The 55,310-nt window shown below is 68.8% G+C and carries 46 protein-coding genes and 6 pseudogenes (1 of these 52 running past the window's edge); 37 read left to right on the top strand and 15 right to left on the bottom strand.

Annotated elements, in window-relative coordinates; all coding sequences use genetic code 11:
• Both ACWCP0_RS02430 and ACWCP0_RS02425 read right to left on the bottom strand, forming a co-directional pair.
• Positions 1 to 1,524: FG-GAP repeat domain-containing protein (locus ACWCP0_RS02430; protein WP_451076970.1), on the bottom strand; the 1,524-nt coding region annotated here is incomplete at its 3' end.
• A 204-nt stretch (positions 1,525 to 1,728) separates the two neighbouring features.
• The gene (locus ACWCP0_RS02425) at positions 1,729 to 4,992 is read right to left on the bottom strand and encodes a hypothetical protein (RefSeq protein ID WP_451076969.1); all 3,264 of its coding nucleotides are present in this window, start codon (positions 4,990 to 4,992) and stop codon (positions 1,729 to 1,731) included.
• A gap of 353 nt (positions 4,993 to 5,345) precedes the next feature.
• On the opposite strand from ACWCP0_RS02425, the gene ACWCP0_RS02420 reads away from it, so the two are divergent.
• Together ACWCP0_RS02420 and ACWCP0_RS02415 are read left to right on the top strand one after the other, a co-directional pair.
• Complete coding sequence (locus tag ACWCP0_RS02420; protein WP_451076968.1) at positions 5,346 to 12,407, top strand: polymorphic toxin-type HINT domain-containing protein; 7,062 nt, start codon at positions 5,346 to 5,348, stop codon at positions 12,405 to 12,407.
• Positions 12,407 to 13,210: a hypothetical protein gene (locus ACWCP0_RS02415; RefSeq protein WP_451076967.1), complete on the top strand. Its 804-nt coding sequence runs from the start codon at positions 12,407 to 12,409 to the stop codon at positions 13,208 to 13,210. The genes ACWCP0_RS02420 and ACWCP0_RS02415 overlap by 1 nt, the downstream gene beginning before the upstream one ends.
• A gap of 150 nt (positions 13,211 to 13,360) precedes the next feature.
• On the opposite strand, the pseudogene ACWCP0_RS02410 reads toward ACWCP0_RS02415, so the two are convergent.
• Positions 13,361 to 13,663, bottom strand: a pseudogene (locus ACWCP0_RS02410) (tyrosine-type recombinase/integrase); the annotation flags it as partial.
• Between the two features lie 154 nt (positions 13,664 to 13,817).
• Here ACWCP0_RS02410 and ACWCP0_RS02405 point away from each other — a divergent pair.
• On the top strand, positions 13,818 to 14,027 hold the full coding sequence (locus ACWCP0_RS02405) for a DUF4279 domain-containing protein (protein ID WP_451076966.1): 210 nt from the start codon (positions 13,818 to 13,820) through the stop codon (positions 14,025 to 14,027).
• Positions 14,021 to 14,260 carry a hypothetical protein gene (locus tag ACWCP0_RS02400; protein WP_451076965.1) on the top strand — a complete coding sequence of 80 codons (240 nt, stop codon included), beginning with the start codon at positions 14,021 to 14,023 and terminating at the stop codon, positions 14,258 to 14,260. The genes ACWCP0_RS02405 and ACWCP0_RS02400 overlap by 7 nt, the downstream gene beginning before the upstream one ends.
• Positions 14,261 to 14,400: 140 nt before the next feature.
• Here the strand turns inward: ACWCP0_RS02400 and ACWCP0_RS02395 are convergent.
• Positions 14,401 to 14,558: pseudogene (locus ACWCP0_RS02395) on the bottom strand (IS481 family transposase); the annotation flags it as partial.
• A gap of 33 nt (positions 14,559 to 14,591) precedes the next feature.
• Here ACWCP0_RS02395 and ACWCP0_RS02390 point away from each other — a divergent pair.
• From ACWCP0_RS02390 to ACWCP0_RS02380, 3 genes are all read left to right on the top strand, one after another.
• The gene (locus ACWCP0_RS02390; protein ID WP_451076964.1) at positions 14,592 to 14,783 is read left to right on the top strand and encodes a hypothetical protein; all 192 of its coding nucleotides are present in this window, start codon (positions 14,592 to 14,594) and stop codon (positions 14,781 to 14,783) included.
• Positions 14,749 to 15,195, top strand: coding sequence for a hypothetical protein (locus tag ACWCP0_RS02385; protein ID WP_451076963.1), 447 nt, complete (start codon positions 14,749 to 14,751; stop codon positions 15,193 to 15,195). The genes ACWCP0_RS02390 and ACWCP0_RS02385 overlap by 35 nt, the downstream gene beginning before the upstream one ends.
• Positions 15,196 to 15,719: 524 nt before the next feature.
• Positions 15,720 to 16,640, top strand: a complete 921-nt coding sequence (locus ACWCP0_RS02380; RefSeq protein WP_451076962.1) for an aminoglycoside phosphotransferase family protein — start codon at positions 15,720 to 15,722, stop codon at positions 16,638 to 16,640.
• A gap of 3 nt (positions 16,641 to 16,643) precedes the next feature.
• On the opposite strand, the gene ACWCP0_RS02375 is transcribed toward ACWCP0_RS02380, so the two are convergent.
• A complete protein-coding gene (locus ACWCP0_RS02375) occupies positions 16,644 to 18,017 on the bottom strand; it encodes a sporulation protein (RefSeq protein WP_451076961.1) in 1,374 nt (457 codons plus the stop codon).
• A 273-nt stretch (positions 18,018 to 18,290) separates the two neighbouring features.
• Here ACWCP0_RS02375 and ACWCP0_RS02370 point away from each other — a divergent pair, with 273 nt between their 5' ends.
• Both ACWCP0_RS02370 and ACWCP0_RS02365 read left to right on the top strand, forming a co-directional pair.
• Positions 18,291 to 18,785: an ATP-binding protein gene (locus tag ACWCP0_RS02370; protein ID WP_451076960.1), complete on the top strand. Its 495-nt coding sequence runs from the start codon at positions 18,291 to 18,293 to the stop codon at positions 18,783 to 18,785.
• Positions 18,786 to 19,113: 328 nt separating this feature from the next.
• Complete coding sequence (locus ACWCP0_RS02365) at positions 19,114 to 19,410, top strand: hypothetical protein (protein WP_451076959.1); 297 nt, start codon at positions 19,114 to 19,116, stop codon at positions 19,408 to 19,410.
• A 407-nt stretch (positions 19,411 to 19,817) separates the two neighbouring features.
• Here ACWCP0_RS02365 and ACWCP0_RS02360 read toward each other — a convergent pair whose 3' ends face one another.
• Positions 19,818 to 20,591: a GntR family transcriptional regulator gene (locus ACWCP0_RS02360; protein WP_451076958.1), complete on the bottom strand. Its 774-nt coding sequence runs from the start codon at positions 20,589 to 20,591 to the stop codon at positions 19,818 to 19,820.
• Between the two features lie 167 nt (positions 20,592 to 20,758).
• Between ACWCP0_RS02360 and ACWCP0_RS02355 the strand changes: the two genes are divergently transcribed.
• The 4 genes from ACWCP0_RS02355 to ACWCP0_RS02340 all read left to right on the top strand — a co-directional run bounded on the left by ACWCP0_RS02355 (position 20,759) and on the right by ACWCP0_RS02340 (position 24,264).
• A complete protein-coding gene (locus ACWCP0_RS02355; RefSeq protein ID WP_451076957.1) occupies positions 20,759 to 21,103 on the top strand; it encodes an SCO3933 family regulatory protein in 345 nt (114 codons plus the stop codon).
• Positions 21,100 to 22,401: an FtsK/SpoIIIE domain-containing protein gene (locus ACWCP0_RS02350; RefSeq protein ID WP_451076956.1), complete on the top strand. Its 1,302-nt coding sequence runs from the start codon at positions 21,100 to 21,102 to the stop codon at positions 22,399 to 22,401. Before ACWCP0_RS02355 ends, ACWCP0_RS02350 begins: the two co-directional genes overlap by 4 nt.
• Positions 22,401 to 22,592, top strand: a complete 192-nt coding sequence (locus tag ACWCP0_RS02345) for a hypothetical protein (RefSeq protein ID WP_451077018.1) — start codon at positions 22,401 to 22,403, stop codon at positions 22,590 to 22,592. The genes ACWCP0_RS02350 and ACWCP0_RS02345 overlap by 1 nt, the downstream gene beginning before the upstream one ends.
• Before the next feature lie 307 nt (positions 22,593 to 22,899).
• Complete coding sequence (locus tag ACWCP0_RS02340; RefSeq protein WP_451077017.1) at positions 22,900 to 24,264, top strand: replication initiator; 1,365 nt, start codon at positions 22,900 to 22,902, stop codon at positions 24,262 to 24,264.
• Between the two features lie 119 nt (positions 24,265 to 24,383).
• Here ACWCP0_RS02340 and ACWCP0_RS02335 read toward each other — a convergent pair whose 3' ends face one another.
• A complete protein-coding gene (locus ACWCP0_RS02335; RefSeq protein WP_451076955.1) occupies positions 24,384 to 25,829 on the bottom strand; it encodes a recombinase family protein in 1,446 nt (481 codons plus the stop codon).
• Positions 25,830 to 25,888: 59 nt separating this feature from the next.
• Here ACWCP0_RS02335 and ACWCP0_RS02330 point away from each other — a divergent pair.
• The 4 genes and pseudogenes from ACWCP0_RS02330 to ACWCP0_RS02315 all read left to right on the top strand — a co-directional run.
• Positions 25,889 to 26,044: pseudogene (locus tag ACWCP0_RS02330) on the top strand (dicarboxylate/amino acid:cation symporter); the annotation flags it as partial.
• A gap of 312 nt (positions 26,045 to 26,356) precedes the next feature.
• Positions 26,357 to 27,142 carry an arsenite methyltransferase gene (arsM, locus tag ACWCP0_RS02325; protein ID WP_451076954.1) on the top strand — a complete coding sequence of 262 codons (786 nt, stop codon included), beginning with the start codon at positions 26,357 to 26,359 and terminating at the stop codon, positions 27,140 to 27,142.
• A gap of 44 nt (positions 27,143 to 27,186) precedes the next feature.
• Entirely contained in the window at positions 27,187 to 27,261 is a 75-nt protein-coding gene (locus tag ACWCP0_RS02320; protein ID WP_451077016.1) for a 50S ribosomal protein bL37, read from the top strand.
• Between the two features lie 151 nt (positions 27,262 to 27,412).
• Positions 27,413 to 28,069 (top strand): TetR/AcrR family transcriptional regulator, encoded by a 657-nt coding sequence (locus tag ACWCP0_RS02315; RefSeq protein WP_451076953.1) that lies wholly within the window; start codon positions 27,413 to 27,415, stop codon positions 28,067 to 28,069.
• Here ACWCP0_RS02315 and ACWCP0_RS02310 read toward each other — a convergent pair.
• Positions 28,032 to 28,907: a MaoC family dehydratase gene (locus ACWCP0_RS02310; RefSeq protein ID WP_451076952.1), complete on the bottom strand. Its 876-nt coding sequence runs from the start codon at positions 28,905 to 28,907 to the stop codon at positions 28,032 to 28,034. The genes ACWCP0_RS02315 and ACWCP0_RS02310 overlap by 38 nt on opposite strands.
• Positions 28,908 to 28,956: 49 nt before the next feature.
• Positions 28,957 to 30,225: pseudogene (locus ACWCP0_RS02305) on the bottom strand (3-oxoacyl-ACP reductase).
• On the opposite strand from ACWCP0_RS02305, the pseudogene ACWCP0_RS02300 reads away from it, so the two are divergent.
• A pseudogene (locus ACWCP0_RS02300) lies at positions 30,213 to 30,362 on the top strand (acetyl-CoA C-acetyltransferase); the annotation flags it as partial. The pseudogenes ACWCP0_RS02305 and ACWCP0_RS02300 sit on opposite strands and share 13 nt — an antisense overlap.
• 136 nt (positions 30,363 to 30,498) lie before the next feature.
• Here ACWCP0_RS02300 and ACWCP0_RS02295 read toward each other — a convergent pair.
• Positions 30,499 to 30,897 carry a DnaJ family domain-containing protein gene (locus tag ACWCP0_RS02295; protein ID WP_451076951.1) on the bottom strand — a complete coding sequence of 133 codons (399 nt, stop codon included), beginning with the start codon at positions 30,895 to 30,897 and terminating at the stop codon, positions 30,499 to 30,501.
• A gap of 57 nt (positions 30,898 to 30,954) precedes the next feature.
• On the opposite strand from ACWCP0_RS02295, the gene ACWCP0_RS02290 reads away from it, so the two are divergent.
• Entirely contained in the window at positions 30,955 to 31,437 is a 483-nt protein-coding gene (locus ACWCP0_RS02290; RefSeq protein ID WP_451076950.1) for an N-acetyltransferase family protein, read from the top strand.
• Between the two features lie 34 nt (positions 31,438 to 31,471).
• On the opposite strand, the gene ACWCP0_RS02285 is transcribed toward ACWCP0_RS02290, so the two are convergent.
• Together ACWCP0_RS02285 and ACWCP0_RS02280 are read right to left on the bottom strand one after the other, a co-directional pair.
• The gene (locus ACWCP0_RS02285; RefSeq protein ID WP_451076949.1) at positions 31,472 to 31,678 is read right to left on the bottom strand and encodes a hypothetical protein; all 207 of its coding nucleotides are present in this window, start codon (positions 31,676 to 31,678) and stop codon (positions 31,472 to 31,474) included.
• Between the two features lie 333 nt (positions 31,679 to 32,011).
• The gene (locus ACWCP0_RS02280) at positions 32,012 to 32,215 is read right to left on the bottom strand and encodes a cold-shock protein (RefSeq protein WP_017948713.1); all 204 of its coding nucleotides are present in this window, start codon (positions 32,213 to 32,215) and stop codon (positions 32,012 to 32,014) included.
• A gap of 281 nt (positions 32,216 to 32,496) precedes the next feature.
• Between ACWCP0_RS02280 and ACWCP0_RS02275 the strand changes: the two genes are divergently transcribed.
• A complete protein-coding gene (locus ACWCP0_RS02275) occupies positions 32,497 to 33,390 on the top strand; it encodes a menaquinone biosynthetic enzyme MqnA/MqnD family protein (RefSeq protein ID WP_451076948.1) in 894 nt (297 codons plus the stop codon).
• 18 nt (positions 33,391 to 33,408) lie between these two features.
• Here the strand turns inward: ACWCP0_RS02275 and ACWCP0_RS02270 are convergent, their stop codons facing one another.
• Entirely contained in the window at positions 33,409 to 34,476 is a 1,068-nt protein-coding gene (locus tag ACWCP0_RS02270) for an alpha/beta hydrolase (protein ID WP_451076947.1), read from the bottom strand.
• Positions 34,477 to 34,661: 185 nt separating this feature from the next.
• Here ACWCP0_RS02270 and ACWCP0_RS02265 point away from each other — a divergent pair.
• The 5 genes and pseudogenes from ACWCP0_RS02265 (at position 34,662) to ACWCP0_RS02245 (ending at position 39,980) form a co-directional block, all read left to right on the top strand.
• Positions 34,662 to 36,319: pseudogene (locus ACWCP0_RS02265) on the top strand (serine/threonine-protein kinase).
• Positions 36,320 to 36,434: 115 nt separating this feature from the next.
• Entirely contained in the window at positions 36,435 to 37,634 is a 1,200-nt protein-coding gene (mqnC, locus tag ACWCP0_RS02260; RefSeq protein ID WP_451076946.1) for a cyclic dehypoxanthinyl futalosine synthase, read from the top strand.
• A 7-nt stretch (positions 37,635 to 37,641) separates the two neighbouring features.
• Entirely contained in the window at positions 37,642 to 38,286 is a 645-nt protein-coding gene (locus tag ACWCP0_RS02255) for an amidohydrolase family protein (RefSeq protein WP_451076945.1), read from the top strand.
• A 65-nt stretch (positions 38,287 to 38,351) separates the two neighbouring features.
• A complete protein-coding gene (locus ACWCP0_RS02250; RefSeq protein WP_451076944.1) occupies positions 38,352 to 39,047 on the top strand; it encodes a demethylmenaquinone methyltransferase in 696 nt (231 codons plus the stop codon).
• A 21-nt stretch (positions 39,048 to 39,068) separates the two neighbouring features.
• Entirely contained in the window at positions 39,069 to 39,980 is a 912-nt protein-coding gene (locus ACWCP0_RS02245; RefSeq protein ID WP_451076943.1) for a glutaminase, read from the top strand.
• 472 nt (positions 39,981 to 40,452) lie between these two features.
• On the opposite strand, the gene ACWCP0_RS02240 is transcribed toward ACWCP0_RS02245, so the two are convergent.
• Entirely contained in the window at positions 40,453 to 40,968 is a 516-nt protein-coding gene (locus ACWCP0_RS02240; RefSeq protein ID WP_451076942.1) for a GNAT family N-acetyltransferase, read from the bottom strand.
• Positions 40,969 to 41,065: 97 nt separating this feature from the next.
• Here ACWCP0_RS02240 and ACWCP0_RS02235 point away from each other — a divergent pair, with 97 nt between their 5' ends.
• From ACWCP0_RS02235 to ACWCP0_RS02220, 4 genes are all read left to right on the top strand, one after another.
• Positions 41,066 to 42,352, top strand: a complete 1,287-nt coding sequence (locus ACWCP0_RS02235) for a geranylgeranyl reductase family protein (RefSeq protein WP_451076941.1) — start codon at positions 41,066 to 41,068, stop codon at positions 42,350 to 42,352.
• 70 nt (positions 42,353 to 42,422) lie between these two features.
• Positions 42,423 to 42,596: a hypothetical protein gene (locus ACWCP0_RS02230; protein WP_451076940.1), complete on the top strand. Its 174-nt coding sequence runs from the start codon at positions 42,423 to 42,425 to the stop codon at positions 42,594 to 42,596.
• A gap of 489 nt (positions 42,597 to 43,085) precedes the next feature.
• Positions 43,086 to 43,418, top strand: a complete 333-nt coding sequence (locus ACWCP0_RS02225) for a hypothetical protein (RefSeq protein WP_451076939.1) — start codon at positions 43,086 to 43,088, stop codon at positions 43,416 to 43,418.
• Between the two features lie 191 nt (positions 43,419 to 43,609).
• A complete protein-coding gene (locus tag ACWCP0_RS02220) occupies positions 43,610 to 45,409 on the top strand; it encodes a hydroxysqualene dehydroxylase (protein WP_451076938.1) in 1,800 nt (599 codons plus the stop codon).
• 82 nt (positions 45,410 to 45,491) lie between these two features.
• On the opposite strand, the gene ACWCP0_RS02215 is transcribed toward ACWCP0_RS02220, so the two are convergent.
• A complete protein-coding gene (locus ACWCP0_RS02215) occupies positions 45,492 to 46,292 on the bottom strand; it encodes a C40 family peptidase (RefSeq protein WP_451076937.1) in 801 nt (266 codons plus the stop codon).
• Positions 46,293 to 47,073: 781 nt separating this feature from the next.
• On the opposite strand from ACWCP0_RS02215, the gene ACWCP0_RS02210 reads away from it, so the two are divergent.
• The 8 genes in view from ACWCP0_RS02210 to nuoH are tightly spaced (at most 19 nt apart) and all read left to right on the top strand, a layout consistent with a single transcriptional unit that may run on beyond the window.
• Complete coding sequence (locus ACWCP0_RS02210; RefSeq protein ID WP_351226729.1) at positions 47,074 to 47,433, top strand: NADH-quinone oxidoreductase subunit A; 360 nt, start codon at positions 47,074 to 47,076, stop codon at positions 47,431 to 47,433.
• Between the two features lie 19 nt (positions 47,434 to 47,452).
• On the top strand, positions 47,453 to 48,007 hold the full coding sequence (locus ACWCP0_RS02205) for a NuoB/complex I 20 kDa subunit family protein (RefSeq protein WP_003998928.1): 555 nt from the start codon (positions 47,453 to 47,455) through the stop codon (positions 48,005 to 48,007).
• Positions 48,004 to 48,747 carry an NADH-quinone oxidoreductase subunit C gene (locus tag ACWCP0_RS02200; RefSeq protein ID WP_451076936.1) on the top strand — a complete coding sequence of 248 codons (744 nt, stop codon included), beginning with the start codon at positions 48,004 to 48,006 and terminating at the stop codon, positions 48,745 to 48,747. Before ACWCP0_RS02205 ends, ACWCP0_RS02200 begins: the two co-directional genes overlap by 4 nt.
• The gene (locus ACWCP0_RS02195) at positions 48,744 to 50,120 is read left to right on the top strand and encodes an NADH-quinone oxidoreductase subunit D (RefSeq protein ID WP_451076935.1); all 1,377 of its coding nucleotides are present in this window, start codon (positions 48,744 to 48,746) and stop codon (positions 50,118 to 50,120) included. The genes ACWCP0_RS02200 and ACWCP0_RS02195 overlap by 4 nt, the downstream gene beginning before the upstream one ends.
• A 17-nt stretch (positions 50,121 to 50,137) precedes the next feature.
• Positions 50,138 to 50,878: an NADH-quinone oxidoreductase subunit NuoE gene (gene nuoE / locus ACWCP0_RS02190; protein ID WP_451077015.1), complete on the top strand. Its 741-nt coding sequence runs from the start codon at positions 50,138 to 50,140 to the stop codon at positions 50,876 to 50,878.
• The gene (nuoF, locus tag ACWCP0_RS02185; RefSeq protein ID WP_451076934.1) at positions 50,878 to 52,263 is read left to right on the top strand and encodes an NADH-quinone oxidoreductase subunit NuoF; all 1,386 of its coding nucleotides are present in this window, start codon (positions 50,878 to 50,880) and stop codon (positions 52,261 to 52,263) included. The genes nuoE and nuoF overlap by 1 nt, the downstream gene beginning before the upstream one ends.
• Positions 52,260 to 54,815: an NADH-quinone oxidoreductase subunit G gene (locus ACWCP0_RS02180; protein ID WP_451076933.1), complete on the top strand. Its 2,556-nt coding sequence runs from the start codon at positions 52,260 to 52,262 to the stop codon at positions 54,813 to 54,815. Before nuoF ends, ACWCP0_RS02180 begins: the two co-directional genes overlap by 4 nt.
• On the top strand, positions 54,812 to 55,310 hold the start of the coding sequence (gene nuoH, locus ACWCP0_RS02175; protein WP_451076932.1) for an NADH-quinone oxidoreductase subunit NuoH. Its footprint extends 890 nt past the window's final position; the window shows 499 of its 1,389 coding nt (coding positions 1-499); its start codon is at positions 54,812 to 54,814; its stop codon lies beyond the right edge, outside the window. The genes ACWCP0_RS02180 and nuoH overlap by 4 nt, the downstream gene beginning before the upstream one ends.

Raw genomic sequence — 55,310 nt, 5'->3', positions numbered from 1 at the left:
GTTCCAGCCTCCGCCGATTTTGGTGCGGGTGGCGAAGGGAGCGGTGGTGCTGCCGGTGCCGCGGTAGAGCCAGAGCGTGCCGGTGGTGTCGCGGGCGACGAGGTCCGACTTTCCGTCGCCGGTCAGGTCGATAGTTCCCGCGAGTTGCTTGTAGATGTTCCAGCCTCCGCCGATTTTGGTGCGGGTGGCGAAGGGAGCGGTGGTGCTGCCGGTGCCGCGGTAGAGCCAGAGCGTGCCGGTGGTGTCGCGGGCGATCAGGTCGGCCTTGCCGTCCCTGGTGAGTTCACCGGCCCCGGCGAGCTGGTTGTAGATGTTCCAGCCGGAGCCGACGCGGACGCGGGGCGCGAAGGGACCCCCGCCTACGTTGCGGTAGTACCACAGGATGCCGGAGGAGTCGCGGGCGATCAGGTCGCCAGCGGGCCTGTCCGCGGACACCGGTGACAGCTTGGTCAGGGCGTTGTAGGCCTGCCAGCCGCTGCCGATCAGACTGCGGGTGCGGAAGGGCGCAGTGGCGTTGCCGGTGCCGGGGTACTGCCACAGCTTGCCGGCGGCGTCGCGACCCAGGATGGTGTGACGCTCACGCACGGGAAGGCCGTCGACCGCGAAGGGGGCCTCTGCTGTCAGGTAGTCCTGGCCCCAGGAGTAGACCTTGTAGCGAGCGTGGGCGTTGATGTGCCAGCTTTCGGTGCCGGGCGCCGAAGTGAGGGTGTAGGTGATGTCGGTGTCACCGGGCGTCAGGTCGCACTGGATCAGGACGATGCCGACAGTGAGCGATTCGTTCCTGTGGGTGCACTGGGCGGTCTGGCCTGCGGTCACCGAGGTGACGCGGATGTCAACGTCGTGGCTGTTCCAGCCGTACTGCTCCGGTGCGGGGCCGAACCACAGGTCCAGGTGTCCACCGTCGACCGCGTGGACGCGCAGGGTCTGGGGCGAGGACTTGCCGGCCTCGATGTCGGGGGTATTGAACGACAGGCTGTTCTGTGCGACGTGCTCCAGCCTTTTGACCGTGAACGTGCCTGCGTCGTGGGTGCCGTCTGCGGGTGTGGCGCCAGCGGTCTGTGCTGCCTGGACTGCGGCGTTGAGGTCGGAGCCGGCAGGTGCGTAGACCGCGCCGTAGTAGCCCATGGTGTCGTGGAGTGTGTCTGCTGGGATGGTGACGACCGGTGCGTAATGGTCGCTGGTGCCGCCGACCTTGCAGAGGTAGACGGCCGTGGCCTGCGGGGCGGGCTTGCAGATTTCCTGTGGCCCGAATGTGAGGCCTGCCGGAAGGCCGGCGCCGTCACCGGCGGGGCCGGTCAGCGGCTTGGTGGCAAACGCGTAGACCATGGTGCCGTTCAGGAAGGGACCGGGCATGGCCGCGTTGGCCCCCCAGGTGCTCCCCGGCCGCAGGACGACATCGTTCACATGAACGATGTCGAGATCCTGAGCGGTGGCTGGCCCCGCCGTGCCGGTCGCGGCTACGACCAACGCGCCGAGGGAACCGCCGACGGCCGCTATGCGGCGAAGACGTCTGCGTCTGAGCATGTGTGTCCTCAGGTGAACGGGACGGCAGTTGTGCTGCCGCGATGGGACGGGCTTCGCTGATCACGTGCTGCGTCCGGTGGGCAGTGACTACCGGACGGTGGTGCTGGGAGCCTCAGGTTTGTGTCTAAGGACGGCTCCCGTCTGGACCCAGGAGCCGTCCTTCGGCATTTGCGACTTGCGGTGTGCTGTGGTGCCGCGGACCGGCTAGAAGATGCCGGTGATGCTAGTGCCCCAAGAGGCGAGGCCCACCAGGTTGGGGCTCCTATGGGTGGTGGGTCCGCCGGGGTAGAACAGCAGGCAGCCGGTGGGGCAGGTGGTGGTCCTGGCTGCGCCGGTGTCGTCGACGTAGGGGACGGTCAGGTTGGGATCGGCCGGTGTGGTGGCCCACACATCGCCGTAGGCTTCGCCGGTCTTGGGCTGGAACTGGCGATAGGTGATGTTGGTGCCAGCGTCGGGGTCGCTGTAGGTGGCTGTGGCCACTGTTCCCTGGACATTGCCGGGAGAGGCCAGGTGGGGGCGCTGATCCCAGCCTGAGTTTCCGTAGGTTGACCGGCTGCCCAGGGAGAAGACTCCGTTGGTGATCTGACCGGGGTAGAGGTAGAGCTGACCGGTGCTCGGGTCGCGGGCCACGAGGTCCTGGACGCCGTCGCCGTTCTGGTCGCCGACGGCGAGGTTGGTGTAGTCCTTCCAGCCGGCGAGGCCGATGTTGACGCGGTTGTTCAGGTCGAACGGCTCGGTCTGGTCCTGCCAGTGGTTCTGTGCGGTGCCGATGGTGTTGCCGGTGTAGAGCCACAGGGCGGCGTTCGTGCAGGCATCGTCCTTGCACTCGATCGTGATGAGGTCGTTGCCCCCGATGTGCCCGGCCGTCGTGTTGTTGTCGATGTCGCCGGGCGTGATGATCTGCCGGATGCGGCGCCAGTCCGTGGCATTGTCCAAGTTCGTCTTGTTCAGTGGCAGGCGGGTGTCGAAGGCGGGGGTACCCAGGCCGGTGCCGCCGTAGATGTAAAGCTGGTTGTCGCTGAGCCGGACCACGAAGTCCTCGTAGCCGTCGGGCGCCGCGGTTGGGCTGGTGAAGTCGACGAGGTCGCCACGGTGGGCGATGATGGCGTCGTTCCACCCGCCGAGTCCGACGGTCTGGGAGGCGGCGACCTTGCCTGTGCCGTCACCGGCGTACAGGCGCAGCTTCTTGAGGTCGTCGGTGGCGACCATGTCGGCGAAGCCGTCGCCGGTCAGGTCCCCGGGCAGGTCCGTGCGGGCCAGGCCGGTGCCTGGATCCTTCCCCGGGGCGTAGACGAACTCGGACTTGGTGGTGCTGAGGTTGACCGCGTCGGTGATCTTGTCCAGGGGGGAGTGGTTGTCGGCTGTGTCGTAGGCGACGACGTGCAGGGTGCTGTTCGGCCAGCCGCTGGGGATCACGTCGATGAAGGCGGTGTGGCGGTCGGTTCCGACGTTCACCCAGGTGCCGTTGTGGCAGCGGGTGCTGGAGGCGGACAGGTACAGGTCCATGGACCAGCAGAAGCCGGCGACGTCGTTGGCGGAGTTGTAGAGCTTCAGCCGGACGGTCTTGCGGGCCGGGTACTTGTCGGTCGCTTCATCGGCTGGCGTGCCATCGGTGTTCGTCACCGTGACGGCCTCGGCGGGACCGACCCGGTCCACAGTGAAGGCACAGGAGGCGGTGTAGCCGCTGTAGGTGCCCTCTTGGTCCTTGGCGCGGACCTTCCAGGTGTATGACCCGTTGGTCAGCTTGGAGTAGGGCACGGTGACCGAGGCGGTCTGACCGGTGGAGACGGTGTCGGTGGAGGGGCTGAAGGACACCGCGGTGCCGCCGGATTTGGTCACGGAGAACTCGCCGGTGACCGTTCCGCCGTCCTTGTCCTTGAGCGTCGCGGTCAGGGCGAGACCGCTGTTGCCGATCACGTCAGCGCAGGGCACCGGCTTGTTGCCGTCCCCGCCCGGACTCCAGGTGCCCTCGTAGGCCTTGGCGCTGGTGACCTCGGGCTTGTAGTTGTAGGTGACTTCCAGCGCCGGGCTGTTGGTGAACCGCTTGAAGGACTCGGTGTCGCCCTCGTAGCCGCTGGCGGCGCGCAGGCCGAAGGCCAGGGTTCCCCAGCCGTTGTCGGCCGCCTGCTGGACGTAGTTCGTCAATGCGGTGGAGCGGTAGTCGTGCCCCTGGTTCCCCGGGCAGAAGGTGGGGTTGCCGTGGGCGTATGAGTCGGAGTCGAGCTTTGCTGCCCAGTACGAGTCGTTGGTGTTCCAGGAGGGTGTTGTGGTGATGCCGTTGGTGGACCACAGCTCGGTCGGCCCCGCGGCCGCAGGGTCGCACCCCCAGGAATGTGTCTCGACCACGGCGAAGGTCGCATCGAGGATGTCCGCGCCAGCCAGACCATCGGTGTTCATCGCGAAGAACGACCGCGTCCTGCCGGTGCCGTTGAAGCCTACCCGCGGCTCGTCATTCGGCGTTCCGGAGTGCCAGCCGGACCCGTTCGGGTAGGCCTCACTGGGGGTAGCCGAATACACCACGGCCCACTTCTCCCGGTAACCGCCGGTGAAGGGCGGGTCCACCACCAGCGGGAACTGGTCTGCGGTGGCCAGCAGCGTGGGGTCAGGGGTCAGCGTCAGCGTGTCGCCGGTGACGTCGGCGCTCACCGGCGCGGTCTGCGGCTGCTCGTCGGCGTCCGCGGCGGCCACGCGTGCCTTGGCGGCCTGCGGCTGCTCATCGGTTGCGGCCGGCTGCTCCCACATCTTCGGACTGGGGGCGCTGAAGACGACGTTGCCGTCGGCGTCCTTGGCGGTCAGGTTGTCGCCGGCGTCGTCGGTGAGGGTGACACCGGTGGTGGCGATGCCGAGCTTGATGCTCTTGACCGCGGGGTTCGCTGCCGCCTGCGGGGTGTTGATGATCAGGTGCTCGGCAAACCCGTCGACTTCGGCGATGACCTTCAGGTCCACGTCGGGCAGGACCGACTTGTACAGCGCGGTGTTGCCGTCCAGGACCGGCTGCGGAAGCGCGCTGGGCCAGGACAGCGACAGGCTCTTGCTGTCCTTCGTCATGGTCGCCAGCGGGCCGTTGCCGCCGCCGGAGAAGGTGATACCGAAGGCCGGCGAAGAGGGGCCGACCGTGCCCTCGGCGTGCCGGACCATCGTGGCATCGGCCTTCTTCCACACACCCTCGTAGCGGGACCACACCGGGGTGGAGTGCTGACGGCGCGTGATGGTGCCGTCGGGGTTGGCGAAGACCTCAACGGTCTCCTCACGACGGTCGAGGATCTCCACTCGCTCACCGGTCTTCGCGGCCAAGTCGAACGCCTTGACCTCGGAGGCTGAAGCGGAGGCGTTCGACGGCGCGCTGTCGGCGGCGACGGCCGCGGCGGGAAGGGCCAGCGTGGTGACGGCCGTCAACGGTAGTCCGAGGGCGAGAAGGAACGCTATCGAGCGTCTGCTTCTTCGGCCCGTCGTGTACGGGTCTGTCATGAGGCGCCTTTCTGAAGCGCACGCGCAGCATGCGTGAGACTCGCAGGCTATTCACACCGTGTGGTTTTCCCAAGCTCTTTGGAGACAGTGAACCTCGGGTAAATGGAAGACGAAGCTCCATCCGCTCTTGGGAGGTGTTGCTGGTGACCGTTTGTGATGTTTTCGCCCTCCCGCGGACGCTTCTTCCCTGATCGAGCCCTTGATCCAGAACGAGTCGCTCCCGATCGATATCGTCAATCAACAAGATCCTCCTACGCTGAACGGCGCCCGTTTTATGTCTTGTGCAATGGCCGCTGTGTCGGCTTTGCTTTACAGGCTCTTCATAAGATGCAGGTCTAGGGGTGGGGTCTTTTATGGTGTTCCGCCGTGGCTCTGGCGTGCCGTTTTTCACTCATCCGCTACTGCGGTTGCGCAGTGCACGCACCACCTCCGTCGGCCTGCTCTCCGCGGCCTTGAGCCTGTCGCTGTTGTCCGCGCCCGCCTGGGCGAAACCCGGTGGTGAGTTCTCGCTGCGACCAATGCAGAAGACCGCTTCGGTGCCGGGCAACGACCTGACTGTCAACCGCTTCGTGACGCGCGCGCCCTCACAACGCGACCAATGGCATCCGCCGGGCAAGATCGCCTGGCCGCCCGCCGGGCAGGCAGACGTCGCCTTGCTCGGTGCTCCCAGCAGCTCGGCCAAGAAGCCTGACGACCATCGCAAAGTCCAAGCAGGGTCGCTGCCGGTCCGTATCGGTCGGCCAGCCGCTGCTGTCGCTGGAGGCAAGCCCGGCACCCGTCCTGCCGGAACTGCGAGCCCGGACCACGTACGCGTAACGCTCGCTAACCGCAAGACCACGCAGCGGGCAGGGATCCAGGGCCTGTTGCTGTCGATACAACCGACCAGCACCACCACCGCCCCTGGTGCGGCCGAAGTTCAGGTCGACTACGCGGGCATCGAGTCGGCGTTCGGCGCTGGCTGGTCCTCCCGGCTGCGCCTGGTCCAGCTTCCTGCCTGCGCGCTGACCACCCCGGGTAAGGCCGAATGTCTCAAGGCCGTGCCGCTGGCGACCGACAACGACACCGCGGGTCGTACGCTCACCGCGACCGTGGCGTTCCCGGCCACCCAAGGCACGGGCAGGCAGTCACGCACCACGGCTGCCACGAGCAGCAGCATGGTGGTGCTGGCTGCCGCGGCCGCTGCGGATGGTGGGGAGGGGTCGTTCAAGGCGACCTCGCTGTCCCCGTCCGGGTCGTGGTCAGCCGGAGGGAACTCCGGCGGGTTCGGCTGGAGTATGCCGCTGACAGTGCCGCCCGTCCCGGGAGGGCTGCAGCCAAAGGTGGCGCTGTCGTACAACTCATCCGCGGTCGACGGTCGGACGTCGTCGACGAACAACCAGACGTCGTGGATCGGTGAGGGCTGGGACTACTCGCCAGGGTTCATCGAGCGCAGCTACGCCGGTTGTGAGAACGACAAGCAGGGCGGGAACAACACCGAGAAGGTTGGCGATCTGTGCTGGAAGTCGCAGAACGCGACACTCTCGCTGAATGGCACGTCCACTTCCCTGGTGTGGGATGCGGGCAAGAGCGTGTGGAAGCTTGCCAACGACGACGGCTCGCGCGTCGAGCGGATCTTCGGCAGCTCCCCGAACGATGTCAACGGTGACGAGGACTACGAGTACTGGAAAGTGACCTCGCTGGACGGGACCCAGTACTGGTTCGGCAAGAACCGCCTGCCAGGGTGGACCAGTGGCAAGGAGGAGACCAACTCGGTCTTCACCGTCCCGGTCTACGGCAACCACAGCGGCGAGCCCGGCCACGGATCGGACTTCGCCTCCTCGGCCGATACGCAGGGCTGGCGCTGGAACCTCGACTATGTCGTTGACCCGCACCACAACGCCATGGCCCTGTACTACTCTAAGGAGACCGGCTACTACGCCCAGAACCTCAAGGTCGATGACCCAGTCCCCTACATTCGCGGCGGTTACCTGAAGCGGATCGACTACGGCCTGCGTACCGACGCGATCTTCACCACGGACAAGCCGGCCGGACGAGTGTCCTTCACGGTTGCGGAACGATGCCTCGCGAACTGCGGCACGTTCGACGACGCCCATGCCGCCAACTGGCCTGACGTCCCGGTAGACCTGAATTGCACCGCAGGTACCCAGTGCCTGAAGCCATCCCCGTCGTTCTGGTCCCGTCAGCGCCTGACGAGTATCTCCACCCTGTCTCTGGTCGGCACCACGTTGTATTACGTGGACACCTGGACGCTCGCGCAGTCGTTCCCGGCCACCGGCGACGTTTCCAAGCCGGCGTTGTGGCTTGAGTCGATCCAGCGCACTGGCAGAGCCGGTTCCGGCACCGAACTCACCCTGCCCAAGACGACGTTCGGCGGGACGCCGATGCCGAATCGGGTGGACTCGGCCGAGGGACGGCCGCCGCTGAACAAGTACCGCATCACCCAGGTCACCAACGAGACCGGCGGCCAGACCCTCGTCACCTACAGCCCCACCGAGTGCACCTCAAGCAGCCTGCCGTCCTCCCCGGACCAGAACACCAAACGCTGCTACCCGTCCTGGTGGACCCCTGACGGCGCGGTCGACCCGGTCAAGGACTGGTTCCACAAGTACCTGGTCACCCAGGTAGTCGAGGACGACACCACCGCCGGCACCGGCTCGGCCTCGAAGACCACCACTTACGAGTACGACAACGGCCCCAACTGGCGCCGCGATACCTCCGAGTTCAACGTTGACAAGCACCGCAGCTGGAGCGTCTTCCGCGGCTACGGCACGGTCCGCACTCTGACCGGTGCCACCAATCGCACCAAGGCCGAAGCCAGCTACTTCCTCGGAATGGCCGGTGACACCCTCGCCGACGGCAGCCCCAGGCCTGCAGCCACGATCAACGGCATCACCGACCGCGACGACTTCGCCGGCCGACCTGCGCAGACCCGCACCTACGACAAGGACGGGAGCGGCGGCAAGGTAGTCGCCAAGACCACCTACACCCCCTGGGAATCCGACCCGACCGCCACCCAGAACATCACCGGGATCACCGACCCCGACAAGCCGAGCACCCCGGGGCCAGTGCTACCGGACGCCGTTGCCCGCCACGCGGGTACAGTCACCGAGGCCGCCAGCAAGCTGCTGGACGACGGCACGACCTGGCGCACCCTGACCACCACCCGCGAATACGACCCGGTCTACGGCCTGCTGACCGCCGAGGGAGACGACGGCGACACGGCAAACGGGGTGAAGCCGAAGTGCACCCGCACCTCCTACGTCACCCCAGACACCACCAACTGGCTGATCTCCTACGCCTCCCAGGTCACCACCGTCGATCAAGCACCCTGCGGACTCGGCTACCTCACCCCCGCTATCACCGGGTCCTCGCGCACCTTCTACGACGGACAGCCATCCGGCGTCGCCCCGAAGCCCGGGCTGGCGAACGTGACGAAGACCGAGCAGGCATCCAAGCTGGACATCAACAACCAGTTGGTATGGGAGACCACCACCCAGATCGCTTACGACCAGTACGGGCGAATAGTCTCCGCTGCGGGTCAGGATGGTCGGCCCGTCACCACGGACTACAACCCCGCCACCGGTGCCCAGCCCACAACTGTCACGGTCACCGACCCCAAGGGACACACCACCACTACCGCCCTAGACGGGAATCGTGGCGTCACCTTGAAGGTCACTGAACCCAACCAGCGCGCTGCCTCCGGTGAATATGACAGCCTCGGACGTCTCACAAAGGTCTGGAGCGCAGGCCGCGTCACCACCGCGAATCCCAATGTCACCTTCACGTACAACATCTCCGCCACCGCGCCTTCCACGGTGACGACGAAGAACCTGTACGAGAACGGAACCTGGGGCACCAGCGTAACGATCTACGACTCGCTTCTGCGCGCGCGGCAGACCCAGTCGGACGCCATTGGTGTTACCGGTCGCACTGTCACCAACGCCTTCTATGACACCCACGGCCGCGCCTTCCAGACCGATGCCCCCTTCTACAACAACCAGGCCGTCTCCACCACGATGCTCGTGGTCACCCCAAACCAGATTCCCACCTCGGTCGTCACCGAGTACGACGGCCGGGGCCGCCCCACGGCCGGGGTCACGCTGTCGCTGAACGTGGAGAAGTGGCGCACCACCACCGCCTTCGGCGACACCTGGACCTCCACTATTCCGCCAACTGGCGGGACCGCGACCCTCACTATCAACGACATCCGCGGCCGCACGACCGAGCGACGTCAGTACAAGGACCGCAACCCGGTCATCGGCGCGGCCACCAGCCAGTACGAGAAGACCACCTACGCCTACGACCGGGCCGGCAACCTCGAGAAGGTCACCGACGCTTCCGGTCGTAACTCCTGGACCTACGCGTACGATCTGCGCGGCCGGCAGATTGCTACCACCGACCCGGACAAGGGCGCCAGCACCATTGGCTACGGCGCCGATGGCCGCCTTGCCACCACCACAGATGCCCTCGGCACCACCCTGGCCAGCACCTACGACGAGCTTGGTCGGAAGACCAGCCTGCGCACCGGTTCGGTCACCGGCACCAAGCTCGCCGAGTGGACATACGACACTGCCACGGGTGGCAAGGGCCTGTTCGCCTCCTCGACCCGCTACGACACATCTGTCACCCCGGCCGCTGCCTACAGGTCGGCCGTCACCGGGTATGACTCCGCTGGTAAGGCCACCGGGATGACGGTGACGGTGCCGTCGGTGACCGGGGAGGAAAAACTCGCCGGCACGTACACCGTCGCCACCACCACCACCCCGGTCAGCGGACTGCCCGCGACCGCCGCCTACAGCACTGGCAACACCAACGCCACGACCGCGCTGCCCGCCGAGACCGTCACCAACCACTACGGCGCCCAGGACCAGCTCGGCATCGTTGACGGCACCCTGTCCCAGGTCTATCTGACCGGCGCCAGCTACACCCCCTTCGGTGAGCTCGCGCAGGCATCCCTCGGCAACCTCGGCGCCCGCGTCATCCAGACCCTCGGGTACGACACCGTCACCCGACGGCTCGCCACGTCGGTCGTCGACCGCGAGACCTCCGGCCCGCAGACGCTGTCGAACATCAAGTACACCTACGACACAGTCGGCAACGTCACCCGGATCCGCGACGACCAGAACGACGGCACCATCGCGGATGACCAGTGCTTCGCCTACGACTGGGCCCGCCGCCTGTCCGAGGCCTGGACCACCGCCGACGCCTGCACCACCAAACCGGTCAACGGCACCGGCAACCCGGCCCTCGGCACCGTCGACCCATACTGGACCAGCTGGACCTTCACCAACTCCGGCGACCGCGCCGCCGAGACCCAGCACAAGGCCGGCCCCATCACCGCCGACATCACCCGCACCTACACCTACCCCACCACCACTGGCGCCGCCCAGCCGCACGCCGTACGCACCGTTACTGCCTCCGGCGGTGCCACCGGGGCAGACACCTACCAGTACGACGCCACCGGCAACCTCAAGAAGAAGACCCCTGCCACCGGCGCCGTCCAGGACCTCACCTGGAACGACGAAGGCAAACTCGCCACCTCTACCGTCTCAGGCGCCACCACCAAGTTCCTGTATGACGCGGAGGGCACGCGCATCCTCAAGCGGGAACCGACCGCCACCACCCTGTACCTGCCCGGCGGGCAGGAACTCGTCCTCACCAAATCCACGGGCACTCTGGCCGGCACCCGCTACTACGGCGTGCCCGGTGGGTCCGCTGTCCGCACCAGCAGCGACGGCAGGGTCCGCCTCCTGGTCGCCGACCACCACGGCACCAACCAACTGTCCGTCAGCGCCACCACCCTCGCAGTCAACCGCCGCAAAAGCCTGCCCTATGGTGCCCCCCGCGGCACCGCCCCCACCTTCTGGCCAGGACAGAAGGGTTTCGTCGGCGGAGACATCGACACCGTCACCGGCTTCACCCACATCGGCGCCCGCGACTACGACACCACCACCGGCCGCTTCATCAGCGTCGACCCTGTCTTCGACCTGACGGATCCCCAACAGATGGGCGGCTACGCCTACGCCAACAACACCCCCGTCACTGCCAGCGACCCCACCGGCCTCTGGTGCGACAGCTGCAACGATGGCGACGGATGGACCCGCCCGGATGGCGGCACTGCAGGGGATCCGGACGGAGGCAAGAATGATGACGGCACTATCCGTGGCACAGGCGGTAGCAACGGCGGTAGCAACGGCGGCAACGACACACCGGCAGGTTCGCTCGAGGAGGAAAAGCCCACAATTGGTGGTGTGCCGATACCCACGCCCAAGGAGTTGGCTGCTCGGGGAATCCTGACACCTTGGAATACCTACCAAGACGCCATCCATATCTGGGCAATGGGCATGTGCTCAGGAAGTTCCGCGGGTGACATTGGTGCATTCTGTAAGGCAGCGAACAAAGTTGGCCTACTCGACTACGAGCAGCCATGGGTCGGGGTCGCCCTCGCAGTAATCGCTGGCTGCACTCTGGCAGCCGGAGCCTGTATCGCTGCTGCGGAAAATGCTGTGCTGGCGGAGATTGATTTCGCCGCAGGAGGATCCCTCGGCGTATCTACAGGGCTATATTCAATCCGCCAAGGACTGAGAGGTCTGTACGGCAGACTCGAGGCCGAGAGTGCTCAGGCTGCGCCCAGCGACACAGCGGCGCTGAGAGGAATTCTCGGTAGCTGCAAGTGTTTCCTCGCCGGCACGGACGTCCTCATGGCTGATGGTTCCACGAAGGACATTGAAGACATTGAATTGGGCGACGAAGTCGCCGCGAAGGACCCTGAGACGGGAGAATCCGGCAGCCGCAAGGTCACACGGCTGATTCGCACCGACGACGACAAGTACTTCAATGAACTGACGATCGCGACCGATGACGGACCCAAGAAGCTCACCGCCACACACGAGCACCCCTTCTGGTCCCCCTCCGAGAAGCGGTGGGTCGAAGCCGGTCAACTTCAGCCGGGTGCGACACTGCTCACGCATGAGGGCGCCACCGTCACCGTGACGAACAACCGCCCGTTCACCAAGCACGCGCGCACGTACAACCTCACAGTTGAGGACATCCACACGTACTATGTGCTGGCGGGGAATACTCCGGTGCTGGTGCATAACTCGTCGTGTAGCACGTTCGGATTCAAGGATGCTCCGACCGTGCCCGGGGTTTACACCATCACGATGAAGGATGGCAAGGTGTATGTTGGGTCCAGCTCAACCAACATACACAGTCGCCTGCATGCCGCTTTCAATTCAGACAAGGCGGCCGTGAAGTCGGCGGGTTACACGACGAGCGACATTTCCAACATATCGGTGAACGATATGTCTGGTCATTCCTGGAAAGCGATCAGGGAGCAAGAGCAGTCGGTAATGGATCAATACGGCGGCCTGGGTGGCGGTACGCTTTTGAATCGCCGAAATGAGGTTCCTTAATGCGGGCAGACTATAGTGTCCTGAATTGGCGAGCCGACGAGTCGACCGATGAGCGTGAACTCGGCCGGCAGTATCGGTCCGGGGAATTCAACGGATTGTTCCTCCGTGTGAGCGGAAGTGCGCGGCTGGACAGCCTTGATTTCTTGTCCAGCTTGCCGGAGCTCAAGTATCTGGAGATTGAAGGCCGCGTTGCCGACGACTCGCAGGCTTTTAAAATCGCTGGACTCCGCGAGCTGGTGCTCCTCACGAGGGGGCAAGTGGCGATCCCTGCAGTCCGGAACGTATCTCTCACGGCGTTGGCGGTAGATGATCGGGCGGGCGCAATTGACCTCGCAGGGTTTCCCGCCCTGACGAGATTGACGCTTTGGTCATCCAGCAGGATTGATTTGGGATTCCTGAGGAGTGCGCCACGGATCTCATCATTCAAGCTGGAAGGCGTGGGGCAGATTGTGGATCTTCGCGGGTTGGAGAACTGCACGAAACTCGACGACCTGGAGATCCTTGAGGCGCGCGTTGAGAGCCTTGCCCCCCTTCGAGGCCTCCAAGATCTGCGCCGGTGCTGGCTGATTGGCGGAGGGGAGTCAATTCAGCCTGAGCCGCTGGACTTCAACGCTGTGTCAGCTCTAAATAATCTGGAAGAGCTCAGGGTTACGTACGGGGGGGAGGTGCGATCGGTGGCTCCGCTTCTCAGTATGAGTTCCCTGCGTGACCTTCGACTTAGGGGAACCAGGGTCGTGGCAGGTGATTCAGGCTTGCTTAGTGAACTTCCGGATTCGGTAAGAATCGTTGGTCCGGAGGAGTAACGATCCGCGCCAGCAGACGGTCGGTCACTTGAGACAATGGCCTTGAATGCAGAAGCCCCACCCAGAGTTTGTTTCTGGTGGGGCTTCTGTGGTGCTTGACGGCAACGCTGACGGCAACGTCAGCGGACGACGACTGAGGTGAGTGAGGGAGTCGGGGCCGTCGTCTTGGTCGCCGAGGACGTGCCCCAGGGTGTCGATGGCCTGGCGCTGGAGGCGGAGTCGGACGTGGGCGTAGACGCCGGCGGTGACGCTGATGTGGGCGTGGCCGAGGAGTTCCTTGACGACGACGAGGTCAACGCCCTGCTCCAGGAGCAGGGTCGCGGTCGAGTGCCGGAGGTCGTGGAAGCGGATCGCCCGGAGCCCTGCGCTCTGGAGGAGACGGCGGAAGCGGCGGGTGACGTTGGTGGGATCGAGCGGTTTGCCGTTCGGGGTGGTGAAGACGAGGCCGCTGTCCGCACCTCGATGAGGATCCGCACAGCTTCAAGGCCGACTGGGTTGGGAAGAATAATATGTCGAGATTCGATGCGATGCGCGATGGCGACGGCAGGCTCATTCTCGTAAGCAAGGATGGAAAGATTCTGGTTCCGACGAATTACAGGTACGTGCCATGAGCGGATTTCGCATGTATCTCAGGGGAGTTAGCGAGTCTTTGCAGCCGGAGGAAATCTCCCAGAGACTAGGAGCGGAGCCCGACGAGTCAACGTCGATCGGAAGTCGCAGGCCCCGCAGTCGCCTCCGCGATCGCATGCAACCTGGATCCGACATGCCAGGGCAGCGGGAGGCGGCGCGAGGCCAGAAGATCTGGAGCCGGTGGTAGTCGGCTGGGGGCCGGATCTCGCCGGGGCCCTCGGACGACTCGTCGACTCCGGGGAGGCTGCTGTCTCTCTGGAGATCCTTCAAGAGATCAGAGACCTCGACGACCCACAGCAGAAGGGCATCATCCTCGGGGCCGACCTGCTGTCCTGGATGGGTGCAGCCAGGGCATCGCTCGACATCGACCAGTACATCTATCACGAGTGCGGCGATGAATCGGATGGTGCCGTCTCGTAGGGTCGGGTCTTTCGGCAGCAGGCCGCGCCGATGCCCCTCCAGCGGCGCGGCAGCCGTGCGATTCGCGGCCCAGGCGGTGGAACGTGGGAATTCAGCACCCGGGGCGGATTGGATGAGGTGTTCATTCGCTCAATCCCGCGCTAGGTGTATTGCCCTGTGAGGTTGGGGGCGCGGCTAAGGGTGGTTTGCCTGCGAGCGCGGTGTGTTCGCGGTGGTGATTGCAGGAGTGCAGCCATTGCGGGAACACTTCGCGGCGTTCGGTTTCTGAGCGGTAGGGCTTTGCGTAGGCCCATTCGTCCGGACAGCGCGAGGGTCAACGACCCGAGGGGCCATGGCCGAGTACGTGGACGGGGTGATCACGGGCGAGGTGCCCAATCTGCAGGTCAAGTACCTCAAGAGAGGGCGTGTGGGGTACTGGGACCAGGGCAAGGGAGCCGTGGTCATCGAGGACCCCGGCACGATGGGACGTACGGTGTTCACACCCAAGAATGGACAGCAGTACTTCGACGATGAACTCGAGTGATTTCACGAACCCCAGTACCGAAGATTCCGGTGGGATTCTGGAGATGAGTCCGGAGCGGTTCGGAGTTGTGGTTCAGGTGGCCAAGGAGTTGCCGAACGTTTCGGACCGGGTCATCGAGTCCGAAGGATGCACGCGCACGGATGCGAGCGACTTGCTGAGCATCCTCCGTCGCGCCCGTGGAGAAATCGGGGAGACCACGGGTTATGTCCGGTTCCGCCTGGTTTCCGGAAACAGCAAGGTGCCGGTCTTCGACGCGTCGTCGGCGATCGAGATCGTGGCATCTCCGGAGGACATGGCGAAGTGGCGCCGCATGCTCGATGCTGTCTGTGCGTCACTGGGACCCAAGGAGCTGTTCCTGCGGAGCGGTTATCGCGAGGAGGAAGTGAGAGAGGCTCTCAACTCCCTGGGCTAGGAGTTCCCGCCCTTCCCGCAATTAACGGGACGAGCGGAACTGCGAAGCAGGTGGCGGGCGAACTGCTGAATGAGCTCGAATCGGGAAATGTCGAAGATGGTCGATGCTCTGCAATGGAGACCAAGGAGACGCTTGATGAATTTGTCGCAGTGTATGAGCGACTAATGCGAGAAGCTCGGCGATCTCTCCCGTATTGAAACGATAGTGTCTTGGTCTCTGTAGCCTTGACGTTGACACACCATGTGGGCGGCGCCGGGGCCGACCCCGCCTGCGGCGCGCACGGATGGCTTCTTTATGCGTCCGGGTATGGGAGCCGTCGACCCCGCGCCGTGCCCAGGAGCGGCGCCTACGCTCTTTAGCGGGCGGTGCGCGGCTGGTGAGGGGAGTCGGCAACATGACGTGGCAGCCCCCTCGATCTGAGTGGCAGCCCTCGATACGGTCTCTGTCGTGTCCGGTGTACGTGGGTTGGTCGCCCGTTGGCGTGCGCCGGTTGATCGCGCGCGACTAGGGGAGCTGGTTCGGGCATGGCGGTTGACGCTGCTCGGAGTTCAGGTGAAGGGTTCACGTCGGCAGAGGCGACGCAGGTGATGGTTGCCGCGTGCCGGGCTGCGGGGCTAGATGCCAGAGGGGCGGAGTTGATTCGCTTCGGGGAGAACGCGCTGTTCCGGCTGGCGTCCGCCCCAGTGATCGTGCGCATTGCGCGGTCGGTCGAGTACCTGCCCCTGTCTCGGAATGAGGTGGCGGTCTCGCGTTGGTTGGCGAGCGAGGGGTTCGCTGCTGCTCGGGTTGTCGATGATCTGGAGCAGCCGCTCTTGATCGACGGGCACCCAGTGACCTTCTGGCATCTGATCGTCGAGGGTGAGCGGAGAGCGACGTACGGGGAGCTCGGTGCTGTGTTGCGTGACCTGCACGCGTTGGAGCTTCCTGCGGGCCTGGAACTGCCTCCGTACAGCGTGTTCGGGAAGACGGACCTTCGCCTGGGTCGGGCCTCGGGGATTCCGGTCGATGACATCGAGTTCCTGCGCAAGCGGGACCGTGAGTTGCGTGAGGAGTCCGCGGAGCTGCGGTTCGAGTCGGCCAAGGGGCCGGTGCATGGGGACGCGCATGTGCAGAACCTCATGGTGGACGATCGCGGGCAAGTGGTCCTGATCGACTTTGAGGTGTTCTGCTTCGACCATCCGGAGTGGGACCTCATGGTGACGGCCGTCGAGCATCACAGCCTCGGGTGGCAGACCGACGAGCAGTACGCCGATTTCGTGGCCGCGTATGGTCAGGACCTCTACGACTGGGGCGGGTACGACACGTTGCGTCGTATCCAGGAGTTCCACATGACGACCTGGCTCATGCAGAACGTCGGCGAAGACGAGCACACCGCGGATGAGTACCGGCGCCGGATCGCCGGGCTGCGGAACGATGACGGTCCTCGTGACTGGCGGCCCTGGTAGTCGCTACTCGTCGTCCTCCAGGCGGGCGAGTGCGTCGTGCACCTGGTCGTTGAAGGTGGCCACGATGGGGTTCGCTGCGTGGATGCTGACCTCGGTCTGGAAGTCGGTGACGTAGCGCTGGAAGCGGGCGGACTGGAGGGAGTCGCCGCCGTCGACTGCGAGGCTGGCCGTGGTGACGGCGGCTTCGAGTTCGCCGTTCAGGAGTTGGCTCTGGGCGAGGACCATGCGGCAGAAGCCGAGGGTGCGGGCGTACTTGGGGTCGGTGTCGTTGACGGCGCGCTGGGCGTGATCGACGGATTCGCGGCACATCTTGAGGTCGCGGAAGCAGTGGCAGAGCTCGCCCATTAGCTCCGCGGAGTCGAAGTAGCTGAGCCAGTCGGGATCGTCGGCGGTGTCGGAGCGCTCGAAGTGCCGTTCTGCCTCGTTCATAGCCCGGCCGGCTCCGGTCGGGTCGCCGGCGTTGGACAGGGCGCGAGCCTCCATGGCCGAGTACATCGACATCGCCCGAGGAGTCGCCTTGCCCTTGGCGCCTTCGACGGCGGCGCGTGCGAGTTGGATGGCCTGGGTGTGATTGCCGAGGTAGTTGGCCTGGTGGCTGAGGTTGGCGAGGATGCGGGCGCCGAACATGCGGTCGTCGACGACCTGGGACAGGCGCAGTGTGGAGGTCAGGTAGCGGTGCGCGAGCGGGTGGTTCCCGGAGTCGTACGCGGTCCACGCCAGCAGTTGGGAGACCTCGGAGGCGGCGCCGAATAGCGCGATGCCGACCTTCTCGCTATAGCTGGCGTCCAGCAGAGGCAGGACTTCGTGGCGGAAGTAGTGGCGTAGTGCCCGGTGGCCGTGGCCGCCTCCGTACTTGAAGTCGAGTTGCATGAAGGTGCTTGCGGCGTCCCTGATGGCGCGTACGTCGCGCATGCCGACGCGCTGCTGAGCGGGGCGGTTAGCCTGGATGCCGTCGGGGCGAGCGACCATCCATGACAGAACGGCGGAGCTGATATCGCCGTCGGCGACGATCAGTTGTCCGGGCGAAGGGGCCTCGGCGCGCTCCTGGGCGAGTTGGTCAAGCGTGGCGAGTACGTCGGGCACGGTGCCGGCGTAGCCCACGGGCTGTGGAGCGGACCTCTCCGACGGGTCGAAGAAGCCGAGGTCTCCGGGTGTGATCCGGCGGTTGAGCTTGGCGCTGAGAACGTCTGCCATGACGGCCGCCGTCTCGGGCTTGATGCCGGCGCCATCTCGCCACCGCTGTACGGCGATGTGCGTCGTTCCCAGCACTGAGCCCTGCTGCTCGGCGTGGTCGCGCATCCGCTTCGCTAGGCCCTTGTTCGAGACCTTTGCTTCGTTCATGACTGCGATCAGCTGTGCGTTCGGCTCCCGGCTCATGCTCCCCCTGCCAATCCGAGAAGTGACAGCCAGTGTTCATCGTGGCACAGCCCCTGGGACATTGTGGGGTTCATTGGTGAACCCCCTTTGCTTTTGCCGGTGTTCATGTGGACCCCCTAGTGAACGCTCCCGCCCGGACCGTGTCCGCCGTTGACTGTTTGACACGCGACGACGGCCGGAACGAGCCGTCGGTGGACGGGAGGGAACGCCATGGATCTGGCCCGGAGCAAACGCATAGCGAAGCCTTCGATGGTGTGCCTGCCGCACGTTCCGATGACGGCTGGATCGGCTGAGCAGTTCCGCGCGGTGACGCTCTTCGCGGACTCCGCGGACACCGTTCGAGCCGCCCGGATCATGGTGCAGACGACGCTCACGGACTGGGAGCTCCCGCACCTTGTCGATGACACGCAGCTCGCGGTGTCAGAGCTGGTCGGGAACGTCGTGAACCACGCGGTGCCGGACAACTGCCTGGCCCGGCCCGGAGGTCCTCGCCGCATCGACGTGACGTTCCGGAAGTGGCCGAAGTGGCTGTTCATCGGGGTGACCGATGAGGACTCCGACCCGCCGACGTTCCCCATGGGTGAGGTGTTCTCCCCGGAGCTGATCGGCGGCTTCCCTGAAGCGGTGCTGCCGGACCACGGACGTGGCCTGCTGATCGTTCAGCGGCTGGCGGATGCGCTCTGGTGGACCCCGGAGGAAGCAGGCGGCAAGACGGTGTACTGCCGCTTCGACCTCGACACCGCTCCGGGGCGCCCGGCGTCGCCGTAGAAAGCTCCGGTCCGCTGCCTACCTACCTCCTCCCACGCGATCGGGAGAAAGGCAGCGGGCCGGTCAGGCCGGTCCTGACCGCTCCGGCCGAAGGTGCGGCCCCGTCAGCCGTGGGTCCCCCGTCCCGCCCGAGGGGGCCGCACCACTGATCAACAACCTCAAACCGAGACCGGGCCACCCCATCAGCCCTGGAAAGCGAAGGGTGGCCCGGCAGGGGACGCAGCGGTCCCCGGTGCCTGATGGTAACCGGGGTCGCTGCGCTGCGCTTCCGCCTTCAGACAAGGAAGTTGACGGAGCGTTGCCCAAGATCGGACAGAGGTGGACAGTCGTGAGTGGCTTTGACGGCGACCGTGTCAATGATGGCCTGGACGCGATCGACACAGACGGCGGGCTGTGGTCCGCGAGCGTGGACTACCTGTCGGGCTGGCTCGAAGCGCGGGACGTCGCCGACCGGCTGAACCGCGCCGTGCTCGGCGTCGGCCTGGAACTCTCGGACGTACGGGCCGTCGCCGGGACCACGGCCGACGGGCGCGGCATCGTCCGTGTGACGGGCTGGACGGGAGCGGTTGCGGAGCTCGCGCGCCTCCTGGAGCTCGTCGCGGAGCAGGACGGACGGGCCGCGTGATGGGCGCCGTACGGGATGCGCGCGGTACGTGGGCACGTCGCCGGCCGCAGAGGCTTTGGGCGGTAGCTGCCATGGGGCGAGAGAGCAGGGGGCCTTACGCTGGCCCGGCGAATCGGGCGGGCTCCTGCCCTGCCCGCTGTGGTGCCCGATCGGCCCCCTGCTCTTCGAGGCTCGCCCCGTGGGAGCTGCCTAAAGCCTCGGAGGACGTCGACCCCCAGCCACCCGTGCCCCGGCCGACATCGACCAGTCGAATCCTGCCACCTTCGGACGCGCTGTCGCGCAGGGCGGCCGGCGCCCGGACGGGACCGGCGGCCACGCCGCATGCCCGGCCGGGGCGGGCAGGCTGCCTGGCGCGCCGCAGGCGCGCCCTTGAGGAAGTGAAGAAAGTTTCGACCGATCGCCGGTTCTCAGGACCGGGCGCTGGTGGCGGGCTCGGACTCGATCCGATAGGCGAGTTCGGCGCGATCGGCCCCGAGGCGGAGCTCTTCGAGGACGAGCGGCTGGTCGTCGGTGCCGCATGTGACACGGGTCAGGTGGAGGACCGGGGTCGCATCGGGCAGCCGCAGGGCGGTGCGCTCATCGGGGAGCGGCATGCGCGCCCGTACCGTCTCGGACCACCACAGCTTGTGCCCCGCCTTCGTCAGCAGGGCGTACACGGTGGCCGGGCCGGCGTCCGGCTTCCCTGCAAGATCCGGTACGGCCTCCGCTGTGGCGAACGGGATCAGCATGCGGTGCATGGCTCGCGTGCCCGTGGCAGGCTCAACCAGCAGCTGGTCACAGCCGAAGAGCGCTTCCTCCGCTTCGAGTTCGAGGAGGCGCGCGGTGGTCTCGGTGGCGTGCAAGCGGTAGACGCTCACGTCCTCGACCTGCTCCCACTCGGCTCCGTCACGGAGTACGAAGCGGCCACGGGACGTGCGGCCCACGCGGCGCGCGATGCTGAGCGACGGCTGTCGCCCGGAGCGCACGAAGCTGCCCTTGCCGTGCCGTACCTCGATCAGTCCTTCCGCTCGCAGGGCGGCGATGGCGTTGCGGACGGTCGGTCGGGAGACCTTGTACCGGGCGATGAGCTGGGCTTCGGACGGGAGCGGGGCGTCCGGATCGAACTCGCTGGACAGGATCGACTCACGGATGGCCGCGGCGACCTGCTGGTAGAGCGCGCCGGGGCGCTGGATCTCCGTCATCTCGGCACCTTCGCTGTGGGCTCGTAGGTACGTCGCACGCGCGACATCACTCGTCAGCATAAGTAGTTGACCCCTCGCCGTACAGCACTCCATAGTCGTAACTCGTAAGGACAAGTGACGTCAGCTTAAGTACTGGCCCACCTCTAGTGGCCAAGGAGGCCCACGCAATGCAGTCCATTCCTGTGGACACCACGCGACTCGGCGTACTGCGCTGCGCCATCACGCCCGAAGCAAAGACAACCGGCATGGAAACGAAGGAGGTCAAGAAGGACCGCGACGGCAACACGATCTACACGGTGGCCGTCACCGTACGGCAGGACGGCCGGCGCATCTCGGTCATCGAGATCGCCGTCACCGGTGAACCCAAGGGCCTGGAAGAAGGCCAGATCGTCAAGGTCACCGGGCTGACCGCGTTCGCCTGGGCGATGGGCGACCGGCACGGCATCAGCTTCCGGGCCGACGCCATCACCCCCGTGCCCAGCACCCCGGCCAAGGCGGGTGGTGCCGCGTGAACGCGATCCTGCTCGCCTTCGCGCTCGCCACCCTCGCCTGGCTGCTGGTGATCGGCGACCTGCTCCGGCGCAACCGACCCGTCTGGCACTGGTACGTCGCCGGCTACCCGGTCGCCGCCTGCCGGGTGTTGTTGACCTGGCGCAAGGTGGCCATCCTCAACGACCTTGCCGTGTCTCCGCGTCCGCGCCGTGGCCTGCTTGGTGACCTGCTGGTCAGGGGCGAGGCGTTGCGGCCCGTGGCTCCCCGCATCTCGTTCCCGCGCGCCACCCGTATGGGGCTGACCGTCGTCGTACGACTCCGCGCAGGCCAAACCCCGGCCGCGTACATGGCGGCCGCCGACGCGCTTGTACATGCCTGGCGGGTCCATGCGGTGCGGGTCACCTCGCCGGAACGCGGTCTTGTGCTGCTGACCGCGACAGCAAGCGATCCGCTGGAGCGGCCCGGATTGGCCTCCGCCCCGGTTTCGCTCCTGTCCGCTCTCATAGGCGTGCTGGAGAGCGGCGGGGCGTGGGTGATGGATCTGCGCCTTGTTCCGCACTGGCTGATCGCTGGCGCGACCCGGTCCGGCAAGTCCACGCTCCTTGCCCGGCTGATCATTCAGCTTGCACCGCAGCCCGTCGCCCTCGTCGGGATCGACTGCAAGGGCGGCATGGAACTCGGCCTGTTCGCCGCCCGGCTGAGCGCACTGACCACATGCAGGCGCGAGGCGGTCGCCGTACTCGGCGCGCTCGTCCTCGACATGCAGGAACGCATGCATGCCTGCCGCGCGGCGGGAGTGCGCTCGATCTGGGAGCTTCCGGAGAAGCTGCGGCCGGTGCCGGTCGTCGTCATCGTCGACGAGCTCGCGGAGCTCTACCTCTCCGATGGCACCCGCGAGAGCAAGGCCGAAGCCGAACAGTGCTCGACTCTGCTCCTCCGGATGGCCCAACTCGGCGCCGCGCTCGGCATGCACCTGGTCGTCGCCGGCCAACGGGTCGGCTCCGACCTCGGACCCGGAGTCACCGCGCTGCGCGCCCAGCTCAGCGGCCGGATCTGCCACCGGGTGAACGACCCCGGCACAGCGGAAATGACCCTCGGCGATCTCAACAAGGACGCCGTGATCGTGGCCCAGTCCATCACCTCCGAGGAACGCGGAGTCGCCGTCTGCACTGGCCCCGACGGCGGCTGGAGCCGAGCACGCTCCCACCTCACACCGACCGAACAAGCCACCGCGACGGCCAGGAAGTACGCCGCCATGACATCCGAACTGCCCGACGTCAGCCGCGCCCTCGCCGCGCTCGAAGGAGGCACAAAGTGATCGGCGAAGCGTCCGCCCTACCGCTCGTAGTGGTCTTCGGAATCATCACCGTCCTCCTCGTCCGCGCCCGCGATGTACGCACCTGGGAAGCGCTCTGCATCGGACTCTTCGGCCTCTACCTCGGCCAGACCCCCGTCATCTTCACCATCGACGGACTCGTGACCTGGCTGTTCAACGGCTTCTCCAGCTAACCCCCGAGCAGGAAGGACAGACCAGGCCATGCCCATGAGCCGCGTGAGGTGCCCCCACTGCAAGGGAGAAGGCGCCCGAACCACCTGGACCGGACGCCGCCACCGCTGCCGTATCTGCCGGGGCGCCGGCACCGTCCGCTGACCCACGCAACACCACCTCCGGCCCACGTAAGGAGCCACCCATGACCGACAGCGCGCCACCACCCACCAACCCCGCCGCCTCGGCGGCCCACCCTGGAAGGCCTCCACCATCACACCCAAGACCACCTCGGCTGACAGGCGCGCTGCCCTCGACCGCGCGGCGCGCCTGCGCCAGCTCTCCGAAGCAGACCGCGACGCGATACGCCTCGCCCAAGACCCCAAGTTCGCACGCTGGCTGGAACAGATCACCGCCACTGGCGCCTGCGCCCACCCCGTCCACCTCTCCGGATCGACCACCACTCGGGACGCGCTGACCGGCGAGATCCTCCACCACTTCGACACCCGCAACGAACCCGGCGAACGCCTCCTCGTCCGCTGCCGCAACCGCCGCGCAACCGTCTGCGCCCCTTGCTCCCGTCTCCACGCGGGCGACACGTTCCACCTGGTCCGCGCGGGCCTGATCGGCGGCAAGAACGTCCCTGATGCGGTGCGGTCCAGGCCCCGACTCTTCATTACCCTGACCGCGCCGTCCTTCGGCCCCGTACACCGCGTCGGCGAACGATGTCGACCGCGCCGCGCCGGCGGAGAGTGCGACCACGGCCGCGCTCTCGGATGCGGCGCCGTGCACACCGTGACCGATCCGCTTGTCGGTCAGCCCTTGTGCCCGGACTGCTACGACTATCCGGCCCACGTCCTCTGGCACGCACACGCAGGTAAGCTCTGGGACCGCTTCGTCATCGCCGTCCGCCGACGCCTCGCCTCATCGGTCGGCCTCGCACAGTCCCGCTTCCCGGCCCATGCACGCCTTTCGTTCGCCCGAGTCGCCGAGTACCAAAAGCGCGCCGCCGTCCATATCCACGCCGTAGTACGCCTCGACGGCCCGACCGGCCCGGACGACGAACCCCCGACCTGGGCCACCACAAGCCGACTCGCCAGCGCCGTGCGTGCTGCGGCTCCGCGCATCGCCGTCCGCACTCTCTACAGCCCGGCCGTAGGAGAAGTCGTCCACCGCTGGGGCGCCCAGCTCGACTTGCGTCCGCTGACCGCCGACGGCGACGGCCCGACCGACGATGCCGTGGCCGCGTACGTCGCCAAGTACGTCACCAAGGGCGCCAGCGAGTCCGGCGCCGGCGCCGACCACCGACTCGCAACCGCGGACGACATCGACGCCGTACCTGCGACACCACACGTCCGCACACTCATACGCACCTGCTGGCGCCTTGGGGGCCTGCCAGAGTACGAGCCGCTACGGCTGGGGGCCTGGGCTCATACCCTCGGCTATCGCGGACACATCCTCACCAAGTCCCGGGCCTACTCGACGACGTACGCCGTGCTCAGAGCGGAGCGAGCAGAGCACCAGGGGCAGGACGACCTGCCTGGCACGGTCACTGATGCCCGCTGGCGCTACGTGGGCTCCGGCCACTCATCAGGCGCGGCTCTCATCGCGGCGAGCATCGCTGACGACCTGGCCCGCAATCGTGAGATCGCAAGGGAAAACTCCAGAAGTGGGGAGGTCACCAGTGACGGGTGACCCCCAACCGCTTCCGGACTGGATCACCGAGATTCTGGACCGCTGGACTCCGCCGGATGACTACGACGCACGCGTGTCCGCGGTCGTCGATAGCTACATCGCTGACCAGGCGGGGTCAGTCAATCCGCAGAACTCTCCGGTTCTGCGCCTACCGGCGTGACATTGATGGAGGTGATCTCCGGCGGCTTCCGTCGCCCCCTGCCGACGCTGAAGACAGCCACCCCTTTGATCACGCTGGCGACGATGGCTCGGCGCCGTTCGAGGTTCTCCTCGGACTCGTCACGCCAGACAGCCAGGACATCGGTTTCGGTGCGGGACCGCTGGACGACCGCCGCCGCTTCGCGTGTGCGCAGCGTCAAGAGTTCGTCGCGTAGGTGCTTCAGGGAGTCGAAGTAGTCCTCGTCTTCCATCTTCCCTTCCTTCCAACGGTTTCGAAGACCGCGGATTCGCTCCTCCAGGACAGAGATCACGGCGGTCAGATCTTCGGGCGGGGCTGTTTGCGGCTGGGGCTGTCGCTTGTTGAGCGCGGCCTCCATGACCTCGTTCAGCCGCTCCTCGATCCATGTGTATGAGCGGCTGACCTTGCCACAGCCGAGTAGGCCGTTCGGCCCCACCGAACTGGAGTTGCAGAACGTCCGGCGAAACGTGCGCCCTTGGGTGGTCGCCCATTGCACGCGCATCGTTGAGCCGCAGCCGCCGCACTTGAGAAACCCGGAGTAGAGGTGCTTCCGCTTGCCGGAGCCCTGGGCGGCAGGAGTCGCCCGGCCATCGAGTACTGCTTGGACGTTCTCCCACTCCTCCCGCGTCAGCGGGTGCGGATAGATGCTGTCACCGATGTCCTGGCCCTTGTAGGTGACGATGCCTCCGACCCGCTCGGAGCGGTACACGCGCTTGACCTTCTGGATCGTCCACACGGTCTGGGTGCCAGGGGTGCGCGCGCCGGCCTCGTTCCACATGCGGGCCACGTCGCCGGGGGTCTTCTGGCTCTGGTCCATGAGCATCTGGTAGCCCCGCCGGATCAGCTCGACTTCCTCCGGTACGAGCCGCTGGAAATTCGACCCTGGCTCGAATCCGAAAACACGCGGGCCTCCCGCATGTGGCTTGCCCTTTTCGCGGCGCTGAAGGAGTGAGCTGTTCACGCGCTCCGACATGCGCTCGGTCTCTTGCTGGGCGACCGCGCCTTTGATCGTCAGGATCATGCGGCCGTTGGCGGTGGAGGTGTCCTCGCCTTCTGTCGTGGCGAAGGCGAAGCCGTGTTCCTTCTGCTCCTCCAGGAAGCTGGTGAGCTCCGTGATCCGTCGCGTCAGGCGGTCGATCGAGTAGACCACGATGCCGTCGATCAGGCCGTCCCGCGCGTCGCGCAGCATCTCGGAGTAGACCGCTCGCTGTCGCTTGCTGGTGGTGGAGGCAGACACATCGTTCTCGGGGTAGACCTTGTGCACACCCCATCCGAGCCGTTCGCACAGTTCGCGGCACGCCTGTTCCTGCCGCTGGATCCCTAACTCTTGCCCCTTGCGGTCCTTGCTGATCCTGACGTAGATCCCCACGCGCTTTGGCTTGGCCATGATGGTCCCCTCCGTCGGCCTGTACCGCGCTAATTAACGTACATACCAAGTGTGGGGTTACGAACGTGGCCGGTCAGGCGCTGGTCCCGGTCATCGTCGCGGCCCGCGAGAAGATCCTCGACCTCGACGCGTACAACGCGGCGAAGTCGTCACCGATCGACGAGGTGGATGCGCGCGAGACCGAGCCGAAGGTGACTGTCCCCGTGACGGCCTGACAGTCGTCGGCTCGTTGACTTGATCGACAGAAGCGCCCCGGATCCCATGCGATCCGGGGCGCTTCTTGTCCCGTTCCCCATCACTGCGGACGGACAGATGCCACGACCGACGCCGGGCGCAAGGTCGCGGTGCCCGCCGCCGTGTAGCCCGCACATCGGCCCGCAACGCCCGTGCCCCGCACCCAGGACTCTCGGTGCGGGGCACGGGCGTTGTGATGTGGCCCCGGGCCCTCTGTGTTGACGTTTGTCGAATTACGGAGGAGCCTTGTTTCGAGAAACGTCGATGCGTCGTTCCGGAGGTGGGTCGAGGTCATGCGTGAGCAGCCCGTGGATCTGCGCGAGACCGTCCGTCGGCGGTACGCGGCCGCTGCGGTGCAGGTGGCCGAGGGTGGGGCCGCATGCTGCGGGGCCGAACCCGTCGAGGTCGGGGAGGGTTTCGGGTCGGCGCTCTACGCGGCCGACGAGCGCGACCTGCTGCCTGTCGAAGCCGTCGCCGCCTCGCTCGGCTGCGGCAACCCGCTCGCCGTCGCCGACCTCCAGGAGGGCGAGCGGGTCCTGGACCTGGGCTCCGGCGGCGGCATCGACGTCCTGCTCTCCGCGCGCCGTGTCGGTCCGGCCGGCACGGTGTACGGGCTGGACATGACCGAGGAGATGCTCGCCCTCGCGCTGGCCAACCGACGGAAGGCCGGTGCCACCAACGTCGAGTTCCTCAAGGGGACCATCGAGGCCGTCCCGCTGCCCGCGAACACGATCGACGTCGTCATCTCCAACTGCGTCATCAACCTGTCCACGGACAAGGCGGCCGTCTTCGCGGAGGCCTTCCGCGTCCTGGCCCCCGGTGGCCGGATCGGAGTCACCGACGTCGTCGCCGACGACGGTCTCTCGCCCGAGCAGCGTGCCGAGCGCGATGACCACATCGGCTGTGTCGCGGGAGCGCTCTCCTTCGCCGAGTACCGCGAGGGCCTGCTGGCCGCCGGGTTCACCGACATCGAGGTCACGCCGACCCATGGGGTCGCGGACGGCATGCACTCCGCCGTCGTGCGCGCCGTGAAGCCGGCCGGCGGCGGTCGCGGTGCGGTCCCGATGGGCCGAAACTAGACTGACGAGGCCATGGATAAGTCCTGAAACAGGGAGATCTGGCCATGTCCAAGCGAGGCAGCAAGCGGCGTGCCCGCAAGAAGAAGAAGGCGAATCACGGCAAGCGCCCCAACGCCTGAGCCGCCCCGTAGTTCACCGGTGCCCCGGATCGACCGCGATCCGGGGCACCGGTCTGCGGGGGCCGGGGCGGGCCGCTCACGGACCGCCCCGGCTGCCGGCGGGCCGTAGGCTTACCGCGGGGTAGGACCGCGGGGCGGGAGGAAAGCCGGAATGGGCGCTGTGGGTGCCGGGAGGAGCGGCAAGCGGATGCCGCGTGCCGTGCGGGAGCAGCAGATGCTGGACGCCGCGGTGCACACGTTCGGGCAGCGCGGGTACCGGGCGGCGTCCATGGACGAGATCGCCGAGCTGGCCGGGGTGTCCAAGCCGCTGGTCTATCTGTATCTGAACTCCAAGGAGGATCTGTTCACCGCCTGCATCCGGCGCGAGGCCGCGGCGCTGATCGAGGCGGTGCGAGCCGCCGTGGATCCGGGGCTCCCGGCGGACCGGCAGCTGTGGGAGGGGCTCGCGGCGTTCTTCCGGCACACCGCCGAGCACCCGGACGCGTGGGCGGTGCTGCACCGGCAGGCGCGCACGCACGGGGAGCCGTTCGCCGCGGAGGTGACGGTGATGCGGGACGAGATCGTGGCGTTCGTGACCGGGCTCATCGGGGCGGCGGCGCGCGAGGCCCACGGGGGCGGGGAGCTCGCCGACCGCGATGTGGCAGGGCTCGCCCAGGCGCTGGTGGGCGCGGCCGAGTCGCTCGCCGGGTGGGCGAACGAGACGCCGGGCGTCTCGGCGAAGGAGGCCGCGGCCACGCTGATGAACTTCGCCTGGGAGGGCCTGGGCAACCTCATGCGGGGCGAGCGGTGGACGCCGTCCGGCCGGTGAGGTGGACGCGTCGCCGGTTCCGCGGGTCCCGCAGCTCGAAGGCGCCCTCGTCGTCCGTCGCGTACTCCACGGTGCCGGGCAGGAGCACGGGCGCCCTGAACTCGGCCTCGGCGTAGCGGATTTCCCCTGGGTGCGGCTGCTCGGCGAGACAGCGGGCGAACGTCCACACGCCGTGGGCGACGGCGCGCCGGAAGCCGAAGAGCCGGGCGGTCAGGGCGTACAGATGGATGGGGTTCCGGTCCCCGGACGCGGCGCCGTACCGCCGCCCGAGGTCCGCCGCGAGGGGCCACCGCGCGCGGGTGTCCAGGGGCGGGGGAGCGGCCGGGTGGGCAGGAGCCGTCTCCGTCCCGGGCACGTCGCCGACGCGCGCGTGGCGGGACAGATACGTGCTGCGCGACTCCCATGCGAGCTCGCCCGCCAGCCACGCCTCCGTCACCATCGTCACCTCGGTGCCCCGCCGGTGCGGGCTCAGTCCGGCCGCGTACACGGTGAGGCCGGGCCGGTCGGACGGCAGCAGCGGCCGGTGCCGGGTGATGTCGACACGGGTGTGGACGAGCCCGAGGAGAGGGAGCGGGAACGCCGGGTCCGCCATGAGCCGCATGGCGAGCGGGAAGCCGAGGACGTGCGGGTACGTGATCGGCAGCGCGCCGGTCCCGGAGAATCCGCAGACCCGGGCGTACGCGGCGAGGCGTTCGGGCGCGACGGCCGCGTCCGGGAGCACGAGCCGCGTGGCCGGGACGACGGCGTCCTCCCGTACCCGCTTGAACGGCGACGCGAGCGCTCCCCGGAGAAGTACGGGCCACAGCGCGGGCGGCGAGGACAGGGTGCGGGTCGCCATGGTGTGTTCCTTCGTGGCGTCGCCGGGTGCGGCCCGGTGGGTTGGGGGATCACGCGCCCAGCAGGGACTGGCCGCACACGCGTACCACCTGGCCGTTCACCGGTCCTGAGGCCGGATGGGCGAGCCAGGCCGTCGTTTCCGCGACGTCCTCCGCGAGGCCGCCCTGGTCAGGGAGTTCGTACGGCGGCCCGCCTCGCGGATCAGCAGGGGCACCTCCGCGGTCATCTTCGTCTCGATGAAGCCGGGGGCGACGGCGTTGACCGTGGACCACGTGTTCGGCGCCGGCACGCGGAGCCGGGGAGCGGACCAGGCCGATGATTCCGGCCTTGCTCGCCGCGTAGTTGGTCTGCCCCGCGTTGCCGGCGATGCCCGCGATGGAGGCGGTCGCGACGATCCGGCCGCCGCTCGCCACGACACCCGCCTTCAGCACCGCGTCCGTGGTGTCGAGGACCGCCGCCAGATTCACGTCCAGCACGGAACTCCACCGCTCCGCAGGCATGTTGGCGAGCCGTCGGTCGCGGGTGACGCCCGCGTTGTGGATCAGGATGCCGAGGCCGTCGGGAACGGCGGCGGCGATACGGTCGGCCGCGTCGTCGGCCGTGATGTCGAGCGGGAGCGCCGTCGCCCCGAGCCGGTCGACGGTGCGGACGAGGTCGGCCTGGGCCTGGGGGACGTCGAGACGGACGACCTGGGCGCCGTCGCGCACGAGCGTCGCGGCGGCGGCCGCGCCGATGCCGCGCGCGGCGGCGGTGACGAGCGCGGTGCCGGCGAGCGGGCGGGCCCAGTCGCCGGGGGCGGTCACCGGTGCGGCGCCGACCTCGACGGTCTGCCCGCTGACGTAGGCCGACCTGGGCGACAGCAGGAACCGCAGCGTCGACTCCGCGGCGTTCGCGGCCCCGCTCGTCCGTACCAGGTTCACCGTCAGGTTCCGGCCGGTCTCCTTGCCCAGGGAACGTACGAAGCCCTCCAACGTCTGCTGGGCCGCCGCCTGATGGTGGTCCGTGGCGGAGAGCGGGGCGCCCAGCACCACGATCCGGCCGCTCGCGGCGACGGACCGCACGACGGGGTGCAGCAGCGCGTGCACCTCGGCGAGCGCGCCGGCGGACGTGACGCCCGTCGCGTCGAGAACGACCGCTGCCGGAGCGGCGTCCGAGGCAGCCACCGGCAGTACGGTCCGGGCGAGCACCGCCGAAAGCTCCTCCGTCCCGGCCGTCGGCGAACCCGCCGTCAGATGCAGGACCTCCCCGTCGAGCGTGGGGTGTCCGGGCGTCCAGCGATGCAGCGCGGCCGGTTCCGGGAGGCCGAGCCGACGGGTCAGGAAGCGCGGCCACGGGCGCCCGTATCGTCGCCACCCTCGCCAAGCTCCTCGCGGAGCGGGACGCACCCGGCCGCGGGCTGATCTCGGTCTGCGCGGCGGGCGGGCAGGGCGTGACGGCGGTCCTGGAGCGGCCGTAGCGGCGCCGGCGGACGGCGACGTCTCCGCCGGCCGGTGGCCTCCCGGCATCGGTGGCCTCCCGGCATCGGTGGCTTCCCGGCATCGGTGGCCTCCGCGTCACGCGCCTGCGCCATGGCCTCGGCTGCGCCCGGGGCTTCAGCCGCGCCTGAGCCGCCAGTCCCGCAGGACTTCCTCGACGTCGTACGGCTTCTTGCCGAGCGGCGGGCCCGGGGGCGGCATGAGGAGCATCTTGGTGATCTGCTCGTTGATCTCCGTGACGATGCGGCGCACCGCGGTCTCCGAGGGCGCCGCGTAGGCCTTCTCCAGGGCGTCCTCGGCCTCCTTGCGCAGGGCGAGGGCCGGCGGCAGCATGGCGATGCCCTCCTGGTGCATCTTGCCCTTGACCCACCAGAGCTCGTCGTAGGGCGCCTTGTCGTCGGGCAGGGGCTTCCCGAAGCCGGGCAGGTCCTTGAAGTCGCCGCGCTGATTCGCGTCACGGATCTGCCTGTCGACCCACGATTCGAAACCGACACCCGGGGGCTTGCGCTCGGTCATGTGTTCCAGGGTACGGGCGCACGAGACGGTCGGTGAGGCCTCTGGGACACTCGGAGTGTGCTGATCAGAGACGCGACTGCCGAGGACTGGGACCGGATCTGGCCGTTCTGGCACCGGATCGTGTCCGCCGGGGACACCTACGCCTGGGACCCCGACACCTCCGAGCCCGACGCCCGCGCGCTGTGGATGGCACCCGCGAACCACGTGTTCGTCGTCGAGGACGAGGACGGCGCGCTGGTCGCCTCGGCGTACGTACGCCCCAACTACGGCGGCCCGGCCGCGCACATCGCGAACGCGGGCTTCATGGTCGACCCGGACCGGGCGGGCCGCGGCCTCGGCCGGCGCCTGGCCGAGCACGTGCTCGACCAGGCGCGTCACGACGGCTACACCGGCATGGTCTTCAACGCGGTCGTGGAGACGAACCCGGCGCTGAAGCTGTGGGAGTCCCTGGGCTTCCGGACGCTGGGGACGGTCCCGGGGGCGTTCCGGCATCCGGCGCACGGGCCGGTCGGGCTGAGCATCATGTTCCGGGAGCTGTAGCCACCCGAGCCGTGGCCGTCCCGCTTCCCGGAGCTCACTTCCGTTTCGGGTCGAGCAACTGCTCCCGCGGGGCCGTCAGCTGGTGGGAGGACTCCACCGCCCGGGTCTCGTCCAGCGCGGTGAGGGCGAGGAGCAGTACGGCGGCGATCACCGGCCCGGTGAGCGGCTCCGCGGTGATCCCCGCCGGGGTGTGGGGAGCCGTCGGTACGGCCTCCACCCGGTCCGCGAAGGCCTCGCCCACGTGCCGCGGACGACCTCTTCGGCGACCCCCGCCACTCGTACACCCGGGGCCTGCTGTCCTGCTCCCCGAGCCTGGACGACTCCCCTCTGGGCACGCCGGTCAGGTGCTCGCGGTGCCGGAGCATCCGTACACCCGGCGGCTCCTGGCCTCCGTGCCGCGGCCCGGCCGGGACCCGGCGGCGGTCCCGGCCTGAGCGGGCGCCGGGGAGCCGGAGGTCTCGCAGGACACCCCGGTCCCGGCCGGGAAAAGGCAGGAGCCCTGCCCCGTACAGAACGTACGGGGCAGGGCTCCTTGGATACTGCTAAGTCGTGCGCGATCGCCGACCCGGGCAACTTAGGCCGGGGTGACGTTCTCCGCCTGCGGGCCCTTCGGGCCCTGGGTGACGTCGAAGTTCACGACCTGGTTCTCCTCGAGGGAGCGGAAGCCGGTCGCGTTGATCGCGGAGTAGTGGACGAAGACATCCGGGCCGCCGCCGTCCTGGGCGATGAAGCCGAAGCCCTTTTCAGCGTTGAACCACTTGACGGTTCCGGTAGCCATAAGCCCTCCTTGGGCCAAAGGGTTGCCCTGCTCCAGAACCTGCAAACAAGTCTGAAAACTACAAAAGCCTGCGGGTCACATGCTCCGCAGGCTCTGTACTGCAAGGGAAACCAAACTGCAACTTGCGTTGAGCGTAGCACGCAGGGTGTTGGGAGCGATAGAGGGAAAGATCACTTCACCCGGATGTTTGATGCCGGCTTGACATGCTGACGGTCATCCGGGCGTTGTGACGCGGCCGCCCCGGCCATTCCCGCCGCGGTCCGGAGGTCTAGCCTCACGATGTGGACAGTCATGCAGAGCCCGCGGAGCCCGCGGAGTACGCCGCCGCCGACGACCGTCGTAGTCGGCCGCGCGTCGGTCACATCCAGTTCCTGAACTGCCTGCCCCTCTACTGGGGCCTGGCCCGCACCGGGACCCTGCTCGATCTCGAGCTCACGAAGGACACCCCGGAGAAGCTCTCCGAGCAGCTGGTGCGCGGCGACCTCGACATCGGCCCCATCACCCTCGTCGAATACCTCCGCAACGCCGACGGCCTCGTCGCCTTCCCCGATCTCGCGGTCGGCTGCGACGGGCCCGTCATGTCGTGCGTGATCGTGTCGCAGCTGCCGCTGGAGCAGCTCGGCGGTGCGCGGGTCGCCCTGGGCTCCACCTCGCGCACCTCGGTGCGGCTCGCGCAGCTGCTGCTCTCCGAGCAGTACGGCGTGACGCCCGACTACTACACCTGCCCGCCCGACCTGGGCGTGATGATGCAGGAGGCGGAGGCGGCCGTACTGATCGGGGACGCGGCCCTGCGCGCCTCGCTGCACGACGCGCCGCGCCTCGGCCTGCGGGTCCACGACCTGGGCCAGATGTGGAAGGACTGGACCGGGCTGCCGTTCGTCTTCGCGGTGTGGGCGGCGCGCAAGGACTATCTCGCGCGCGAGCCCGGTGTCGTACGGAAGGTCCACGAGGCGTTCCTGGCTTCGCGCGATCTGTCCCTGGAAGAGGTCAAGAAGGTCGCCGAGCAGGCGTCGCGCTGGGAGAGCTTCGACGCCGAGCTGCTGGAGCGGTACTTCACCACGCTCGACTTCCGCTTCGGTCCGGAGCAGCTCGCCGGCGTACGGTCGTTCGCGCGCAGGACCGGGCCGACGACCGGCTTCCCGGCGGACGTACGGGTCGAGCTGCTCGACCTCTGACCCGGGCCGACCCGTGGATCAGGGAGTGGGGACGGGCGCCTGCATGTGCCGGCTGATCCACTGGATCGATCCGTCCTCCATGCCCTGCACATAGGTCCTGGCGTTGTGCCCGCCGCCCTGGATGACCTGCAGCCGCGTCCTGACCGGGCCCTTGGTGTGCTCACGGATGAAGGACTTCAGGTTCCTCATCCCGGACTCCCTCGTGCCGATCTGGAAGGCCAGGTAGACCCGGTTGTCCTTGGTGTCCGGCCTGGCGCCGAGCACATCGGCGAGCTTCTCGGGGTTGTTCGCCTGCTGCTCGGCGGGGTGTCCGGCCCACAGCGGGGAGTCGGGCACGGTGTCCGGGCCGGAGGCGATGACCGCCTTGAACCTGTCGGGGCGCTGCAGCACCGACTTCAGCCCCACGAAGGCGCCGGAGGACGATCCCATGAAGGCCCAGCCGTCGCGTGAGGTGAACGTACGAAAATTGGCCTTGACGAAATCGGGGACGTCCTCGGTCATCCAGGTACCCATTTTCGGCTGCCCCGGAATATCGCTGCCGTCGTAGTAATACCTGTCGTCCGGGTTGAGTACGGGCATCACGACGATGAACGGAAGGCTCTTTCCTTCCTGTGACCACCGGCTGATGCTGCTCTGCAGCTTCAGGTCGGTGCCCATCCAGTAATTGTTCGGATATCCGTTGCCGCCGGGGAGCGCGATGAGCACGGGGAATCCGCTGTGCGCGTACGCGGGGTCGAAGTACTGCTTCGGGGCCCAGACCCAGACCTTGCCGGTGAAGCCGGACTTCGTGCCGTGCAGCGTCGTGACGCCGGTCCTGGTCCCGTCGTCGATGGTGTTCTGGGTGGTGAACTCGGCCTTCGGGCCGGTCGGCATCAGGGTCTTGGCCGCGGCCTCGGCGGCTGCCCGGGAGGCCGCATCTCCGCCCTCCGGCGCCCCGGTCGCGGCCCCGGGCGCGGGCGGCTGCGCCGACGGGCCGTCGAAGGAGACCGGGTCCCCCTCGTCCGAGCAGCCCGCGACGAGCGCGACCGAGCCGAGGGCGACGGCGGCCACGATGGCCTTGGACAGACGCAGACGGCGGCGATTCATCACGAACTCCGGGGCTTTTGCCGTTTTATGGGCAAGGGATGTCATTTACGCCCAGGGAGATGAGGGCCACGGCCGATCGGTTGATCCGCGGGCGGGCCCAATCCCCGTGATCCGGCCCACCCCGCGTTCTACGCTGTCCCGGACGGACATCGCGGAGTCGGGCGGAAGCCGAATCGGGGGAGCACATGCAGCCGTTGGAAGCGGGCGAGCCGCAGACCATCGGTGCGTACCGGTTGCTCGGCAGGCTCGGCGCGGGCGGCATGGGACGGGTGTACCTGGCCCGCTCCGAGGGCGGCCGTACCGTCGCGGTCAAGATCGTCCATCCGCACTTCGCGCTCGACGAGCAGTTCCGGGAGCGGTTCCGCCGCGAGGTCGCGGCGGCGCGGCGGGTGGGCGGCGCCTGGACGGCTCCGGTCCTGGACGCGGACGCGCCCGTTCCGTGGGTGGCGACCGGCTATGTGGCCGGGCCGTCGCTGGGACAGGCCGTCACGGACCACGGGCCGTTGCCGGAGCACACCGTACGGACGCTGGGCGCGGGCCTCGCGGAGGCACTGGCCGCCGTCCACGCGCTCGACCTGGTCCACCGGGACGTCAAGCCCTCGAACGTCCTGCTCACGCTGGACGGCCCCCGCCTCATCGACTTCGGCATCGCCCGAGCGACGGACGGCACCGCCTCGCTCACCACGACCGGCGTCTCCGTCGGCTCACCCGGGTACATGGCTCCCGAGCAGATCGTCGGCAGCGGCGCGGTCACGGGAGCGGCCGACGTCTTCTCACTGGGCGCGGTCCTCGCGTACGCCGCGACCGGTGCGGCGCCCTTCCCCGGCGACTCGTCGGCCGCGCTGCTCTACAAGGTCGTCCACGAGGAGCCCGAGCTGGGCGCACTGACGGGGGAGCTGCGGGAGCTCGTCGCCGGCTGCCTGGCCAAGGACCCGTCCGCGCGGCCGCCCCCGAGGACGTCGCCCGCCGGCTCGCGCCGGGCGGCGCGGGCGCGCTGGTGGCGGGCGGCTGGCTGCCCGGGCCGCTGGTGGAGCAGGTCAGCCGGGCAGCGGTACGGCTCCTCGACCTGGAACCGGCCCGGCGGGACGCTGCGGGGTCGGGACCCGTGCCGTTCACCAGCCATGCGCTGGGGGAGTTCGGCCCTCCGGTCGATCCCTCGTCACTGCCGTCGCCCTCGTCGCCGTCGCCGTCCTCGCTGCCGCCCATGCCACAGGCCCCGCCGCCCGTGACCGATGCGGTTCCGGCACAGGGCACGCCCGACGGCCGCCTCTCCGTCTCCGTCACCACCAGCACGGAACGCGACCGCCCCGGCGGCGGCCGCAGGGTGAGCTGCACGGTCGCGCTCGCCGTGGCCGGCGCGCTGGCCACGGTGACGGTCGGCGCGGGCGTCCTCTTCGATCTCTTGCCGGGAGGTGGCCACAATCCCGACGCCATGGCGGAGCCGCCCGCGTCGTCGTCCAGCGCCTCCGCGGACGGCGGAGCGCCCCGGAAGAAGGACGTACCGGAGACGTTCATCGGGACCTGGGAGGGGACGATCACCGCGTCCGGCCTCCCCGCCGGCACCATGAAGGTCACCATCGGACCCGGCCGCACCGGCGAGCAGATCGGCAAGGCCGAACAGACCGACATCCTCGGCAACTTCATCTGCGAGGACCTGCTCACCGCCACCCGCGCCGACGCGAAGACCCTGGTCGTCGACGCGAAACGCGGCCCGCGCAGTCAGGGCATGTGCACCGAGAGCACGAAGGGCCTCCGGCTCGAACTGAGCGGCGGCGCCCTGCGGTACGTCTCCGCCGACGCCCGAGCCGGAAAGCCGACCGGCGATCTGGCGAAGCAGCGCTGAAGCGGGGCGGCGCCGAGCCCGGGGCATGTCCGGTGGAGGGTGTGCCGGAAGCCGAGCGAAATCGCTGGCGTAGGCTGTTTCGGACCGTCCAGACCCCGCCGAAAGGTGACTCCCGGTGACCGAGAAGGCCGACCTTCAGTCCGTCCTGGACCGTGCCGCCGAGGGCGGGCGGATCACCGCCGAAGAGGCGCTCGACCTCTACCGGTCGGCGCCGCTGCACGCGCTGGGCGCCGCGGCCGACGCCGTGCGCCGCCGCCGTTACGCCGGTACGGAGCACATCGCGACGTACATCATCGAGCGCAACATCAACTACACCAACGTGTGCGTCACGGCCTGCAAGTTCTGCGCCTTCTACGCCGCGCCGAAGGACACCGCGAAGGGCTGGACCCGCGACCTCGACGACATCCTGCGCCGCTGCGCCGAGACGGTCGAGCTGGGCGGCACCCAGATCATGTTCCAGGGCGGCCACCACCCGGACTACGGCGTCGAGTACTACGAGAAGCACTTCGCCGCCATCAAGAAGGAGTTCCCGCAGCTGGTCATCCACTCCCTCGGCGCCTCCGAGGTCGAGCACATGGCCCGCATCTCCGGCGTCTCCGTCGAGGACGCGATCTCCCGCATCCACGCCGCCGGTCTCGACTCCTTCGCCGGCGCCGGTGCCGAGTTGCTGCCCGAGCGGCCGCGCAAGGCGATCGCGCCGCTGAAGGAGTCCGGCGAGCGCTGGCTGGAGATCATGGAGACCGCGCACCGGCTGGGCGTGGAGTCGACGTCCACGATGCTGATGGGCACGGGCGAGACCAACGCAGAGCGCATCGAGCACATGCGGATGATCCGCGACGTGCAGGACCGGACGGGTGGTTTCCGGGCCTTCATCCCGTACACGTACCAGCCCGAGAACAACCACCTCAAGGGCCGTACCCAGGCCACGATCTTCGAGTACCTGCGGATGATCGCGATCGCCCGGCTCTTCTTCGACAACGTCGCCCACATCCAGGGCTCGTGGCTGACCACGGGCAAGGAGGTCGGCCAGCTGTCGCTGCACTACGGCGCGGACGACCTCGGCTCGATCATGCTGGAGGAGAACGTCGTCTCCTCGGCCGGTGCCAAGCACCGCTCCAACCGCCAGGAGATCATCGACCTGATCCGCAGGGCGGGCCGCGTCCCGGCGCAGCGGGCGACGACGTACGAGCACATCGTCGTCCACGACGACCCGGCGAACGACCCGGTGGACGAGCGGGTCGCCTCGCACATCTCCTCGACGGCGATCGAGGGCGGTACGGCGCATCCGGAACTGAAGCTGCTGAGCGCCAACTGAGCCCCTCATGCTGACCGTTCACGCCGCGCCCCTGGTCCTTCCGGTGGGCGCGGCGGCCCTCGTGGACGGCGCGGTGGCCGTCGACGGCGACCGGATCGTGGCCGTCGGCCCGTACGAGGACGTGCTGGCCGCCCGGCCCGGGGCGCGGGTGCGGCGCTGGCCCGGCGTGATCACGCCGGGGCTCCGGCAGTGGAACGGCCGGTGGCTGCTCACGCGGGTCTACCACCCGGACCCGCGCGAGGCGGACGAGTTGGGCACCGAGCCGATCACGGGCGAGGCCTTCGACGCGCTGGAGCTCGACGCCCCCCGCATGGCGGGCAGTGTGCGGCGCGGGCTGCAGCGGATGCTGGCGCACGGCACGACGGCGGTCGCCGGGAGCTTTCCGGACACCGTGCGGTCTGCGGTGGACCGCTCCGGACTCACCGTCGTCGCCGCCGTGGGCGCTCCCGGATTCCTGTTCTCCGGGGCGAACCTCGATCCGCTCGTCGCGGGCCTCGACCTGGCCGGCTCGGTGCATGCCCCGCTGACCGTCGGCGGACGCGCCGACCTGGCCGCCTTCGACGTGGCCGACGAGGCGGCTCTGCTGGAGCGCGGCGCCGGTACGTGCGTCGCGACCGTCCTCGGCGGACGGCTGGTCCACCGCCGCCGCTGAGTCCCTCCGCGCGTCCCGCGTGCCCTGCCCGCGCTCCGGCCGGGGCCGAGCGGCACAATGGGGGCGTGACCCGAGCCTCCCTGGACAAGCAGCCGCACGAAGTCGCCTCCATGTTCGATGGTGTGGCGGCGAACTACGACCTCACCAACGACGTGCTCTCGCTCGGCCAGGACCGGCGCTGGCGCAAGGAGGTCGCCAAGGCGGTCGACGCGCGCCCCGCCCAGAAGATCCTCGACCTCGCCGCCGGCACCGGCACGTCCTCACTGCCGTTCACCCGCACCGGCGCGTACGTCGTGCCCTGCGACTTCTCGCTCGGGATGCTGCGCGAGGGCAAGAAGCGGCACCCGTGGCTGCCGCTGACCGCGGGCGACGCGACGAAACTGCCGTTCCGGGACGACGTCTTCGACGCCGTCACCATCTCCTTCGGCCTGCGCAACGTGCACGACACGGACCAGGCGCTGCGCGAGCTGTACCGGGTGACCAAGCCGGGCGGACGTGTCGTGATCTGCGAGTTCTCGCACCCGACCTGGGCGCCGTTCCGGACCGTGTACGAGGAGTACCTGATGCGGGCGCTGCCGTCCGTGGCCCGCGCGGTGTCGTCCAACCCGGACGCCTACGTCTATCTCGCCGAGTCGATCCAGACGTGGCCCGAGCAGGCCGAGCTCGCCGGGCTGCTGCAGAAGGCCGGCTGGTCGAAGGTGGCGTGGCGGAATCTGAGCGGCGGGATCGTGGCACTGCACCGCGGCACGAAGCCCCAGTAGGACCCGGTCCGGCGCACGCCCATGGACTACCAGGCACTGCTGGAGCAGGTCGCGGCGGACGTGGCCCCGCTGGTCGGCAGCGGGACCCCCGCCGAGTACATCCCGGCCCTCGCCTCCGTCGACCCGAACCGCTTCGGTATCGCCCTCGCCGACCTCGACGGCAAGGTGTACGGAACCGGCGACTGGGAGCACCCCTTCTCCACCCAGTCCGTCACCAAGCTCTTCGCCCTCGCGCTCGCGCTCTCCCTCGGCGGCCACGACCTGTGGGAGCGGGTGGGGCGCGAGCCGTCCGGCAACCCGTTCAACTCGCTCGTCCAACTGGAGTACGAGCACGGCATCCCGCGCAATCCGTTCATCAACGCGGGCGCGCTCGTCGTCACCGACCGGCTGCTGACCCTGACAGGCGATGCGAGCAGTGAACTCCTGGAGTTCCTGCGGGCGGAGAGCGGCAACCCGGACGTCGCCTTCGATCCTGCGGTCGCCGATTCGGAGGCGGAGCACGGCGACCGCAATGCGGCGCTGGCCCACTTCATGGCCTCGTACGGGACCATCGCCAACCCTGTCCCGACGCTCCTCGAGGACTACTTCTGGCAGTGCTCGATCGAGATGAGCTGCGCCGATCTGGCGCTCGCGGCGCGTTTTCTGGCCAGTCACGGGCTGCGGGCCGACGGGACGCGGCTGCTGAGCCGCAGTGAGGCGAAGCAGATCAACGCCGTGCTGCTGACGTGCGGGACGTACGACGCGGCAGGTGAGTTCGCCTACCGGGTCGGCCTGCCCGGCAAGAGCGGCGTCGGCGGCGGGATCGTCGCGGTCGTGCCGGGCCGGTGCACGCTGTGCGTCTGGAGCCCGGGGCTCGACCGCCACGGCAACTCGGTGGCGGGGGTTGCGGCGCTGGACCGCTTCACGACGCTGACGGGGCTGTCGGTGTTCTAGTACTGCAACCGCATCTGGGGTGTGTGGCCTCGGCGTTTGTGGTGGGAGCGGCGGGCTCGGGCCTGGCCGCGTCTGCGGAAGGCGTGCGGGTGCGGGTGGGCGGGGGCGGGGGCCGCTGCGCGGGGCCCACGCGGCGGAGGCGCACATCGGCACACGCCGGCGGGGCTCCACGCTGAGCCCGTCGGAGGCACCCCAGGCGGACCTCCGGGGGAGATCGAGGACGGACAGGCGGCGCCACCGCGCGGCACCGGTCGTGTCGCAGGGGAGCCGAGGGCTTGCCCTCCGTTCGGCGAGGGGCGGGTAGGGAAAGTGCCCCCCGTCCGGCGGGGCGGCGCTGCCGCTGGACGGCCTCTGGTTCCCGTTCGCGGTCGTGCGGGTGCCGACCGGTGCGGCCGTGGCGCTGCCGGGCTGGGTGAAGGACGTCGTGGCCGAGCGGCGGCCGGTGCCGCTGCCCTGATCCGCAGGACGGGCCCTACAGCGTGAGGCCGAAGCAGTACCCCGTCCGCTGCGACACCGGTGTCGTGAACGTCTCGGCCAGCTCCATGCCGAGCCGCCGCGTCACCGCGATCGACCGCTCGTTGCGCGAGTCCACCATCGCGACGACGCGCGTGACCCCCGCCGCCCTGACCCGCTCCAGCGCGGCGCGGGCGGCCGCGGTCGCGTAACCCCGGCCCCAGGCCCGGCGGGCCAGCCGCCAGCCGATCTCGATCTCGCCCGTCGGACCCCACGCGTGCGGCCACGGCTGCGCTCCCGTGAAGCCGATGACCTCGCCCTCGGCATCCAGCAGCGTCCACAGGCAGAAGCCGCGCTCCGCGTCGTGTCTGCGCTGCCGGGCCGTCAGCTCCTCGTACACGGACAGCTCTGCCGGCGTGCCCCCGTGGAACTCCATGACCTCCGGGTCGGCGAAGACCCGGTGCCAGGCCAGGGCGTCCTCGTCGGTGGGCACACGCAACTGCACGACCGGCGCGGCGGGAAGCGTTTCGCTCATGGGACAACCCTTCGGTTCGTGGATCACTACGCCCCCATAGACTGCACAGGTCCAGTGCCTTTAAGCACGCGAAATCGAGTCTTCGGGAGTCCACGCCGTGACCGAGCCTCTCTCCGAGCACACCGCAGATGTGATCGTCGTCGGCGCGGGCCCGGCCGGTTCCACGACCGCGTACTACCTGGCCAAGGCCGGGCTCGACGTACTCCTCCTGGAGAAGACCGCGTTCCCGCGCGAGAAGGTCTGTGGCGACGGCCTCACCCCGCGCGCCACCAAGCAGCTCGTCGCCATGGGCATCGACATCTCCGAAGAGGCCGGCTGGCTGCGCAACAAGGGCCTGCGCATCATCGGCGGCGGCGTACGGCTGCAGCTGGACTGGCCGGAGCTCGCCAGCTATCCGGACTACGGCCTCGTCCGCAAGCGGGACGACTTCGACGAGCAGTTGGCCCGGCAGGCGCAGAAGGCGGGCGCGCGGCTGTACGAGCGCTGCAATGTGCAGGCGCCCGTCGTCGACGACCGCACCGGCCGGATCACCGGTGTCACCGCCAAGCTCGGCGAGGAGAAGACGCCGGTCACCTTCTCCGCCCCGCTGGTCGTGGCCGCCGACGGCAACTCGACCCGGCTGTCGCTGGCGATGGGGCTGCACCGCCGCGAGGACCGCCCGATGGGCGTCGCGGTCCGTACGTACTTCACCAGCCCGCGGCACGACGACGACTACCTGGAGTCGTGGCTGGAGCTGTGGGACCGCCGTGGCCCCGGCGAGGACCGGCTGCTGCCCGGCTACGGCTGGATCTTCGGCATGGGCGACGGCACGTCCAACGTCGGGCTCGGTGTCCTCAACACCACCGCGTCCTTCAAGGAGCTGGACTGGCGCGAGGTCCTCAAGGCCTGGTGCGCGTCGATGCCCGAGGACTGGGGTTACGTGCCCGAGAACATGACGGGCCCGATCCGCGGCGCCGCCCTGCCGATGGCCTTCAACCGCCAGCCCCACTACACGCGCGGTCTGCTGCTCGTCGGCGACGCGGGCGGGCTGGTCAACCCGTTCAACGGCGAGGGCATCGCGTACGCCATGGAGTCCGGCCAGCTCGCCGCCGACGTCATCGTGCAGGCCCATGCCCGCGCGACCCCGGCGCAGCGCGAACTCGCCCTGCGGAACTACCCGAAGATCCTCAAGGACACCTACGGCGGCTACTACACGCTCGGCCGCGCCTTCGTGAAGCTCATCGGCAACCCGAAGGTCATGAAGATCGCGACCCAGCGCGGACTGACGCACCCGGTCCTGATGAAGTTCACGCTGAAGATGCTCGCGAACCTGACGGATCCGACGGGCGGCGACGCGATGGACCGCATCATCAACGGCCTGAGCAAGGTGGCCCCGAAGGCCTGAGCGTCCGCCCGCGCTCCCAGTCCCGGCGGACCGGCCCGTCCGACCGTACGGACGCCAGTAGGCTGCGGCCGTGATCCGCCACGACTCCGGTCCCGGCCGCCGCTTGCGCGGGCTCTCTGCCGTCGTCCGCGGGGTTGTCCTCGCGGCCGTCGTGGCCGTCGCGGCGACCGGCTGGTACGTCACCCGTCCCGTCGCGCCGGCCCTGCACCTTCGCCGTCTCCAAGCTGACCGACGGGAGTGGTGAACCCCAGCCGGACGGCAACGGGGTGGTGTGGTCCGACGAGGAACTGGCCTTGCGTGCCTACCAGGACGCCATCGCCGCAGGGCGGTGCGAGGCGCCACGGCCTCGGTGGCAGCGGTGGCTCGGCTGAACCCTGGGCGAGACCCCCTCCTGCACCGACTACCAGGGGGTCCGCTTCATCACCCTGAACGCCGGCACCGGTGACGCGCGGGACCTGATGACCCCCACCGGACCTGCCCGCCTGCTCGGAGAACTGCCCGGACTCCGAGCGGCTCTGGCTCGACGAGGTGCTGAAGAACAACCCGAACAAGTGGGCCGTGGCCGTCTTCCACCAGCCGGCCTTCTCCGGAGCTGCGGACCGCGACGAGAAGCTCGTGCGGGACGCCTTGCTGCCGGTGTTCCAGCAGGGCGGCATCGGCCTGGGTGCTGATGGGCCACGACCACGTCTGCTCGCGAGGGTCCGTCGACGCGGACGCGACCGCCACTCCCGGAATGACCACCGGGCCGGTCTACACCGTGGCGGTCTCCGGGCCGACGTACTACGAGGAGGCGCCCGCGGACGACAACGTGGGGACCCGCAACGGCGCCAGCCAGGTCGTGCGCGCCGGTCACACCTCGACCTTCCAGGGGATCACCGTCTCGAAGGACCGGATCCGCTACGAGGCGGTGGTGGCGGCCACGTGGGACGACAGGTCGACCACGGACAAGGCGGTGGGCGAGACCCTGGACTCGTTCACCATCGCCACGTACGACGACGGCAGGAAGTACGTGACCGAGGACGGCGTCCCGGTCCCCGCTCCTGAGGGCGCGGCCTCCCGCCGCTGAGCGGAGCACAGCACCTCTACAGCGCGTGTACGCACTGTAGAGGTGCTGTGGCCGTCCGTGCCTGTTCCCTTCCGGCCCGACCGTCCCTTCCCTAACCTTCCTGACGTATTCCTGACAAGGCGTCGGGGGAGGGGGCTCCAGCCATGCACGGGAGCACGCACAGGGGGACGGACGGGAGCACGCACACAGACATGCACGCAGACTCGCGGGGGTCACACAGCCGCAGGACGTTCCTCGCCGGGACGGCGGGAGCGGTGGGGGCCGTCGCCCTTGCCCCAGGTGCCCGGGCGGCCACCGGGCGGGCCGCTGCCCCCGGCCGCCGCGTCGCCGTCCTCGGCGGAGGTGTCTCCGGCCTGAGCGCCGCCCAGGAACTCGCCGAGCGCGGTTACGCCGTGACCGTCTACGAGTACTACGACGTCCTCGGCGGCAAGGCCCGCTCGATGGACGTCCCCGGCACCGGAAGCGGCGGCCGCAGGCCGCTCCCGGGCGAGCACGGCTTCCGGTTCATCCCCGGCTTCTACCGGAACCTGCCGGACACCCTGCGCCGTATCCCGTACGCCGGGAACGCGAACGGCGTCCACGACAATCTGCGCTCCGGCACCGAGACCCTGTTCGCCCGCTCCGGCGGCCGCGCCGATCTGCACTTCCCGCTGCGGCGCGTCACCACGCCGCCGAGGCCCCAGGACCTCACCCCGGACTGGATCCGCGATCAGTTGCTGTCCGTACTCCAGCTGGCCACGAACATGCCCGCGTACGAGCTCGGTTACTTCGTCAACCGACTGCTCGTCTTCCTCACCAGCTGCGAGGCCCGGCGCGAGCGGCAGTGGGAGAGCGTCCCCTGGTGGGACTTCATCCGTGCCGAGGACTTCAGCGAGGAGTACCAGAGGGTCTTCGGCATCGGCCAGAGCCGCAATCTCACCGCCACCAGGGCGGAGGAGTCGTCGACCCGCACCGTCGCCGGCGTCTACATGGAGAACTTCCTCGTCTTCGGGCTGCTGGGTCTCGGCCACGACGGAGACATCGACCGGGTGCTCAACGGCCCGACGAACGAGGCATGGCTCGACCCGTGGACCGCCCATCTGCGTTCCCTGGGCGTCGAGTTCATAATGTCCACCCAGGTACGGGAGGTTCTGTACGGGTACGGCCGGGTCACCGGCATACGCGTCAGCGCTCCGGACGGCAGCGGCAGCCGGGTCGTCACCGCCGACCACTACGTCTCCGCACTGCCGGTCGAGCACGCCCGGCCCACCTGGGGGCCCGCGCTGCGGGCCGCCGATCCGCAGCTGGCGCGGTGCGATGCGCTGCGGACCGACTGGATGGTGGGGGTGCAGTTCTACATGCGCACCCCCAGCCCGATGGTCCACGGGCATGTGAACTGTCTGGACTCGCCGTGGTCGGTCACCGCCGTCGGGCAGGCGCAGTTCTGGGACGGGCACGACTTCCCCGCCGAGTACGGGGACGGGCGCGCCGTCGACTGTGTCTCGGTCATCGCCTCCGAGTGGGACAAGCCCGGCATTCTCTACGGCAAGACCGCAAAACAGTGCACGAAGGAGGAGTTCGTCGCCGAGGTCTGGGCCCAGCTGACGGAGGCCGTCGGCACCGCGGGCGATCCCGTCCTGAAAGACGAGGACCGCCTGGGCTGGTTCATCGACCCCGCCGTCACCGGGCTCGGCGGACCGAACCCCGCCAACCGCGAGCAGCTCCTCATCCATCCGGTCGGTTCGCTGCACGACAGGCCGTCCGCAAGGACCCGGGTGCCGAACTTCTTCCTGGCCGGGGACTACGTCCGCACCGGGATGAACCTGGCCTCGATGGAAGGGGCCAACGAGGCGGCCCGGCACGCCGTCAACGCCCTGCTCGACATCGACGGCTCGACCGCCGAGCGGTGTGCCACCTGGGGCCACTATCAGCCCCCGGAACTCGAACCCCTCAAGCGGGTCGACGAGATCCGCTTCCGCCTCGGGCTGCCGAATACCCTCGATCTAGGGTGATTTCGGGCATGCGGCTACAGAGCGGATGCGTAAAGGCCACCGCCCCCGGGCGGGGAGGCGGTGGCCTCTGTGCGGTTCTGTGTCAGAGGACCCGGACCGCACCGCTCGCCGGGTAGCCCGACAGGTCCTGGATCACGACGCCCTTGCTGGGGTTGGCGGCGTCGAGGTACTGGCCGCCGCCGATGTAGACGCCGACGTGGTACGCCGAGCCGGCGCCGCCCCAGTAGAGGATGTCGCCGACCTGGAGGTTGTTCAGGGACACCTGGGTGCCGGCGACCGACTGGTCCTGCGAGACGCGGGGGAGGTCCACGCCGACCTGCCGGTACGCGGCCTGGACGAGGCTGGAGCAGTCCCAGGCGTTGGGGCCGGTGGCGCCCATGACGTACGCGTCGCCGAGCTGGGCCTTGAGGAAGGAGATGACGGTCCCGACGGAGCCGGACGGGGTCGAGGTGCTCCGGGAGGACGCGGAGAGGGTCGTGCGCTCGGAGGAGCGGGAGGCGCGCTCCTCGGCCGCGGCGCGGGCGGCCTCTTCGGCCTTCTTCTCGGCCTCGGCCTTGCGGACGGCCTCGGCCTTGGCCTTCTTCGCGGCCGTGGCGGCCTTCGTCGCGGCCGCGTTCTCCTGCGTCTGCAGCTGGGCGTCGAGGGCGGACTGCTGGGTCGCCTCGGCGGACAGGGCGACGGCGGCCGCGATCGCGGGGGACTCGAGTGTGAGTGCGGGCATCTCGATGGTCTCGGTCACCGGCTCGGCGTTCGCCGGCCCGGCGCTACCGGCCACCGCGATGGTGCTGAGGACGCCACCGGCAACTCCGGCCCGGAGCGCGAGCGTCGAGGCGCTGCGAGGACGGGGCTTCCGGTGGCTTCGTATGTGAGCGGTGTGGGACATGAGGACAACCGCTATCAAGGACCACTGGTTCCCTTCAAGAAACGTGTGTTGCGCCACAGTTACGTCCGGAATCCCGTAATCCGCTTTCCTGGGAACCTTATTGACGCCGTAACGGGCAAAACGGTCATCGGTGATCAGGGCTGTGATCTAGGCCTTTCAGTAAAAGGTCCGGATTGCCCGTCGCTTACCACCCCTTCACACCGATGGCCAAGCCCCGAATTCCGGGGTGCGCTCGGGAGTGGCACAGGTCACAGAAAGGTCACCGTCGGCCGCGCTCCGGAACCGCTCTTCCGGTGGCGACTCCGGGGTCGTGAGGAGCGGCCCGGCCGGGTGGCGGGGTAGTGGCCCGCGCTCGCGAGGAAGGGCGGCCCGTGCTCGTGAAGGGATGCACGTGTCCACCTCCGTCCCGGAGGCCCCTCGGCCGAGTGACAGCACCCTCTATCACCCCCTTCTGTGCCTCGCGAATTTGCGTGCGGATGCCTGCCCTGATAGGGACGCCACCGCTCTGACCAGCGGTAACGCGGCGAAGAATGACTTCTTGTAGTCGCTCGTGCGCTTCGCGTGCAAGATCACCGATCATCCGACTTCATGATCCTTCGTCAGGTGGTGGAGATCACAAAGACGTTGTCCCACCCCGTGTCGCAGATCACAGACCGGCAGGCATAGGATGCGGAGCAGTCGGGCTTGTGAACTGCCTCACATGTGCACGATCTTCGCGAGGCGGCGAGACGGATGCCCGGTGCGGTCCAACGGTCAAGGACGACTGGAAGGAGCGAGGAGCGTGAATGCCTACGCGCCCATTCTCGTGCTCGGCGCCCTAGGGGCAGGCTTTGCGATCTTCTCCGTGGTCATGGCCACGCTTATCGGCCCGAAGCGCTACAACCGGGCGAAGCTCGAGGCGTACGAATGCGGCATCGAGCCGACGCCGCATCCGGCCGGAGGCGGCCGCTTCCCCATCAAGTACTACCTGACGGCGATGCTCTTCATCATTTTCGATATCGAGATCGTCTTCCTCTATCCCTGGGCCGTCACCTTCGACGCCCTGGGGATCTTCGGGCTCGTGGAGATGCTGCTCTTCGTGCTCACCGTCTTCGTCGCCTACGCGTACGTATGGCGGCGCGGCGGCCTGGAATGGGACTGAGGGGCTGAGGAGCACACCAATGGGACTCGAAGAGAAACTCCCGAGCGGCTTTCTGCTGACCACCGTCGAACAGGCCGCGGGCTGGGTGCGCAAGGCGTCCGTCTTCCCCGCCACCTTCGGCCTGGCCTGCTGCGCCATCGAGATGATGACGACCGGTGCAGGGCGGTACGACCTGGCCCGCTTCGGCATGGAGGTCTTCCGCGGCTCGCCGCGGCAGGCCGATCTGATGATCGTCGCCGGGCGGGTGAGCCAGAAGATGGCGCCCGTCCTGCGCCAGGTCTACGACCAGATGCCCAATCCCAAGTGGGTGATTTCCATGGGGGTTTGCGCATCCTCGGGCGGAATGTTCAACAATTACGCGATTGTGCAGGGTGTCGACCACATTGTTCCTGTTGACATCTATTTGCCGGGCTGCCCCCCGCGTCCGGAGATGCTGATGGACGCGATCCTCAAGCTCCACCAGAAGATCCAGACCTCCAAGCTCGGCGTGAACGCGGAGGAAGCGGCCCGTGAGGCGGAGGAAGCGGCCCTCAAGGCGCTCCCGACGATCGAGATGAAGGGGCTGCTGCGATGAGCGACGCACGCGACGACCAGCCGAACCCCGAGAAGGAGCTCAGCGCGCAGAACCTGCCGGGGCAGCGCGGTGAGCACGGCGAGGAGATCCGCGTCCAGCGCGGCATGTTCGGCGCCGACAAGGGTGGTGGCGACACCTCCGGCTACGGCGGGCTCGTCCGCTCCGTACGCCTGCCCGGCGCGGCCACCCGGCCGTACGGCGGCTGGTTCGACGAGGTCGCCGACGAGCTCGAGGGCGCCCTGGAGGAGCAGGACCTCGTTCCGGAGAACGCGATCGAGAAGACCGTCGTCGACCGCGACGAGCTCACCTTCCACATCGCGCGCGAACACCTCGTCCGCGTCGCCAGGACCCTGCGCGACGACCCGGCGCTGCGCTTCGAGCTCTGTACGGGGGTGAGCGGCGTCCACTACCCCGGCGACAAGGGCCGCGAACTGCACGCCGTCTACCACCTGCGCTCGATCACCCACGGCCGGCTGATCCGCCTGGAGGCCAGCGCCCCGGACACGGACCCGCACATCCCGTCGCTGGTCGAGGTCTATCCGACCAACGACTGGCACGAGCGCGAGACCTACGACTTCTTCGGCCTGATCTTCGACGGCCACCCCGCCCTCACCCGGATCATGATGCCGGACGACTGGCAGGGCTTCCCTCAGCGCAAGGACTATCCCCTCGGCGGCATCCCCGTCGAGTACAAGGGCGCCCAGATCCCGGCTCCGGACCAGCGGAGGTCGTACTCGTGACCACCCCATCTGCCCACCCGTCTCCCGGCCACCACCCGTCATCGGGTCCCTCCGGGACGCCCCTTTCGACGGCACGTGAGACGACCGAGGGGACTGTATATACGGTCACCGGCGGCGACTGGGACGAGGTCGCCCGGTCCGCGGCCAAGGCCGACGACGAGCGCATCGTCGTCAACATGGGTCCGCAGCACCCGTCCACCCATGGAGTGCTCCGCCTCATCCTGGAGATCGACGGCGAGACCGTCACCGAGGCCCGCTGCGGCATCGGCTATCTGCACACCGGCATCGAGAAGAACCTCGAGTACCGGACCTGGACGCAGGGCACGACCTTCGTCACGCGCATGGACTACCTCACGCCGTTCTTCAACGAGACGGCGTACTGCCTCGCGGTCGAGAAGCTGCTCGGCATCGAGGACCAGATCCCGGACCGGGCGACGGTCCTCCGCGTCCTGCTGATGGAGCTGAACAGGCTCTCCTCGCACCTGGTGTGCATCGCCACCGGCGGCATGGAGCTCGGCGCCACCACGATCATGATCTACGGATTCCGTGATCGTGAACTCATTCTCGACATCTACGAACTCATCACCGGCCTGCGGATGAACCACGCGTACATCCGCCCCGGCGGCCTCGCCCAGGACCTGCCCCCGGGCGCCGTGGACCAGATCCGTGAGTTCGTGAAGAAGATGAAGAAGAACCTGCCCGAGTACGACAAGCTCGCCACCGGGAACCCGATCTTCAAGGCCCGGATGCAGGACGTCGGCTATCTCGACCTGGCCGGCTGCATGGCCCTCGGCGCCACGGGACCGGTCCTGCGTTCCACCGGCCTCCCGCACGACCTGCGCAAGACCGACCCGTACTGCGGCTACGAGACGTACGACTTCGACGTCCCGACCGCCGACACCTGCGACGCCTACGGCCGCTTCCTCATCCGCCTCGAGGAGATGCGCCAGTCGCTGCGGATCGTCGAGCAGTGCCTGGACCGGCTGGCACCCGGCCCGGTCATGGTCGCCGACAAGAAGATCGCCTGGCCCGCGCAGCTCGCGCTCGGACCCGACGGACTCGGCAACTCCCTCGACCACATCAAGAAGATCATGGGCACCTCCATGGAGGCCCTGATCCACCACTTCAAGCTGGTGACCGAGGGCTTCCGGGTCCCGGCCGGCCAGACGTACGCGGCCGTCGAGTCGCCCAAGGGCGAGCTCGGCGTCCATGTCGTCTCCGACGGCGGCACCCGCCCCTACCGGGTCCACTTCCGCGACCCGTCCTTCACCAATCTGCAGTCCATGGCGGCGATGTGCGAGGGCGGCCAGGTCGCCGACGTCATCGTCGCCGTCGCGTCCATCGACCCCGTGATGGGAGGCGTCGACCGGTGACAGACGTATCGCTCGGGATGCCACAGCTCCCCGCCCCCGAATACCCGGTGGAGGTGCGCGAGCGGCTGGTGGCGGATGCCGAGGAGATCATCGGCCGCTACCCGGACAGCCGGTCCGCACTGCTGCCCCTGCTGCACCTCGTGCAGTCCGAGGAGGGACATGTCTCCCGGACCGGGATGCGGTTCTGCGCGGACATGCTGGGGCTGACGACGGCTGAGGTGACGGCCGTCGCCACCTTCTACACCATGTACCGGCGCAAGCCCTCCGGCGACTACCAGGTGGGGGTCTGCACCAACACTCTCTGCGCGGTGATGGGCGGCGACGCCATCTTCGCCGAGCTCAAGGAGCACCTCGGGGTCGGCAACGGCGAGACCACCGACGACGGCAAGGTCACCCTCGAGCACATCGAGTGCAACGCGGCCTGCGACTTCGCGCCCGTCGTGATGGTCAACTGGGAGTTCTTCGACAACCAGACGCCCGAGTCGGCGCGGCAGCTCGTCGACGACCTGCGGACCGGTCGGACCGTCGAACCCACCCGCGGCGCCCCCCTGTGCTCGTTCAAGGAGACCGCCCGCATGCTGGCCGGCTTCCCCGACCGGCGCCCCGGCGCCGTCGAGGCGAGCGGCGGCGCGGGCCCGGCCTCCCTGATCGGCCTCCGGCTCGCCAAGGGCGAGCCGCCCCGCCCACGCGTCGTCCACCCGCGCGGCGCGGTGGCCCACGACGAACCGCGCGACGCCGCATCCGAGGAGGGGGAGTGATGACGGTGTCCACCAGCTATGAGGGCCCCTCCCAGCCGGAGGCCGGCGGCGAGACCAGCCCGGAGAAGCTGCTCGCTCCCGTCCTGTCGGCCTTCTGGGACGAGCCCGAGTCCTGGACGCTGGAGACGTACCGGCGCCACGAGGGCTACCAGGGCCTGCGCAAGGCCCTGGCGATGGCCCCGGACGACCTGATCGCGTACGTCAAGGACTCCGGGCTGCGCGGCCGCGGCGGCGCCGGCTTCCCCACCGGAATGAAGTGGCAGTTCATTCCCCAGGGAGACGGCAAGCCGCACTACCTCGTGGTCAACGCCGACGAGTCGGAGCCCGGGACCTGCAAGGACATCCCGCTCCTCTTCGCCAACCCGCACTCCCTCATCGAGGGGATCGTGATCGCCTGCTACGCGATCCGGTCCCACCACGCCTTCATCTATGTGCGTGGCGAGGTCGTGCCCGTGCTGCGCAGGCTGCACGAGGCCGTGCGTGAGGCGTACGAGGCCGGCTATCTCGGCACGGACATCCTCGGCAGCGGACTCGACCTCGACGTCACCGTGCACGCGGGCGCGGGCGCGTACATCTGCGGTGAGGAGACCGCACTGCTGGACTCGCTGGAAGGACGGCGCGGCCAGCCCCGGCTGCGTCCCCCCTTCCCCGCGGTCGCCGGTCTGTACGCGTGCCCCACTGTGGTGAACAACGTCGAGTCCATCGCGTCCGTTCCCGCGATCCTCAACAGGGGCAAGGACTGGTTCCGTTCGATGGGCAGCGAGAAGTCCCCGGGCTTCACGCTCTACTCCCTCAGCGGCCATGTCGCGAACCCCGGCCAGTACGAGGCGCCGCTCGGCATCACCCTGCGCCAGCTGCTCGACATGAGCGGCGGCATGCGCCCCGGCCACCGGCTCAAGTTCTGGACCCCGGGCGGCTCCTCCACCCCGATGTTCACCGACGAACACCTCGACGTCCCGCTGGACTACGAGGGCGTGGGCGCCGCCGGTTCGATGCTCGGCACCAAGGCGCTGCAGTGCTTCGACGAGACGACCTGTGTCGTGCGGGCCGTCACACGCTGGACCGAGTTCTACGCCCACGAGTCCTGCGGCAAGTGCACGCCCTGCCGCGAAGGCACCTACTGGCTCGTCCAGTTGCTGCGCAACATCGAGGCAGGCAACGGCGCCATGGAGGACCTCGACAAGCTGAACGACATCGCCGACAACATCAACGGCAAGTCGTTCTGCGCGCTCGGCGACGGCGCCGCCTCGCCGATCTTCTCGTCGCTCACGTACTTCCGCGACGAGTACGAGCAGCACATCCGTGGCAAGGGCTGCCCCTTCGACCCGGCCGCGTCCACCGCGTGGGCGAACCGGCACGACGACAACATGGAGGTGAACGCATGACTGTGACGACGGGCGCTCCCTCCGGGAGCGGCGAGGCCGCGGTCCCGCCCGAGGACCTGGTCTCCCTGACCATCGACGGCATCGAGATCTCCGTGCCCAAGGGCACCCTGGTCATTCGCGCCGCCGAACTGCTCGGCATCGAGATCCCCCGGTTCTGCGACCATCCCCTCCTCAACCCCGTCGGCGCCTGCCGCCAGTGCATCGTCGAGGTCGAGGGCCAGCGCAAGCCGATGGCGTCGTGCACCATCACCTGCACCGACGGCATGGTCGTCAGGTCGCAGCTCACCTCGCCCGTCGCCGAGAAGGCGCAGCAGGGCGTGATGGAGCTGCTGCTCATCAACCACCCCCTCGACTGCCCGGTCTGCGACAAGGGCGGCGAGTGCCCCCTGCAGAACCAGGCCGTCTCGCACGGCCAGGCCGACTCCCGCTTCGAGGGCAGGAAGCGGACGTACGAGAAGCCGATCAACATCTCCAGCCAGATCCTGCTCGACCGCGAGCGGTGCGTGCTGTGCGCGCGCTGCACCCGCTTCTCCAACCAGATCGCCGGCGACCCGATGATCGAGCTGCTGGAGCGGGGCGCGCTGGAGCAGGTCGGCACGGGTGAGGGCGACCCCTTCGCGTCGTACTTCTCGGGGAACACCATCCAGATCTGCCCGGTGGGCGCGCTGACCTCGGCGGCGTACCGGTTCCGCGCCCGTCCCTTCGACCTCGTCTCGTCGCCGTCCGTCTGCGAGCACTGCGCGGGGGGCTGCGCGACCCGCACCGACCATCGGCGCGGCAAGGTCATGAGGCGGCTCGCCGCCAACGACCCCGAGGTCAACGAGGAGTGGATCTGCGACAAGGGGCGGTTCGCCTTCCGCTACGGCCAGCAGCGCGACCGGCTCACCACCCCGCTCGTCCGCAACAAGGAAAGCGGTGAGCTGGAGCCGGCGAGCTGGCCGGAGGCCCTGGAAGCCGCGGCCACCGGGCTCGCGGCGGCTCGCGGCCGGGCGGCGGTGCTGACCGGCGGGCGGCTCACGGTCGAGGACGCGTACGCGTACGCCAAGTTCGCCCGGGTCGCCCTCGACACCAACGACGTCGACTTCCGGGCGCGCGTGCACTCCTCCGAGGAGGCCGATTTCCTGGCCTCGGCGGTCGCGGGACGCGGAAGGGACCTGGACGGTGCGGGCGTCACGTACACCTCGCTGGAGGCCGCACCGGCGGTCCTGCTCGCGGGCTTCGAGTCCGAGGAAGAGGCACCCGGCGTCTTCCTGCGGCTGCGCAAGGCCGCACTCAAGCACGGCCTGCGGACCTTCGCCCTCGCCACGCACGCCACGCGCGGTCTGAGGAAGGCCGCGGGCGTCCTGCTGCCCGCCGCACCCGGCACCGAGACCGAGTGGCTGAACGCCCTGGCCTCCGGCACCGGACTCGACGGGGACGGCGCCACGGCCGCACAGGCGCTGCGCGCCGAGGGGGCCGTGATCGTCGTCGGCGAGCGGCTCGCCGCAGTGCCGGGCGCCCTGACGGCGGCGGTACGGGCGGCGACCGCGACCGGCGCCAGGCTGGTGTGGATCCCGCGCCGGGCCGGCGAGCGCGGCGCGGTCGAGGCGGGCGCCGTCCCGTCGCTGCTGCCCGGCGGCCGCCCCGCCACCGATCCGCGGGCCCGCGAGGAGACCGCGGCGGCCTGGGGCGTACGGGAGCTCCCGCACCGCTACGGCCGCGACACCGGCCAGATCGTCGAGGCCGCGGCCACCGGCGAGCTGGGTGCCCTGGTCGTCGCGGGCGTCGAGGTCGCCGATCTGCCCGACCCCGCACGCGCACGCGAGGCGCTCGACGCGGTCGGCTTCCTGGTCTCCCTGGAGCTGCGGCCGACCGAGGTCACCGAGCGTGCCGACGTGGTCTTCCCGGTCGCGGCCGTCGCCGAGAAGCCCGGCACCTTCCTCAACTGGGAAGGCAGGGCACGGCTCTTCGAGGCCGCGCTGAAGCCCGACCAGATGACCCGCCCGTCGGCACCTGCCGATGCGCGGGTGCTGCACATGCTCGCCGACGCCCTGGACGTCCACCTCGCGCTGCCGGATCTGCGGTCCGTGCGGCGGGAGATGGACCGGTTGGGGGCGTGGAGCGGTCCCCTGGCCTTCGGCATGGGGGACCCCAGGGCGAGCGAGCCCACCGAGGCCGCCCGGCCGTTGCCCCGCCCCGGCGAGGGCGAGGCGGTCCTGGCGGGCCATCGGATGCTGCTCGACCAGGGACTGCTCCAGCAGGGCGACGAGGCGCTGGCCGGAACCCGGCACGCCGCGGTCGCCCGGCTCTCCGCCGCCACCGCGGCCGAGACCGGAGTCAAGGACGGCGATGTCCTCGCCGTCACCGGATCCGCCGGTTCCGTACACCTCCCGCTGCAGGTGACCGAGATGCCCGACCGGGTGGTCTGGCTCCCGCTCAACTCGACGGGCGGCGGCGTGCTGAGCGACACGGGCGTCCGCCCCGGCGAACTGGTCCGCATCGGCCCGGCGGCCGCCGCGGCGGAGGCGCACATCGACACGGCCCCCGCGGCTCCCACGGAGGTGGAGGCATGAACACGGCACTCCTCGAACCGACCCTGCTCGCCGCCGAGGACCTTTCGCTCTTCGGGCGGGACCCCTGGTGGCTCGTCGTCGTCAAGGCGGTCTTCTGCTTCGCCTTCCTGATGCTGACCGTCCTGTTCTCCATCGTGTGGGAGCGCAAGGTCGTCGCGTGGATGCAGCTGCGCATCGGCCCCAACCGGCACGGCCCCTGGGGCCTCCTCCAGTCCCTCGCGGACGGCGTCAAGCTGATGCTCAAGGAGGACCTGATCGTCAAGCGCGCGGACAAGGTGGTCTACGTCCTCGCGCCGATCGTCGCCGCGATCCCGGCCTTCATGGCGATCGCCGTGATCCCCTTCGGCCCCGCGGGCAACGAGATCTCGATCTTCGGCCAGCGGACGACGATGCAGCTCACCGACCTGCCGATCGCGATGCTCTACATCCTCGCGGTCGCCTCGGTCGGCATCTACGGCATCGTGCTGGCGGGCTGGTCGTCCGGCTCGACGTACC

Source organism: Streptomyces sp. NPDC001970, from assembly GCF_053594115.1.
Note: the sequence above shows the minus strand (reverse complement) of the source record. Positions and strands in the feature narration are given on the sequence as shown.

What these genes read in the sequence shown, in the direction of transcription:
- ACWCP0_RS02425 (WP_451076969.1), bottom strand. Translation starts at nt 4,992, where the DNA reads ATGACAGACCCGTACACGACGGGCCGAAGAAGCAGACGCTCGATAGCG.
- ACWCP0_RS02420 (WP_451076968.1), top strand. Translation starts at nt 5,346, where the DNA reads ATGGTGTTCCGCCGTGGCTCTGGCGTGCCGTTTTTCACTCATCCGCTA.
- ACWCP0_RS02415 (WP_451076967.1), top strand. Translation starts at nt 12,407, where the DNA reads ATGCGGGCAGACTATAGTGTCCTGAATTGGCGAGCCGACGAGTCGACC.
- ACWCP0_RS02405 (WP_451076966.1), top strand. Translation starts at nt 13,818, where the DNA reads ATGAGCGGATTTCGCATGTATCTCAGGGGAGTTAGCGAGTCTTTGCAG.
- ACWCP0_RS02390 (WP_451076964.1), top strand. Translation starts at nt 14,592, where the DNA reads ATGGCCGAGTACGTGGACGGGGTGATCACGGGCGAGGTGCCCAATCTG.
- ACWCP0_RS02385 (WP_451076963.1), top strand. Translation starts at nt 14,749, where the DNA reads ATGGACAGCAGTACTTCGACGATGAACTCGAGTGATTTCACGAACCCC.
- ACWCP0_RS02380 (WP_451076962.1), top strand. Translation starts at nt 15,720, where the DNA reads ATGGCGGTTGACGCTGCTCGGAGTTCAGGTGAAGGGTTCACGTCGGCA.
- ACWCP0_RS02375 (WP_451076961.1), bottom strand. Translation starts at nt 18,017, where the DNA reads ATGAGCCGGGAGCCGAACGCACAGCTGATCGCAGTCATGAACGAAGCA.
- ACWCP0_RS02370 (WP_451076960.1), top strand. Translation starts at nt 18,291, where the DNA reads ATGACGGCTGGATCGGCTGAGCAGTTCCGCGCGGTGACGCTCTTCGCG.
- ACWCP0_RS02360 (WP_451076958.1), bottom strand. Translation starts at nt 20,591, where the DNA reads ATGACGGAGATCCAGCGCCCCGGCGCGCTCTACCAGCAGGTCGCCGCG.
- ACWCP0_RS02355 (WP_451076957.1), top strand. Translation starts at nt 20,759, where the DNA reads ATGCAGTCCATTCCTGTGGACACCACGCGACTCGGCGTACTGCGCTGC.
- ACWCP0_RS02335 (WP_451076955.1), bottom strand. Translation starts at nt 25,829, where the DNA reads ATGGCCAAGCCAAAGCGCGTGGGGATCTACGTCAGGATCAGCAAGGAC.
- arsM (WP_451076954.1), top strand. Translation starts at nt 26,357, where the DNA reads ATGCGTGAGCAGCCCGTGGATCTGCGCGAGACCGTCCGTCGGCGGTAC.
- ACWCP0_RS02315 (WP_451076953.1), top strand. Translation starts at nt 27,413, where the DNA reads ATGGGCGCTGTGGGTGCCGGGAGGAGCGGCAAGCGGATGCCGCGTGCC.
- ACWCP0_RS02310 (WP_451076952.1), bottom strand. Translation starts at nt 28,907, where the DNA reads ATGGCGACCCGCACCCTGTCCTCGCCGCCCGCGCTGTGGCCCGTACTT.
- ACWCP0_RS02295 (WP_451076951.1), bottom strand. Translation starts at nt 30,897, where the DNA reads ATGACCGAGCGCAAGCCCCCGGGTGTCGGTTTCGAATCGTGGGTCGAC.
- ACWCP0_RS02280 (WP_017948713.1), bottom strand. Translation starts at nt 32,215, where the DNA reads ATGGCTACCGGAACCGTCAAGTGGTTCAACGCTGAAAAGGGCTTCGGC.
- ACWCP0_RS02270 (WP_451076947.1), bottom strand. Translation starts at nt 34,476, where the DNA reads ATGAATCGCCGCCGTCTGCGTCTGTCCAAGGCCATCGTGGCCGCCGTC.
- ACWCP0_RS02255 (WP_451076945.1), top strand. Translation starts at nt 37,642, where the DNA reads ATGCTGACCGTTCACGCCGCGCCCCTGGTCCTTCCGGTGGGCGCGGCG.
- ACWCP0_RS02245 (WP_451076943.1), top strand. Translation starts at nt 39,069, where the DNA reads ATGGACTACCAGGCACTGCTGGAGCAGGTCGCGGCGGACGTGGCCCCG.
- ACWCP0_RS02240 (WP_451076942.1), bottom strand. Translation starts at nt 40,968, where the DNA reads ATGAGCGAAACGCTTCCCGCCGCGCCGGTCGTGCAGTTGCGTGTGCCC.
- ACWCP0_RS02225 (WP_451076939.1), top strand. Translation starts at nt 43,086, where the DNA reads ATGACCACCGGGCCGGTCTACACCGTGGCGGTCTCCGGGCCGACGTAC.
- ACWCP0_RS02220 (WP_451076938.1), top strand. Translation starts at nt 43,610, where the DNA reads ATGCACGCAGACTCGCGGGGGTCACACAGCCGCAGGACGTTCCTCGCC.
- ACWCP0_RS02215 (WP_451076937.1), bottom strand. Translation starts at nt 46,292, where the DNA reads ATGTCCCACACCGCTCACATACGAAGCCACCGGAAGCCCCGTCCTCGC.
- ACWCP0_RS02205 (WP_003998928.1), top strand. Translation starts at nt 47,453, where the DNA reads ATGGGACTCGAAGAGAAACTCCCGAGCGGCTTTCTGCTGACCACCGTC.
- ACWCP0_RS02200 (WP_451076936.1), top strand. Translation starts at nt 48,004, where the DNA reads ATGAGCGACGCACGCGACGACCAGCCGAACCCCGAGAAGGAGCTCAGC.
- nuoE (WP_451077015.1), top strand. Translation starts at nt 50,138, where the DNA reads ATGCCACAGCTCCCCGCCCCCGAATACCCGGTGGAGGTGCGCGAGCGG.
- nuoF (WP_451076934.1), top strand. Translation starts at nt 50,878, where the DNA reads ATGACGGTGTCCACCAGCTATGAGGGCCCCTCCCAGCCGGAGGCCGGC.
- ACWCP0_RS02180 (WP_451076933.1), top strand. Translation starts at nt 52,260, where the DNA reads ATGACTGTGACGACGGGCGCTCCCTCCGGGAGCGGCGAGGCCGCGGTC.